The sequence below is a fragment of the Mesorhizobium sp. BR1-1-13 genome (assembly GCF_020165515.1).
Lineage (GTDB): Bacteria > Pseudomonadota > Alphaproteobacteria > Rhizobiales > Rhizobiaceae > Mesorhizobium.
Genome location: NZ_JAIUIH010000007.1, coordinates 115,344 through 173,014 on the forward strand (window position 1 = coordinate 115,344; position 57,671 = coordinate 173,014).

At 63.2% G+C, this 57,671-nt stretch carries 46 protein-coding genes and 2 tRNA genes (1 of these 48 only partly in view); 26 read left to right on the top strand and 22 right to left on the bottom strand.

The window, feature by feature from the left end:
• Positions 1-112: 112 nt before the first annotated feature.
• Positions 113-1,405, bottom strand: a complete 1,293-nt coding sequence (gene murA, locus LB533_RS17760) for a UDP-N-acetylglucosamine 1-carboxyvinyltransferase (RefSeq protein ID WP_140643221.1) — start codon at positions 1,403-1,405, stop codon at positions 113-115.
• 126 nt (positions 1,406-1,531) lie between these two features.
• On the bottom strand, positions 1,532-1,756 hold the full coding sequence (locus LB533_RS17765) for a hypothetical protein (RefSeq protein ID WP_140643219.1): 225 nt from the start codon (positions 1,754-1,756) through the stop codon (positions 1,532-1,534).
• Between the two features lie 161 nt (positions 1,757-1,917).
• Here LB533_RS17765 and LB533_RS17770 point away from each other — a divergent pair.
• Together LB533_RS17770 and LB533_RS17775 are read left to right on the top strand one after the other, a co-directional pair.
• Positions 1,918-1,992, top strand: a tRNA-Thr gene (locus LB533_RS17770).
• Between the two features lie 403 nt (positions 1,993-2,395).
• Positions 2,396-3,784 (top strand): multicopper oxidase family protein, encoded by a 1,389-nt coding sequence (locus tag LB533_RS17775; RefSeq protein WP_224677833.1) that lies wholly within the window; start codon positions 2,396-2,398, stop codon positions 3,782-3,784.
• Positions 3,785-3,844: 60 nt separating this feature from the next.
• Here the strand turns inward: LB533_RS17775 and LB533_RS17780 are convergent, their stop codons facing one another.
• From LB533_RS17780 to LB533_RS17790, 3 genes are all read right to left on the bottom strand, one after another.
• The gene (locus tag LB533_RS17780; protein WP_140513359.1) at positions 3,845-4,132 is read right to left on the bottom strand and encodes a PTS sugar transporter subunit IIB; all 288 of its coding nucleotides are present in this window, start codon (positions 4,130-4,132) and stop codon (positions 3,845-3,847) included.
• Positions 4,133-4,149: 17 nt separating this feature from the next.
• Complete coding sequence (locus LB533_RS17785; RefSeq protein ID WP_140643217.1) at positions 4,150-4,611, bottom strand: PTS sugar transporter subunit IIA; 462 nt, start codon at positions 4,609-4,611, stop codon at positions 4,150-4,152.
• A 74-nt stretch (positions 4,612-4,685) separates the two neighbouring features.
• On the bottom strand, positions 4,686-6,092 hold the full coding sequence (locus LB533_RS17790) for a PTS galactitol transporter subunit IIC (RefSeq protein ID WP_140562198.1): 1,407 nt from the start codon (positions 6,090-6,092) through the stop codon (positions 4,686-4,688).
• A 53-nt stretch (positions 6,093-6,145) separates the two neighbouring features.
• Between LB533_RS17790 and LB533_RS17795 the strand changes: the two genes are divergently transcribed.
• The 4 genes from LB533_RS17795 (at position 6,146) to LB533_RS17810 (ending at position 8,697) form a co-directional block, all read left to right on the top strand.
• A complete protein-coding gene (locus LB533_RS17795) occupies positions 6,146-6,364 on the top strand; it encodes a hypothetical protein (RefSeq protein WP_224677834.1) in 219 nt (72 codons plus the stop codon).
• A 318-nt stretch (positions 6,365-6,682) separates the two neighbouring features.
• Positions 6,683-7,996, top strand: a complete 1,314-nt coding sequence (locus LB533_RS17800) for an NAD(P)H-dependent oxidoreductase (RefSeq protein WP_224677835.1) — start codon at positions 6,683-6,685, stop codon at positions 7,994-7,996.
• 66 nt (positions 7,997-8,062) lie between these two features.
• The gene (locus LB533_RS17805; RefSeq protein WP_140643210.1) at positions 8,063-8,305 is read left to right on the top strand and encodes a type II toxin-antitoxin system VapB family antitoxin; all 243 of its coding nucleotides are present in this window, start codon (positions 8,063-8,065) and stop codon (positions 8,303-8,305) included.
• The gene (locus LB533_RS17810) at positions 8,305-8,697 is read left to right on the top strand and encodes a type II toxin-antitoxin system VapC family toxin (RefSeq protein ID WP_224677836.1); all 393 of its coding nucleotides are present in this window, start codon (positions 8,305-8,307) and stop codon (positions 8,695-8,697) included. The genes LB533_RS17805 and LB533_RS17810 overlap by 1 nt, the downstream gene beginning before the upstream one ends.
• Positions 8,698-8,811: 114 nt before the next feature.
• Here LB533_RS17810 and proC read toward each other — a convergent pair whose 3' ends face one another.
• Genes proC through LB533_RS17825 form a run of 3 tightly spaced genes read right to left on the bottom strand, consistent with a single transcriptional unit; the run spans position 8,812 to position 12,000 of the window.
• Entirely contained in the window at positions 8,812-9,627 is an 816-nt protein-coding gene (gene proC / locus LB533_RS17815; RefSeq protein WP_224677837.1) for a pyrroline-5-carboxylate reductase, read from the bottom strand.
• Between the two features lie 59 nt (positions 9,628-9,686).
• The gene (locus LB533_RS17820) at positions 9,687-11,033 is read right to left on the bottom strand and encodes an O-antigen ligase family protein (protein ID WP_224677838.1); all 1,347 of its coding nucleotides are present in this window, start codon (positions 11,031-11,033) and stop codon (positions 9,687-9,689) included.
• A complete protein-coding gene (locus LB533_RS17825) occupies positions 11,002-12,000 on the bottom strand; it encodes a glycosyltransferase family 2 protein (protein WP_224677895.1) in 999 nt (332 codons plus the stop codon). Before LB533_RS17825 ends, LB533_RS17820 begins: the two co-directional genes overlap by 32 nt.
• Before the next feature lie 171 nt (positions 12,001-12,171).
• Between LB533_RS17825 and LB533_RS17830 the strand changes: the two genes are divergently transcribed.
• From LB533_RS17830 to LB533_RS17840, 3 genes are read left to right on the top strand one after another with little or no spacing between them, the layout of a single operon-like run.
• Entirely contained in the window at positions 12,172-13,344 is a 1,173-nt protein-coding gene (locus LB533_RS17830) for a glycosyltransferase family 4 protein (protein WP_224677839.1), read from the top strand.
• Positions 13,341-14,135, top strand: a complete 795-nt coding sequence (locus tag LB533_RS17835) for a WecB/TagA/CpsF family glycosyltransferase (protein WP_224677840.1) — start codon at positions 13,341-13,343, stop codon at positions 14,133-14,135. The genes LB533_RS17830 and LB533_RS17835 overlap by 4 nt, the downstream gene beginning before the upstream one ends.
• Entirely contained in the window at positions 14,132-15,061 is a 930-nt protein-coding gene (locus LB533_RS17840) for a DUF6492 family protein (protein ID WP_224677841.1), read from the top strand. Before LB533_RS17835 ends, LB533_RS17840 begins: the two co-directional genes overlap by 4 nt.
• A 45-nt stretch (positions 15,062-15,106) precedes the next feature.
• Here LB533_RS17840 and LB533_RS17845 read toward each other — a convergent pair whose 3' ends face one another.
• Entirely contained in the window at positions 15,107-16,402 is a 1,296-nt protein-coding gene (locus LB533_RS17845; RefSeq protein ID WP_224677842.1) for a lipopolysaccharide biosynthesis protein, read from the bottom strand.
• A gap of 199 nt (positions 16,403-16,601) precedes the next feature.
• On the opposite strand from LB533_RS17845, the gene LB533_RS17850 reads away from it, so the two are divergent.
• The 4 genes from LB533_RS17850 to LB533_RS17865 all read left to right on the top strand — a co-directional run bounded on the left by LB533_RS17850 (position 16,602) and on the right by LB533_RS17865 (position 23,117).
• The gene (locus tag LB533_RS17850; protein WP_224677843.1) at positions 16,602-19,187 is read left to right on the top strand and encodes a Wzz/FepE/Etk N-terminal domain-containing protein; all 2,586 of its coding nucleotides are present in this window, start codon (positions 16,602-16,604) and stop codon (positions 19,185-19,187) included.
• Positions 19,188-19,427: 240 nt separating this feature from the next.
• Entirely contained in the window at positions 19,428-20,327 is a 900-nt protein-coding gene (gene folD, locus LB533_RS17855; protein ID WP_224677844.1) for a bifunctional methylenetetrahydrofolate dehydrogenase/methenyltetrahydrofolate cyclohydrolase FolD, read from the top strand.
• 55 nt (positions 20,328-20,382) lie between these two features.
• The gene (locus LB533_RS17860; RefSeq protein WP_224677845.1) at positions 20,383-21,345 is read left to right on the top strand and encodes a GlxA family transcriptional regulator; all 963 of its coding nucleotides are present in this window, start codon (positions 20,383-20,385) and stop codon (positions 21,343-21,345) included.
• Positions 21,346-21,434: 89 nt separating this feature from the next.
• Positions 21,435-23,117 (top strand): vWA domain-containing protein, encoded by a 1,683-nt coding sequence (locus LB533_RS17865; RefSeq protein WP_224677846.1) that lies wholly within the window; start codon positions 21,435-21,437, stop codon positions 23,115-23,117.
• 69 nt (positions 23,118-23,186) lie between these two features.
• Here the strand turns inward: LB533_RS17865 and edd are convergent, their stop codons facing one another.
• The 3 genes from edd to zwf all read right to left on the bottom strand — a co-directional run bounded on the left by edd (position 23,187) and on the right by zwf (position 27,252).
• Positions 23,187-25,010 (bottom strand): phosphogluconate dehydratase, encoded by a 1,824-nt coding sequence (gene edd / locus LB533_RS17870; RefSeq protein WP_224677847.1) that lies wholly within the window; start codon positions 25,008-25,010, stop codon positions 23,187-23,189.
• A 71-nt stretch (positions 25,011-25,081) separates the two neighbouring features.
• Entirely contained in the window at positions 25,082-25,798 is a 717-nt protein-coding gene (gene pgl / locus LB533_RS17875) for a 6-phosphogluconolactonase (protein WP_224677848.1), read from the bottom strand.
• On the bottom strand, positions 25,780-27,252 hold the full coding sequence (gene zwf, locus LB533_RS17880) for a glucose-6-phosphate dehydrogenase (RefSeq protein ID WP_140501096.1): 1,473 nt from the start codon (positions 27,250-27,252) through the stop codon (positions 25,780-25,782). Before zwf ends, pgl begins: the two co-directional genes overlap by 19 nt.
• Before the next feature lie 313 nt (positions 27,253-27,565).
• Between zwf and LB533_RS17885 the strand changes: the two genes are divergently transcribed.
• Positions 27,566-28,312 (top strand): SDR family oxidoreductase, encoded by a 747-nt coding sequence (locus tag LB533_RS17885; protein WP_224677849.1) that lies wholly within the window; start codon positions 27,566-27,568, stop codon positions 28,310-28,312.
• A gap of 68 nt (positions 28,313-28,380) precedes the next feature.
• Here the strand turns inward: LB533_RS17885 and LB533_RS17890 are convergent, their stop codons facing one another.
• From LB533_RS17890 to LB533_RS17900, 3 genes are all read right to left on the bottom strand, one after another.
• Complete coding sequence (locus LB533_RS17890) at positions 28,381-29,244, bottom strand: SH3 domain-containing protein (RefSeq protein WP_224677850.1); 864 nt, start codon at positions 29,242-29,244, stop codon at positions 28,381-28,383.
• 223 nt (positions 29,245-29,467) lie between these two features.
• Positions 29,468-30,754, bottom strand: coding sequence for an NAD(P)/FAD-dependent oxidoreductase (locus LB533_RS17895; protein ID WP_140643178.1), 1,287 nt, complete (start codon positions 30,752-30,754; stop codon positions 29,468-29,470).
• Between the two features lie 206 nt (positions 30,755-30,960).
• Positions 30,961-32,397 (bottom strand): glutamine synthetase family protein, encoded by a 1,437-nt coding sequence (locus LB533_RS17900; protein ID WP_181169525.1) that lies wholly within the window; start codon positions 32,395-32,397, stop codon positions 30,961-30,963.
• Positions 32,398-32,538: 141 nt separating this feature from the next.
• On the opposite strand from LB533_RS17900, the gene LB533_RS17905 reads away from it, so the two are divergent.
• Entirely contained in the window at positions 32,539-33,249 is a 711-nt protein-coding gene (locus LB533_RS17905) for an HAD family hydrolase (RefSeq protein ID WP_140643163.1), read from the top strand.
• Between the two features lie 15 nt (positions 33,250-33,264).
• On the opposite strand, the gene LB533_RS17910 is transcribed toward LB533_RS17905, so the two are convergent.
• The 3 genes from LB533_RS17910 to aceA all read right to left on the bottom strand — a co-directional run bounded on the left by LB533_RS17910 (position 33,265) and on the right by aceA (position 35,533).
• Positions 33,265-33,708 (bottom strand): response regulator, encoded by a 444-nt coding sequence (locus LB533_RS17910; protein WP_140643161.1) that lies wholly within the window; start codon positions 33,706-33,708, stop codon positions 33,265-33,267.
• 240 nt (positions 33,709-33,948) lie between these two features.
• A complete protein-coding gene (locus LB533_RS17915) occupies positions 33,949-34,191 on the bottom strand; it encodes a hypothetical protein (RefSeq protein WP_140498529.1) in 243 nt (80 codons plus the stop codon).
• Positions 34,192-34,243: 52 nt separating this feature from the next.
• Positions 34,244-35,533 (bottom strand): isocitrate lyase, encoded by a 1,290-nt coding sequence (aceA, locus tag LB533_RS17920; protein ID WP_140643159.1) that lies wholly within the window; start codon positions 35,531-35,533, stop codon positions 34,244-34,246.
• 234 nt (positions 35,534-35,767) lie between these two features.
• Here aceA and LB533_RS17925 point away from each other — a divergent pair, with 234 nt between their 5' ends.
• The 6 genes from LB533_RS17925 to LB533_RS17950 all read left to right on the top strand — a co-directional run bounded on the left by LB533_RS17925 (position 35,768) and on the right by LB533_RS17950 (position 42,757).
• Positions 35,768-37,213 carry a short-chain fatty acyl-CoA regulator family protein gene (locus LB533_RS17925; protein WP_224677851.1) on the top strand — a complete coding sequence of 482 codons (1,446 nt, stop codon included), beginning with the start codon at positions 35,768-35,770 and terminating at the stop codon, positions 37,211-37,213.
• Positions 37,214-37,353: 140 nt separating this feature from the next.
• Positions 37,354-38,307, top strand: a complete 954-nt coding sequence (locus LB533_RS17930; protein ID WP_140643155.1) for a DMT family transporter — start codon at positions 37,354-37,356, stop codon at positions 38,305-38,307.
• Between the two features lie 339 nt (positions 38,308-38,646).
• A complete protein-coding gene (locus tag LB533_RS17935; RefSeq protein ID WP_224677852.1) occupies positions 38,647-39,744 on the top strand; it encodes a polyamine ABC transporter substrate-binding protein in 1,098 nt (365 codons plus the stop codon).
• A gap of 80 nt (positions 39,745-39,824) precedes the next feature.
• On the top strand, positions 39,825-40,967 hold the full coding sequence (locus tag LB533_RS17940) for an ABC transporter ATP-binding protein (protein ID WP_140552857.1): 1,143 nt from the start codon (positions 39,825-39,827) through the stop codon (positions 40,965-40,967).
• 9 nt (positions 40,968-40,976) lie between these two features.
• Positions 40,977-41,942: an ABC transporter permease subunit gene (locus tag LB533_RS17945; protein WP_224677853.1), complete on the top strand. Its 966-nt coding sequence runs from the start codon at positions 40,977-40,979 to the stop codon at positions 41,940-41,942.
• Entirely contained in the window at positions 41,939-42,757 is an 819-nt protein-coding gene (locus LB533_RS17950) for an ABC transporter permease subunit (protein WP_140513402.1), read from the top strand. The genes LB533_RS17945 and LB533_RS17950 overlap by 4 nt, the downstream gene beginning before the upstream one ends.
• A 70-nt stretch (positions 42,758-42,827) precedes the next feature.
• Here the strand turns inward: LB533_RS17950 and LB533_RS17955 are convergent, their stop codons facing one another.
• Positions 42,828-44,681, bottom strand: a complete 1,854-nt coding sequence (locus LB533_RS17955) for an AsmA-like C-terminal region-containing protein (protein WP_224677854.1) — start codon at positions 44,679-44,681, stop codon at positions 42,828-42,830.
• A 220-nt stretch (positions 44,682-44,901) separates the two neighbouring features.
• Here LB533_RS17955 and LB533_RS17960 point away from each other — a divergent pair, with 220 nt between their 5' ends.
• Positions 44,902-46,872 carry an acetoacetate--CoA ligase gene (locus LB533_RS17960; RefSeq protein ID WP_224677855.1) on the top strand — a complete coding sequence of 657 codons (1,971 nt, stop codon included), beginning with the start codon at positions 44,902-44,904 and terminating at the stop codon, positions 46,870-46,872.
• Positions 46,873-47,144: 272 nt separating this feature from the next.
• Here the strand turns inward: LB533_RS17960 and LB533_RS17965 are convergent, their stop codons facing one another.
• Entirely contained in the window at positions 47,145-50,909 is a 3,765-nt protein-coding gene (locus LB533_RS17965; protein ID WP_224677856.1) for a PAS domain S-box protein, read from the bottom strand.
• 250 nt (positions 50,910-51,159) lie between these two features.
• On the opposite strand from LB533_RS17965, the gene LB533_RS17970 reads away from it, so the two are divergent.
• Both LB533_RS17970 and LB533_RS17975 read left to right on the top strand, forming a co-directional pair.
• On the top strand, positions 51,160-51,618 hold the full coding sequence (locus LB533_RS17970) for a phasin (RefSeq protein ID WP_224677857.1): 459 nt from the start codon (positions 51,160-51,162) through the stop codon (positions 51,616-51,618).
• 347 nt (positions 51,619-51,965) lie between these two features.
• Positions 51,966-52,042: transfer RNA gene (locus tag LB533_RS17975), tRNA-His, on the top strand.
• 472 nt (positions 52,043-52,514) lie between these two features.
• Here the strand turns inward: LB533_RS17975 and LB533_RS17980 are convergent.
• Positions 52,515-54,461: a PAS domain-containing sensor histidine kinase gene (locus tag LB533_RS17980; RefSeq protein WP_224677858.1), complete on the bottom strand. Its 1,947-nt coding sequence runs from the start codon at positions 54,459-54,461 to the stop codon at positions 52,515-52,517.
• Positions 54,462-54,784: 323 nt separating this feature from the next.
• On the opposite strand from LB533_RS17980, the gene LB533_RS17985 reads away from it, so the two are divergent.
• Together LB533_RS17985 and LB533_RS17990 are read left to right on the top strand one after the other, a co-directional pair.
• Entirely contained in the window at positions 54,785-56,224 is a 1,440-nt protein-coding gene (locus LB533_RS17985; protein WP_224677859.1) for an ATPase domain-containing protein, read from the top strand.
• Positions 56,221-57,273 (top strand): sensor histidine kinase, encoded by a 1,053-nt coding sequence (locus tag LB533_RS17990; protein ID WP_224677860.1) that lies wholly within the window; start codon positions 56,221-56,223, stop codon positions 57,271-57,273. Before LB533_RS17985 ends, LB533_RS17990 begins: the two co-directional genes overlap by 4 nt.
• Before the next feature lie 305 nt (positions 57,274-57,578).
• On the opposite strand, the gene LB533_RS17995 is transcribed toward LB533_RS17990, so the two are convergent.
• Positions 57,579-57,671: the end of a metal-dependent hydrolase family protein gene (locus LB533_RS17995; RefSeq protein ID WP_224677861.1), read on the bottom strand. 1,146 nt of this gene lie beyond the right edge of the window; only the last 93 of its 1,239 coding nucleotides appear in the window; its start codon lies beyond the right edge, outside the window — the gene reads right to left on this strand; its stop codon occupies positions 57,579-57,581.

A 57,671-nucleotide genomic window follows, 5' to 3' on the forward strand; every position in this document is an offset into this window, starting at 1 on the left:
TTAGAGCATGATCCCGAAAAGTGGAAACCGCTTTTCGGAAAAGATCATGCTCTAACAGGAATCCGGAGGTCGTTCCGGTCCGCGCAGCCGTGAGGCGGGCGGGGGATCGGCCTTAAGCCGAGATCCGTTCAATCACCGCGCCGCAGTTGGACAGCTTTTCTTCCAGCCGCTCGAAGCCGCGGTCGAGATGATAGACGCGGTTGACCGTGGTTTCGCCTTCGGCCGCCAGGCCGGCGATGACCAGCGAAACGGAAGCGCGAAGGTCGGTCGCCATGACAGGCGCGCCCTTCAATTTCGGCACGCCCTCGACGATCGCCGTCTGGCCCGAAAGCGTGATGTGGGCGCCCAGGCGCGCCAGCTCCTGTACATGCATGAAGCGGTTTTCGAAGATGGTCTCGGTGATGCGCGACTTGCCCTTGGCCATGGTCATCAGGCCCATGAACTGCGCCTGCAGATCTGTGGGGAAGGCCGGGAAGGGCGCCGTCGTCACGTCGACCGGCGAAATGCCGGCGCCGTTGCGCCTGACGCGGATGCCGGAATTGGTCGGCGTGATCTCGGCGCCCGTCTGCGAGATCACGTCCAGCGCGGTCTGCAGCAGGTCGGGACGCGCGCCTTCGAGCACGACGTCGCCGCCGGTCATGGCGACGGCCATGGCATAGGTGCCGGTCTCGATGCGGTCCGGGATGACACGCACGCGCGCGCCCGACAGCGCCTCGACGCCGTCGATGGTGATGGTCGGCGTGCCGGCGCCGGAAATCTTGGCGCCCATGGCATTGAGGCATTCGGCGAGGTTGACGATCTCGGGCTCGCAGGCGGCGTTTTCGAGCACCGTCTCGCCCTTGGCGAGCGACGCGGCCATCATGAGCACATGGGTGGCGCCGACCGACACTTTCGGAAAGACGTAACGGTTGCCGACGAGGCGGCCATTCCTGGTCTTGGCGATGACGTAGCCGGTGTCGACGTCGATGTCGGCGCCCAGCGCCTGCAGGCCTTCCAGGAACAGGTCGACCGGCCGCGTGCCGATGGCGCAACCGCCCGGCAGCGACACCTTGGCCTCGCCCATGCGGGCCAGCAGCGGGCCGATGACCCAGAACGAAGCGCGCATCTTCGACACCAATTCGTAAGGAGCCGTCGTGTCGACGATGTTGCGGGCGGAGAAATTGATGGTGCGCGAATAGCCTTCATTCTGCTTTTCGCGGCGTCCGTTGACCGAATAATCGACGCCGTGATTGCCCAGGATGCGGATCAGCTGCTCGACATCGGCCAGATGCGGCACGTTTTCGAGCGTCAGCGTGTCGTCCGTCAGAAGCGACGCGATCATCAGCGGCAGGGCGGCGTTTTTCGCGCCCGAGATCGGAATGCTTCCGGCGAGCTGGTTGCCGCCGACAATTCTGATGCGATCCATGAAGACTATCCCCTCGGCCCAAAGGCCGGTTTCAATCGTTTGAGTGTCGGCCCGTCTAGACCATCGGCCAAGCTGGTTCAAGAAATAGGATTCCCTGGCACCCGACCCAAGAGTGGCTGATTTGAGTTAATCTTTTTGTATTTCCTTCACCGCGCCGAGCCCGTCCGGCCGCTTGTCGGCATCCCCGGCGCGCTGGTTGTCAACGTCGCCGGTGCGCTGTTTGTCAGCGTCCCCGGCGCGCCGCGAGCGCGACTGCGCCTTGCGTTTAAGCAGATTCGCGCGCAGCTGCTCGGCCAGCCGGTCCTTGCGGCCGGTGCCGCCCTTTTTCGGTGGAATTGTCTTGTCGTTCATCGTCCCGTCCTAGCCGGCGACCGGCCAGCCCGCCATTCAGGCATAACCAACATTGTGGCGCGGCCATGTCATCAAAACGTATCCGGCAAAGGCTTTCACAGATGCTTTGCACTTGGCCTTGCGCTTGCCGGTTCGATATGGCAGAAGCCCCGCCATCGGCGGCTGCGGTAGCTCAGTGGTAGAGCACTCCCTTGGTAAGGGAGAGGTCGAGAGTTCAATCCTCTCTCGCAGCACCAGTCTATTCGACATTTTCAGCGCCATTCGCCCCGTTCTTGTGTCTTTGCGGCACCAATGGGCAAAACAAGGCGCATCCCGGCACCTGAATCCGAGGATTTCGCGCAAGGTTGGTTCCCGTTTGCCGGCAATATCTTACGAATGGGCTTCAACGACATGGTCTGGCACCGGATCGCGCAATCGCACAATCCGGTCCCGGGTCGGCTTGCCCGTCCGTTCCTCTCATTGAAGATGAGAAAATTCGGCATACACGTCCCCGCCGAAACGGCAGGGCGAAGTGCCGTCCGCGCAGATGGCGCTGGCTGCGGCTTCATCGAGACGCAAATGCCGATATCGGCATTTGCGCCGGCCGCCCGATCGTGATTCAAGTCGGCGATTCCGAGGGTTTTCCCGCTGGAGCGCAGCATGACCTTGATCACACGCCGTCGACTTCTGAAATCGGCCGCGGTTGCCGGTGCGGGCGGGCTCGCCGCGATGGGGAGGCTTGGCGGCTGGGCCGCCGCCAGCCCCGAGCCGGTGGTGCTGCGGACGGCCAAGATCCAGGCGAAGCTGATGGAGGTCGGCCCGACTAGGGACGTGCTGACCTATGGCAGCGCCGGAATGCCGCCGGTGCTGAGGATGAAAAAGGGCGAGCCCTTCGCCGCCCGGCTCGTCAACGCGATCGATGACCCGACGACGATCCACTGGCACGGCGTCCGGGTCCCCAACAGGATGGACGGCGTTCCGTTCCTGGTCCAGCCCTATGTCTATACCGGCGATCATTTCGACTACGCCTTCACGCCGCCCGATGCCGGCACTTTCTGGTACCACCCGCATTGCAACACGTTGGAGCAGATGGGTCACGGCCTGACCGGCGTCATCGTCGTCGAAAACCCCGACGATCCGAAATTCGACGCCGAAGTGGTGCTCAATCTGCGGGACTGGCGCCTCGGCGACGACGGCCAATTCATCGACCAGTTCCGGCCGCGCGATGCCGCGAGAACCGGCACTTACGGCACGGTGCGCACCGCCAACTGGCTCGATCAGCCGCACTATGACGCGCCGGCCGGAGGGCTGGTGCGGATGCGGGTGGCGATAACAGACGTCACCAGGATCTACGCCTTTCGCGTCGAGGGCGCGGAGGCGACGGTGATCGCGCTGGACGGCAATCCGGTGCCGCGGCGTTTTTCGCCCGATGCCTTGCTGCTTGGCCCGGGACAGCGCATGGAACTCGCCATCCGCATGCCCGACGAGGAGGGCGCGACCGTGAGCCTGGGGGACGTCAGGGGCACCAAACCCAAGGTGCTGACGACCTTGCGTGCGGTCGGCAGTTCGCTGAAGCGCGACATTCGTGATGTCGCATCGCTGGAGGCCAATCCGGTCGCGGAGGTCGATCTCGGCGCGGCCCGGCATATTTCTCTGGCGCTCAGCGCTACGGCCGAGAACGTTCCGGGCGACGGCATATGCGGTTCGCTCGGTTACAGTTTCTGGGCCATCAACAAGGTGCCGTGGCCGGGCGATACGCCGGACCCGACCGCGCCGCTGGCCGAATTGAAGCTTGGCAGGAGCTATGTCATCGACATGGAGAACCTGACGCCGCAATCGCATCCGATGCATTTGCACGGCATGAGCTTCAAGGTGCTGTCATCCTCGACGCGGCAGGTTGAGCCGCTGATTTCCGACACCTATCTCATCCAGCCCAACGAGAAGGTGAGCCTCGGCTTCGTCGCCGACAACCCCGGCGATTGGCTGCTGCACTGCCACATCATCGAGCACCAGAAATCGGGCATGACGAGCTACGTCAGGGTGACCTGAAGCCGCCCCATCGCGGCAGGAGCCGCCCCATCGCGGCAGGAGCCGCGCTGTCCGCGGCGCCTATTTGCGCAGTTGCGCCTCGATCTCGTCGAGCACCTTGTCCTTGCCGATGCCGGTGAGGAAGGCGAGGCCCTTGATGACCGGCTTGGTCACCGAAGCCGAGATCGGCGTCGTGGCAACGATGAAATCGACGCTGTCGGCCAGCCCCGGTACTTCGGTTGCCTTGGCCTGCTGGGCGTTGAAGGTCAGGCCGCGCTGTTTCATCGCCTCGGTGACGGCGACGTTGACAGCGGTCGAGGTGGCTATGCCCGTGCCGCAGGCAAAGAGAATTGTTTTCTGTCTGGACATTTCTTGCTTCTCCTTGTTCAGCCGAGCACGGCCCGAACGTCGTCTAGCGTCCTGGCCGCCCTCAGGCCGTCCAAGGTTTGCTGGTTCTGGATGGTGGCCATGACGGCCTGTAGCGCTTCAATCTGCTTGTCCTTGTCATTGATGGCAAGCAGGAAGACGAAGCCGACCGGCAGCTTCTCGTCGGGGTCTTCCATGTTTGCGAAGACGACGGGGTGCTTCAATGTGCCCAGGGCGATCCCGGGCTTCAGGACATGTTCGGGATCGGTGTGCGGCACCGCGACATTGTCGGCGCGCTCCAGCGGCAGTCCTGTCGGGATGGTCAACTCGCGGCGCACGACCGCGTCGGCGTAGGAACTTTTGACATAGCCGAGGGTCTCGAGCCGGCCGGCCAGGATGCGGATGATCTGCTCATTGGTCGAGGCATCGGATCCGAGCACGATCGCTTCGGGATCCAGAAGCTGCATGAGTCCGTCAGACATGTTTTTGCTCCGTCGATAAAATCGTGCGCCCGGGGAGGGCGCACGATCATTTCAAACGTCAGGCGTGATGAGGCTCAGGCCGTGCCTTCGGCCGGCTCGTCCTCGGCGCCCGCTGCCCGTTCCCAGCCGAGCGTGTTGCGGCGATAGAGGACGAACAATGCCGCGATGACCACGGCGATCACGACGATGCCGGCAAGGCCAAGTCCCTGGATCGCCTCGATGATCACATAGGGCACCCACAGGAAGCCGTCGACGACCGAGGTGATCTGCAGCGCGTCCGCCGGCAGCTTGAAGCCCGACGCGACGGCCGCACTCGTGAACAGAGGCGCCAGCGCGTTGGCGACGTAGAAGCCGATCGCCAGCGTCACCGTGCCGATCACCACCATGCGGAACACATTGCCTTTGACCAATGGCGCGGTCATGGCGACGATGAAGGGAATCACCGCCAGGTCGGCGAACAGGATGACGCGGTTGCCCGGCAGGATCACCGACAGGATGATCGCGATCGGCACCAGGATCAGCGACGACGAGATCGCGGCCGGATGCCCGATCAGGATCGCCGAATCGAGGCCCACCAGAAGCTCGCGGTCTCCGGTACGCTTGCGCACGAATTCCTGCGCCGCGTCCGAAACCGGGATCAGCCCTTCCATCAGGATCTTCACCATGCGCGGCAAAAGCAGCATCACGGCCGCCAGGGTCATGCCGGTGCCCAGCACCTTGGCCAGCACCGTGCCGAGATCGCCCGCATTGTAGAAGGCGATGGCGCCGAGCACGAGACCGATGATCAAGCCAAGCACGACAGGTTCGCCGAACACGCCGAACCGGCGCTCGATGGTCTCGGTGTTGATGTTGATGCGGTTGATGCCGGGAATGCGGTCCATGATCCAGTTCAGGATGATGGCGATCGGCAGGATCTGCGCCGAGGCCAGGTGCGGCACCGAAATGCCGGGCACGCCGTAGAACTGCTGAACCGCTCGCGCCGACCAGTCGGCGAACAGCAGCGACAACGCCGCGACCAATGCCGCGATGGCGATGCCATACGCCAGATTGTCGGTCGCCGCCACGACCAGCGAGCCGACAAAGGCGAAGTGCCAGAAGTTCCAGACGTCGACATTGAGCGTGCGCGTCATGCGCGTCAGCAACAGCACGATGTTGACCAGGATGCCGACGGGGATGACCCAGAGGCCGACCGACGAGCCGAAGGCGATGGCGGCCGCCGACGGCCAGCCGACATCGATGATGTCGCGATGAATGCCAGTGTTGGTGACGATGGCCTTGGCGACGTCGCCAATCGATGTGAACATCAGGCCAAGCACGAGGTTGATGCCGATGAAGGCGACGCCGATGGTGACCGCGGCGCGAAAGGCCTTGCTGACCTTTGCGCCCAGAACGACGGCTATGATGAAAATGACGATCGGCAGCAGCACCGTTGCGCCGAGCGTGTCGATGGCCCCTTTGAGGCCCGCAAGAATAGTATCCATTTGTCCTCCCCTGGAGCACCGAGCCCGACCCCCGGGTTCGAAATGATGCTCCGTTGACCTCCAACGCCTTTGCCGCCAACCTCGGCGCAAAGGCACTCCCCGTTCTGCCCGCGAGCCGGAATGCGTCCCGCTCGATGATGCGGGATGAACATTTGCCTTCGCTGGCGAACGAATGTTTTATTGAGGCAGTTCAAGGCAATGTCAATTGGCAAGTCTTTGAACCCAAGGCAAACGAATCCGGGCTGACGGAGCCTTCACCTGTGCGCTCTTGACGGACCATTGAACGGAAAAACCCGCCTGTGCGGCGGGCCCTTGGCGCAACTCAGCACCATGGGCAAATATGTAGCATAGTTGCCCTCACCTAGTCAAGAAAAAATTCCTATCATGAGAAACTGCCGGCACAGCGGACTGGCCCTCATCAGGTCTTGTTGCCCGGGTTCGGGGCCCGCTTTGGGCCAGTCGGACCGTGGCGGGCGCGTCGGTACCGCGCCATTTCAAAGGAAATTGACGGGCCAAAGCCAGTTTCGTTGGCAAGGGGGAGCTATTCCCTGCTAATCCGAGGCGAACCATGAAGCTGTGGACATCCCCGCATGACCAATGTCGCCTTGACCGGGCTCGCCCGAGATCTCGCCAGCCGTGCCGCCGAGGGCCGCCCGGTGCGCATCGGCGTCATCGGTTCGGGCGAAATGGGCACCGACCTGGTTACGCAAGGCATGCTGATGCCCGGCATTTCGGTCTGCGCGGTCTCGACAAGACGTCCGCATACGGCGCGCGAAGCGGTCCGCATCGCCTATGGTGACGAAGCGAAGGCCGTCGAAGCCGATACAGCTTCGAAAGTCACCGCGGCGGTCGAGTCGGGAAAGATCGCCATCACCTCCAACGAGATGCTGGTCACCAATCCGCTGATCGACGTCGTCATCGACGCCACCGGCAAGCCCGGCGTCGCCGCCGACTTCGACCTGATGGCGATGGAGAATGGCAAGCATCTGGTGATGATGAATGTCGAGGCCGACGTCACCATCGGCTGCTATCTCAAGCAACAGGCCGACCGTCTTGGCGTCGTCTATTCGGTCGGCGCCGGAGACGAGCCCTCGAGCTGCATGGAGCTGATCGAGTTCGCCTCCGCCCTGGGCCTGACCATCGTCTCCGCCGGCAAGGGCAAGAACAACCCGCTCAACCACGATGCCATGCCCGACGATTATCGCGCGGAAGCCATCCGCCGCAACATGAATCCGCGCATGCTGGTCGAGTTCGTCGATGGTTCGAAAACCATGGTCGAGATGTGCGCCATCGCCAATGCCACCGGGCTGGTGCCCGACGTGCCCGGCATGCACGGCCCGAAGGCCGACCGCGACGACCTCGTCAAGGTGCTGATCCCGCGCGAGCATGGTGGGCTGCTCATGAAAAGGGGCGTCGTCGACTACACCGTCGGCAAGGGTGTGGCACCCGGTGTCTTCGTCATCGTCGAGGCGACCCATCCGCGCATCGTCGAGCGCATGGACGACCTGCATATCGGCCACGGTCCCTATTACAGCCTGTTCCGGCCCTACCATCTCACCTCGCTGGAAGTCCCGCTGACGGCAGCCCGCATCGTGCTCTTCGGCAAGCCCGACATGGTGCCGCTGCCAAGGCCGGTCGCCGAGGTATGCGCCGTCGCCAAGCGCGACCTCATAGCCGGCGAAACCTTCGATGCGATTGGCGAAACCTGCTATCGCTCCTGGACAATGACCGTCGAAGACGCTGGCGATCGGCGCGGCGTGCCGGTCGGCCTGCTCGAAGGCGGCAAGGTGCTGAAACCGGTCAGGAAAGGCGAGCTGCTGACGGCCGACAACGCCGCGCCCGACCAGACGACGAGACTTTTCGCCTTGCGCAAGTTGCAGGACGAGATGCTGTACGGAAAATAGGCCGCTGTGGCGCTGTCATGACAAGTGCACTATATTGTAGTGGCAACTGTCGCTGAGGATCGATTAATGAACCTCCAGATCAGAGACCCGCGGGCACGTGAATTGGCACAGCGGCTCGCCGCCAAACGCAAGATTTCAATGACCGAAGCGGTTATCGAAGCGCTTGAGTCGGAATTGAAACGGGAAAGCGGACGCATTCCCCTGGCAAAGCGGCTGTCGGCGATCGCCGTTGACCTTAAGACCAAAGCCGGCCAGGGCGGCCGGCCTGTGAACAAGGATGAGATCGACGACATGTGGGGACATCCCTGATGTTCGTCGACACCTCCGTGGTCGTCGCAATTCTTTCGGCAGAAGGGGATGCCGGCGAATGGAGTAACAGGATCGCGGCAGCACCACGCAAGATTACTTCCGCGCTGGTGGTGCTTGAGGCAGCGATGCGGCTTTCCACCATGCTTGCTGTCGAGCCGCTGGTTGCGGAAACGGCGATAGAAGCGTTTCTGCGCGAAGCCGAAATCGAAATTGTGCCGATCGGCGCCGACGATGCCAAACTCGCCATCCATGCGTTTTCAGACTACGGAAAGGGACGTGGGCACCCCGCGCAGATCAACCTTGCCGATTGCTTGTCCTATGCTTGCGCGAAGGGCCACGGTTCGGCTTTGCTCTACAAAGGCAACGACTTCTCACACACGGATCTCGCTTAGAGCAATTCTAGGAAAAGTGTGAGCGGTTTTTCGTCCAGAATTGCGTCAAAACACGGAGTTAGATCGTTTCACCGTTTCCATGAAACGGTGAAACGATCTAACCGGACATCCGCTCTATTTCCCCAGTTCGATCGACCGCAGCCGAGCCGCCTCGACCGCCTGCGTCAGCAGCTTTGTCAACCGGTCATCGCCCATCAGCACTGCCAGCGCGGCCGCCGTCGTGCCGTTCGGGCTGGTCACCTGCTGGCGCAGCAGGCCCGGCTCCTCGCCGCTTTCGGCGGCGAGCGACGCGGCACCATAGACGGTCTGCATGGCGAGCAGCCTGGCGGTAGCCGCCGGCAGGCCCGCCTTCTCGGCGGCCACGGTCAGCGCTTCGATGAAATGGAAGATATAGGCCGGGCCCGATCCCGATACGGCGGTCACCGCATCCATCAGTCCCTCGTCGTCGATGGTGGCCACTTCGCCGCTGGCCGACAAGAGGTCGGCGACGAAGCGCTTGGTGTCGTCGGAAACCAGCGGATTGGAAAACACCACCATCATGCCCTTGCCGATGGAAGCAGGCGTGTTGGGCATGCAGCGCACAACAGGCGCGCGGTCGCCCAGGATTTCCTCGAAGGTGGCGACCGGCGTGCCCGCGGCGATGCTGACGAAAGTGGTGCGCCCCTCGCCGAAACGTTTGTAGGCGGCCGTCACGTCGCGGATCACCTGGGGCTTCACGGCGATGACGATGAGATCAGGCACGGCATTGGCCGGAATATTGGCGGCGTCGGCAGCCGTGCCGCATCCGAGTGCGGCCGCGCGCTGGCGCAGGTCGGCATTGGGCTCGACCACGAAAACGGCCGACGGTGCAAGCTTGCCGGATTTCAGCCAGCCCGAGAGCATAGCGTAACCCATATTGCCGCAGCCGGCGAGAACAAGCCTGATCGTCATCGAAAGCCCTCCGAGGAAAGGCTTCACATAAACGCTCGCGGATCAACGGGGAAGCCCTGTCAGGTGGAGTGGCCCAATCGCGCGCCACGACCGGCGTTGCGCACCGCGATCGGACGCAGCGAAACTTGTCTGAGCCCTAGCACGCCGAGCACGAAGAACAGCCACACCGGATCGCCGCGATGGAAGAAGAAGCTTTCGAGGAAGGCGTTGAGCGCGGCAAACAGCACAACCATCATGAAGAAGTCGCCGAGATAGATGTTTTCCTTGCGCAAGGGAATGCGCATGTAGTCCCGCAAAGGGGCGATCAGGAAAGTGTAGACCGCCACGCAAAGGGCCGGAATGCCCATCAGCACGGCGATGTCGAGATAACCGTCATGGCCGTGCACGATGGTCCTGATATCCCACGGCCGGTCGAAAGGCTGATCCTGGTTGAGCAGCAGCGGCGTTCCCCAGAAACTCTCATAGCCGTAGCCGGTCCACGGTTTCTTCGCCAGCATCTCGCCGGCGAACTCCCAGAGCGTGGTGCGCCCGGTATAGGTCAGGCCGGGGAAATAGATCGCCGCCAACTGTTTCACCGGCGGCAGGAAAACGATGCCCAGCGTGCCGACCGCGGTAGCGACAATCGCCAGCGCGAACAGGATCGGCGTGCCGAGCCGCATGCCGATGATGCTTGGAAACATGACGATCAGGATCGAAAACGGCACCAGGCCGGCCGTGGTCTTGGATCCGGTGTGCAGCATGAACACCATCGCCGCGAAGAAAATTCCGGCGCCCCAGAACCGCTGCCCGCGCCGGAAGAGATAGAGGCCGGCGAAACTGAAGCAGGCCATGACCGGACCGGCGATGTTCTTGTGGGTGAAGACGCCGCGCCACAGGCCGGCATGTTCGGGTTCCTGCGAATCGGCCGTGTGCATTGCCTCGTGCGGAAAGACGATGAGGCCGAGATAGGAAAGGCCCATGACCGCCACGGCGGTGAAGATGATGACCTTCGAGAAGGCGTCCGCGTCGCGCGGCAGCACGAGGATGGTCGCCATGGTCAGGATGCCGATCATGGTGAAGGAGGCGGCGCGCATCGCCGAGGGCGGGTCTGTCGCCAACACCACCGACAGGAAGAAGAAGCCCAGCATCAGCATCCAGGACGGGCTGAGCAGCGAGCGCACGATGCGCGGGTCGGCGAAAGCCATCAGCGAGAAGATGGAAACGGCGCCGAGCGAGCCGAAGCCGAGTTGGTTGACGATGTCGCCGCCTTCGCCGGTGAGTTCCGCGCCCGCGGGCTGGAACGGGCGGAAGGACACCATGATGACGGTGAACAGCAGCGCCGCGATCGCGGTTGCCACGCCGTCGCGCGTGAACGCTGCGCTGAGCGGCGCGCGCTCAGTTCTTTTCAGGCTGGCGGTATTGCTCATTGGCATATCCGAATTCGGCCAGCACGCGGCCCAGCGCCACATGGACAGGGTAGATGGCGGCCGCGGGCGATCCTGTCCGTGCTAGCCTGGCGGCGCCGCGAAATGGCGAGGCGGCAAGCAGGGCCAGGCTCTTCAGCAACACCTTGACGCCGGCCAGCGGGGTGCCGGCGCGTTTCTTCTTTTCGACGAGCGTCGAGATCACGCCGTTGCGCAGGCTGCGGGCGCGGATCCAGTCGGCCTCGACCCGCCGGGCCGGGACGGTCTCGATCACGCTGGCCTCGGCGCACCAGCCAAGCACGAAGCCGCGCTGCGCCGCCCGGCTCAGGAAGTCGGAATCGCCGCCGCCCATGAAATTAAATTTCAGGTCGAGGAACGGCGGGCCCATCGCGGTAAGCACGTTGCGCCCCATCAGGAGATTGCCGGACGAATAGAGCGCCGGCACGAGGCCGGTCTTGCGGTAGGGCGGCGCGAAGACCGGATGCTCGGCCCAGCGCGCATGGGCGGGATCGGCAAAGTCGGGCACTTGCGGGCCGCCGACAATATCGGCGCCAAGGCTCTCGGCCGCCCCGCACATCCGTTCCAGCCAGTGCGGATCGGCTATCTCGTCGTCGTCGATGACCAGCAGGTGCCTGAAATTCGGAAAGTGCAGGATCGCCGTCTGCCAGCCGGCATTGTAGGCGCTGCAATTGCCGCGCTGATGCGCGATGATCACCATGCCCGGTATGTCGCCGCGCTCGAACAGCGGCAGCGACGCCTCGGCGCCGGCACGCGCCTCGGCCTCGTTTTCCATGACGATGACGGCAAAGCGCCTGCCGGTCTGCTGCGCCCGCAGCGACGCCAGCGTTTGCAGGACCTGGTCCGGCCGCTTGAAGGTCGGCAAGGTGACGACGGCTTCGACGGCATCCGTGTCAAGCCGGGGGGATCGTCCCGCGATCGATACCGAACCGTCCGATGGCAAAGGGATCATCCGTGTCAGCCGCATGGTGGGTCGCGTTCTGTTAGCACCACGACGATAACGTTTCGTTAATCACCTTTCACGGAGTGGCCCTTCAAGCCGGGGTTTTGGGCCGCCGATGCGCGCGCGTTTAATCAAGGGTTCACCGCGCTTTGCTACCGGCTGCACCACAGGATAGGTGAGATGCATCTGCTGTTCGCCACATCGATCGTGCCCGATGGCGCTCTCGCATCGGGCTACGAGATCGCCAATGCTGCAATCATCGCTGCCTTGCGGCGCGCCGGCGCGCGCGTCACCGTCATCGGCTTCATCTGGCCGGGGAAAGCCGCGGCCGATCCTGAAAACACCATCGTGCTGGGTGCCCTGGACGTGCGCACCGAAAATGCTTTAGCGCTACAAAAGCTTGCCTGGGTGGGCAAGGCGATGCTTTCGGGCCTCACCTTCGCGTCGGCCAAGGTGCGTGCGGTCTCCGATGCCGAAGTCCTCGCCGCCATCGAGCGCGCCGGCCCCTTCGACGGCTATGTGCTTAATTCCGTGCAGTTCGCCGGCGCCTTCGAAAAGCTCTTCGACGAGCGGCCTTCGATCTTCGTCGCCCACAATGTCGAGCATCTTTCGGCGCGGGAAAATGCCGCTGCCGCCCCGGGCATCTTCCAGCGCCTGTTGTTTCGCCGTGAGGCAAGGCTGCTCGAGAGCGTGGAAGAGCGTCTGTGCCGCCGCGCGCGTTTCGTCTTCACGCTGGCCGAGGAAGACCGTTCGGCACTTGGCGTGGCCTCCGACGACCGCTCGGCGGTGCTGCCGCTGGTGACGGGCGCCAGGCCACCGGCGCGTAACGGCCCGCGCAAGATCGAGTGCGACGCCGCGCTGATCGGCACCTGGACCTGGCAGCCGAACCGCATCGGGCTGAGCTGGTTCCTGGACAAGGTGGTGCCGCATCTGCGCCCGGACTTCCGCATCAGGATCGCCGGCAGCATCCCGTCTGACATCGCCTCGACGCATCCCGGCGTCGCTTTCGTCGGACGCGTGCCGGACGCCCAGGCTTTCATACGCGGCGGCGCTGTCATCCCGCTCATCAGCACCGCCGGCAGCGGCGTGCAATTGAAGACGATCGAAACGTTCGAGCTCGGCCTGCCCGCCGTCGCCACCAGCCACGCGCTGCGCGGTATCGACCATCGCCCGGTCAATTGCGCCGTCACCGACGATCCGGTCGCCTTTGCCAAGGCGCTGGAGACCGCGGCGGCCGACATAAGAGACGTTGACGGCAGCGCGTTCCACCGCCGGCAGCTCAAGGCGCTCGACGCCGCCATCCGGTTTGGCCTGGAGAAGCTCGGTCCGGTCATGCAGGAGGCGTTTGCATGAACATGCACGCCGCCCGCGCCTCGTTCGGGCCCGACACATTGAAGACGATCTTCGGCATCTCCGTGCTCGCCATTCGCTGGGACGACGCGATCGCCCTGCTGACGCGGCTGATCGCGGAACGACGCTTCACCAAGGTCAGCTTCCTCAACGCCCATAACGCCAATCTCGCCTACACCGATCCGGTGTTCGCCCAGGCGCTCGACGATTTTCTCATCCTGCCGGACGGCATCGGCGTCGATCTCGCAGCGCAGCTTCTCTATGGCGCGCCGTTCCCGGACAATCTCAACGGCACCGACTTCGTACCGGCCTTTCTGCGGTCGGTGACCCGGCCGCTGACCGTGGGGCTGCTCGGCGCGACGCAAGTCAATGCTGAGGCCGCGTCGAAGAAGCTCGCGGCGATCGCCGTCCAGCACAGATTCGTGGTCATCCATGACGGCTACTTCTCCACTGCGCAGGAGCCGGAAATCATCGAACGCATCGCGGCGCTGCGGCCTGATATGCTGCTGGTCGCCATGGGCGTGCCGCGCCAGGAATTGTGGATCGAACGGCACATCGACGAGCGCCACTGCACGCTGCCGGTCGCGGTCGGCGCGCTGCTGGATTTTCTCAGCGGCGCCGTGCCGCGCGCGCCCTTGTGGATACGGCGCCTCAGGCTGGAGTGGCTGTTTCGGCTGGCGGTCGAGCCGGGACGGCTCTGGCGCCGCTATGTGGTCGGCAACCCCTTGTTCCTGTGGCGGGTCCTCAAACAGAAAGTGTTGAACCGGCCCCAAGCCGCCGGAGACGTCCGTTGAACGAGAGGTTCGTCCCAGGCGCGATCGCCGAACCCGGACTGCTTCGGGCAACGGCGACGGCAGCCATGGTGACGGCAAGCTATGCGCCGGATTTCGAGCGTTGCCGCTTGCTCTGCGAAACCCTCGACCGGCACGTCACGGGCGTCGCCCATCACTACATTCTGGTCGAAGGCCGCGACGTCAAATTGTTTCGCCGGTTGGAGAGCGCCAACCGATCCATCATCGACGAACGTGAGCTGCTGCCGCGCTGGCTGCATGTCTTCGACGATCCGCTCAGCCTGTTCCGGCGGCGCGTCTGGCTCAGCCTGAAGACACAGCCGCTGCGCGGCTGGCACGTGCAGCAACTGCGCCGCATCGCCATAGCGGCGCATGCATGCCAGGACGTCTTGGTCTTTTGCGATTCCGACGTAGCCTTCCTGAAGCCTTTCGATTGCGGCGCGTTCTGGCGTGACGGCAAGGTGCGGTTGTTCCGCCGCGACGGCGTGCTTGCGCAGGGCGGTCATGACGAGCATCGCATATGGTCGCGCAATGCCGGTTCCGCGCTCGGCATCGATCCGTCGAGGAATTCGGTCCACGATTATATTTCGACGCTGATCGCCTGGCGCCGCGATACCGTGCTGGCCATGTGCAGCCGGATCGAGGAGGTGCATGGCCGAAACTGGGTCGAGGTCGTCGGCTCGGCGCGCAAATTCTCCGAATGCATGATCTATGGCCGCTATGTCGACGATCTGCTGGATGGCGCGGGGCACTTCCATGGCTCGGAAGAATTCTGCCGCGTCCACTGGACCGGCGAGGCGCTGTCAGACAGTGAATTCCGCCGCTTCGTTGCCGCCATGGCGCCCGAACAGGTGGCGATCGGGATGCAGTCCTTCATCGGCACCGACACCGGCCGCATCCGCCGGCTGATTGGGCTCGACCGGTCCTGATCCTGAAAAGCGGTCGATTCTCGGAAAGACTGCCCGGATGAAGGATCAGATCGCCTTCGCCGGCTTGCGCAGCGCCGAATAGGTCAGCAGCATCGACGCGAGATAGAGCAGCAGGAAGACGACGTTGAGCGACAGCACCAGCTTCGATGTGTCGGCAATGGTTGTCAGCACATAGGTCAGCAGCAGCGCCTTGAGAGCGGCGAGCAGGCCGAGATTGAGCGCCCGCACCAGCGTCTGGCCGCGCGCAAACAGAAGTTCCGCCTGGTATTCGACCAGATTGCGCAGTCCCGGAACGCCGATCGCCAGCGCCACCAGGGGAGCGGCCTCCGAGACGTTCTTGCCGAGCGCCCCGGGGAAGAAATGCAGCACCACGGCAAGCGCCAGCAGCGCTAGCGTCGAGACCGCGAACACGCCGCCTTCGATCCCGCTCTTGACCGCCAGCCGTGACAAGAGCTCCGGGGCACGCATCATGCGCTGCACCAGCATCATGGAGAAGGTGCGGATCGGGATCGCCGTCAGGTCGACCAGCCGCATGATGATGGCATAGATGCCGGCCAGATGCGGCCCGCCGATCGCCAGCACCAGAAGCTTGTCGAATTCCATCTGCAGGTAGAACAGCACCTCGGCGCCGGCGACATAGATCGAATCGGCGAGCCGCCTGAGATAAAGCTCGCCGCGCAGCCGCAGCCGCTGGCGCGGATAGAAGAGGCCGAACGCGACCAGCAGCGAGGCCGCGTTCGCGCCGATATAGAACCAGGACCACACCCAGACGCTGTGTTGCGCCCAGAACATGAACAGCACCGCGCCGGCGGCCCGCAAAGCCGTCGCCAGGATCGCCAGCACGGCGGCACGGCCGAATTTGCCGAGCCCGTTGTTGACGATCAGCGCCACCTCCACCGGCCGCCAGAGAAGCGCCTCGGCAAAGACGATTGCCGCGAACACCGGCAGCGGCACGGTGCTGGCGAAGAAGATCAGGTAGACGATGTAGGAGGCGGCGCCGAGCAGCGGCAACGAGACGATGCCGAGCAGCAGGAAGCCTGCGGTGAAGGTGCCGATCAGGTTGGGGCGGATGGTGGCGGTGCGGTAAAGTGCCGAGATGAAGCCGAAGGCCAGAAGCCGCGACAGCATCACTCCGGCGGCCGAGGCGGTGGCGAACATGCCGAACTCGGCGACGGAAAGCGTATTGGCCAAGGCGATGAAGTAGGCGAGTGAAAACACCAGCCGCCCGCCGGCGCCGCTGATCGCCGAAAAATAGTCGCGAACCAGCCTCCGTCTTTCGGCCACGAAGGTGCCGATCCGGGCGAGGGGCCGCCTTTGCGGTATGTCGCTGGCCTCAGTCATAGGTCAAGGGAAAGCCATAGGCGGCAAAGTTTAACGTGCCCTTCTGAATCTTCCTGCATCAGCTGAAATTCCAAGCAGCCGGCATCAAGCAATGCTTTCGGCCTCCTAAAATTAACCTTTTGTTTCCTATGCTTGTTTAGCGTGGCTTAACAAATGGCCGACTGCCGCTGTCTGGCGGCTGAAAGTAAGCTCCGCGACAATGGGCGACAGGGAAAATCGTGAGGACTGGAGGCGCGAGCGATCCTTGCTGGCGCTTGGCCAAGCCGTGCGCGGTGAGGACGAGGCATCGCTGGTCTCGCTAGGGGATCGGGCAAATCCGTCCTGGCGCGAGGATGCCGCCACACGTCATCGCCTGGCGCGTTCGCAGCGCGAGGCGAAGATGAATCCGGCGCCTCCCGCATCCGCCGCAGCGCAACGCTTGCATTCGGGCGACGAGCCGGCTCCGGCGTCCGCCGGCGTTTCGCATTCGCACCATGGGGCCGGTCTCGGCGGTTCCGACCCGGCGATGTCTTACGAAGAGACGGTTCCTGAGATCGCCTCGAGCGTCGATTCCCCGCGCAGCACATCCGAACCGCTGAGCGCGAGCGAAGCGGGAACATCTCCTGGCGAGGATGCCGACAGCCAGCAATGGAAGCCCCTGATCGATCCGATGCAGGTGGTTCGCGGCGTCGCCAGGTCAAAAGCGCTGATCATCACCACGACGGTGCTGGGCGCGGCGCTCGGCGTTGCGATTGCCCTGTCGACGCCGAAGAAATACGAATCCACCACCGAACTCATCGTCGACCCGCGCGATCTGAAGCTTACGGACCGGGATCTCACCCAGGCGGTGGTCATGCCCGACGCGGCACTCGTCAACGTCGAGAACCAGATCAAGTTGCTGACCTCCGGCACCGTGTTGAACAAGGTTGTCCAGGAGCTCAACCTGGTCGACGACCCCGAGTTCAACGGCCAAGGCAATGGCGGCCTCAGCGTCATGTCGCTGATCCGCTCGATCCTGTTGCGCCAGGACGGACCGGGCGGTGTCGACCAATCCCGCCGCCTTTCCCTCGCTATCGTCAACCTGGCCGAGAGCGTTTCGGTCGAGCGCGGTGGCAAGACGTCCGTGATCACCATCGGCGTCACCACGCAGGACGCCCAGAAATCGGCACTCATCGCCGAAACGATGACGAAGGTCTTCCTGCAGACTTCGGGTGAAATCCAGTCCGACACTGCCGGCCGGGCCAACAACGAACTGACGGCGAAACTCGACGAGATGCGCAAGGGCGTCGAAGCCGCCGAGCGCAAAATCGAGGATTTCAGGGCCACCCATGACCTTGTCGACGCGCAGGGCCACCTGATTAGCGACGACCAGATGCTCAAGCTCAACGAGCAGCTTTCCGTAGCCCGCGCCCGCACGCTGGAGCTGAACGCCCGCGCGGCCTCGGCACGTCAGGTCAACGTGAATTCGGTGCTCAGCGGCACCTTGCCGGAAGAGATCAACTCCAACTCCATGAGCGATCTGCGCTCGCAGTACGCAACGCTCAAACAGGAGGCTGATCGGGCAGCGGTCCGGCTTGGGCCGCGCCATCCCGAGCGCCAGGCGCTCGAGGCCCAACTCACCGGCGCGCGCGAACGCATCGTCGCCGAACTCAGCCGCATCGCATCGTCGCTGCAGGTTGACCTGAAACGCTCGGTTCAGCTCGAACAGGACCTTGCTTCCCGCCTGGCGCAGATGAAGGTGCGCAGCGGCGACGTCAACAGCGACCTTGTCTCGATGCGCGAACTGGAACGCGAGGCCTCGGCCAAGCGCTCGGTCTATGAGCAATATCTCCTGCGCGCCAAGGAGACCGGCGAGCAGAAGAATATCAACACCGCCAATATGAGCGTCATATCGCCCGCCTCCATTCCGCTGGAGCCGAACGGGCCGTCGCGCGCCGTGGTGGTGCTTGCCGGCCTGCTGCTGGGCTTTGCCTCCGGCGTCGGTCTCGGCGCCATGCGCGGCGCCTATGAAAGCCTGCGTGAGACCGCCGGGTCACGATCCCGCCGTGACCGCAAGATAGAGGAACGCCGGGTGCCGCTCGATGACCAGGCATTCCGGGCGCCGCCTCCGCTGCCGATACCGCAAGCATCGCCGCCGCAATCACCGCCGCCGCCACCAGCTTCAGTGCCGCCGCTTGCCGCGCAGGCCGGGGCCGCTGCCGTCGAGAGCCCAGGGCGGATGGGCGCGCTGATGTCCAGGCTGCGCAAGGCTGTGTCCCGCAAGCCCGCCGCCGAGGCGCAGGACGATGCGTTTCCCGGTGCATCTGCGTCGGCCCCTGTCGCCGAAGAGGGCCGGCCGGCGAACATTCCTGCATTTCCCGACTATCCGGCTCCAGATTCCGCCTTTGGACATCGCCCGCCAGCTCCGGACTATCCGCGGCCATCTTTTCAGTCAGCCGCGGACACCGGCTATGCGCGGCCCATGGCACCGCCATCGCGGTCGCCCCTGATGCCGCATCAGGCGATGTATCCGGCCTCGTCCCATCCCTATGCGCAGCCCTTGGTCTATCCGCACATGCAGCCTTGGCAGACGCGGTCGCCGGCAGGCCATCCCCAGGCCACGGCGCCCTATGGCGCGCCGATGCCCTACCCGGCGGCACCCGGTCCGGCTCAGCCGTCGGCCTATCCCGTCGCGCCGCTGGAGCAGCCCGCCGCCGAGAAGGGCGCCGAGCAGGCGTCGATCCAGGAAATTCGCGCCAGCCTGCGCGAATTTCGCGAGGCTGTTCGCGAGCTTACCGAGAGCCGCGCGGGCCGCCGTTATTTCTGAGCCACAAGATAGTCTCCTGTGTCGAACAAAAGCGCGCCGGTTTCGCGTAAACGGCATCGGACGGCGCTTTGACGGGATTGCGTGTTCGAATTTTCGTCAAAATGCCGCGCGGTGTCTTGCCGGAGATGCAGCCCGGCTGGCCGGGCCATGCAGGCTTCGGCGCACGCTTGAGAAAAGGATCCAAAGCGCCGCATTTTCGGACGCGGCCGGTTTGGCGGAACGTATCGAGGGGTGATTCATATGGCCGAAGTGATTGACGGCAAAAGCGTTGCCGAAGACGTGGTGCGGACGGTGAAGACCCTGACCGCCGAGCTTGTCGCCAAGGGCAAGGCCCAGCCCGGCCTCGCCGTGGTCATCGTCGGCGAGGATCCGGCGAGCCAGGTCTACGTCGCCTCCAAATCCCGCACCGCAAAGGAATGCGGCTTTCATTCGGTCCAGCACACGCTGCCGGCGGACACCTCCCAGGAGGCGCTGCTCAAGATCATCGACGACCTCAACGCCGACCCCGGCATCAACGGCATCCTGGTGCAGCTTCCGCTTCCCGCCCACATCGATGCCGGCAAGGTCATCCAGGCGATCGCGCCGCACAAGGATGTCGACGGCTTCCATTTCATCAATGTCGGCAAGCTCGGCACCGGCGAACTCGACACCGCTTTCGTTCCTTGCACGCCCGCCGGCTCGATGCTCCTGATCGAGCGCGTGCGCGGCAAGGATCTGTCGGGCCTCAATGCCGTCGTCGTCGGCCGCTCCAATATCGTCGGCAAGCCGATGGCCAATCTCCTGCTTGCCGCCAATTGCACCGTCACCATCGCGCACAGCCGCACGAAGGATCTGCCGGGGCTGGCCCGCACCGCCGACATTCTCGTCGCCGCCGTTGGCCGGCCGGAGATGATCAGGGGCGATTGGGTGAAGCCCGGCGCAACCGTCATCGACGTCGGCATCAACCGCATCCCGGCCCCGGAGAAGGGGGAGGGCAAATCCCGCCTCGTCGGCGATGTCGCCTATGCCGAAGCGGCCAAGGCCGCCGGCGCCATCACGCCCGTGCCCGGCGGCGTCGGGCCGATGACCATTGCCATGCTGATGGCCAATACGTTAGCCTCCGCCTACCTTGCGGCCGGGTTGAAACGGCCCTCCTTCTGACCACCAGAAAGCAGCAGCTTTGCCGAACCCAACTATTCCCTTGGAACGGCCGGTCATGAATGATCCCGTTCAAGGCGGCCGGCAATTCGCATTCCTGCTGGTCGACAAGTTCTCCATGTTCTCGCTGGCCGCCGCGATCGACACGTTCCGTTCGGCGAACCGGCTGCTCGGCCGCGATTTCTACGGCTGGACGACGGTATCGGCCGATGGCGATCCGGTGATGGCGTCCAACGGCTTGCCGCTCAAGATCGACTACAGCGTTGCCGACCTGCCGCCGGTCGACATCCTCTTCGTCTCGGTCGGGCTGACCACGGAATTTCCCGGCAAGAGCAAGGTTCTGGCGGCGCTGCGCAGCTGGGGCCGGCGCGGCAATGCGCTCGGCGCGCTGTCGGTCGGATCCTATTTGCTGGCCGAGGCCGGCCAGCTCGACGGCTATCGCTGCACCATCCATTGGGAGAACCGCGCCGGCTTCGTCGAGCGCTTTCCCGACATCAACTGCACTGGCAACGTCTTCGAGATCGACCGCAAGCGCTACACCTGCGCCGGCGGCACCACCTCGATCGACCTGATGCTGGAGATCGTGCGCGGCGATTTCGGCTCGAACCTCGCCAATGGCGTCGCCAACCAGTTCCAGCACGAGCGCATCCGCTCGGCCGGCGACCGCCAGCGCGTCGGGCCGGAGCGCGACCTCACCGGCAAGTCGGAGAAGCTCAGGCGCATCGTCGAACTGATGGCCGACCATCTCGACGAGCCGCTCTCGGCGGTGCAACTCGCCAAATCGGCCGGCCTTTCGGTGCGTCAGGTGGAGCGTTTGTTCCTGCGCCACCTCAACGTCACGCCCGGCCGCTACTACATGCGGCTGCGGCTGGAGCGGGCGCGCGAATTGTTGCGCCAGACCAACATGCCGATCCTCGACGTGGCGATCGCCACCGGCTTCACCTCGCATTCCTATTTTGCCCAGAGCTACCGGCTGCAGTTTGGCCGCCCGCCTTCCGAAGAGCGCCGCACCACCTACTAAGCCGCGGACAAGCCGCGTCCGGGCTTGTGTCCCAAGGTGGGCTCAAATAGCTTCAGCCGGCGGACGGAGCGGCTACTCAGGAGATTTCGATGGCGGGACTTGCACGGAGCGTCGCTGCGGCGTTTCTCCTTTTGTCGATGACCACATTCGGCTTTGCCGCGAACAAGGTCATCATCATCCTCGATGCTTCCGGGTCGATGTGGGCGCAGATCGACGGCAGGCCCAAGCTCGAAATCGCCCGTGAGTCGCTGAGAAGCGTGCTGCAATCGGTTCCCGCCGACGATGAACTCGGTTTCATGGCCTATGGCCATCGCGAGAAAGGCAGTTGCGAGGATATCCAGCTGATCGTACCGCCGCAGGCCGGCTCGGCGAGCGCGATTTCGGCCGCGGCCGACAGCATGAAATTCCTCGGCAAGACGCCGCTGACATCAGCCGTCAAGCAGGCGGCCGAAGCGCTGAAATACACCGAGGACAAGGCGACCGTCGTTCTCATCACCGACGGGCTCGAGACCTGTGGCGGCGACCCTTGCGCGCTTGGCAAGGAACTCGAATCGTCCGGCGTGGATTTCACAGCCGACGTTGTCGGCTTTGGCCTTACGGCCGACGAAGGCAAGCAGATCGCTTGCCTCGCCGACAACACCGGCGGCAAGTACATCCAGGCGTCCGACGAGAAGGCGCTGCGGGAAGCTTTGGTCGAAACCGTCGCCGCACCGGCGCCGGCACCGGCCTCCGAACCGGCGCCGGCACCGGCCCCCGAACCGGCGCCGGCCCCTGCACCTGAGCCCGCAAGGCCTGCTTTCAATTTCCAGCCGACCGTCGTGATGGCCGAAGGCGGCGAGCCGATCACCGACGGCAATGCCTGGGAGATCTACAAAGCCAACCCCGACGGCTCGCGCGGCGAGTCCGTCACCACCGAATACGGCATCTATAACGGCAAACTCGATCCCGGCGACTATATCGTCGTTGCGCGCGACGACGAAGCCAACGTTGAGCAGATGGTCAAGATCGAGGACGGCCAGATCTACAAGCCGCTCTTCACCCTGAACGCCGGCACATTGATCATCCACCCACATGCAAGCCAGGGCGCCGAGATCAGCAGCGAAGCCCGCGTCGATTTCGCCTATCCCGGTGGCAGCACCACCCATTACGGCGACACCCAGGCCATCGTGCCGGCGGGCGAACAGAAGGTGACGGTGCAGATCGGTGCCGGCACGATGACGGAAACAATCAAGCTCGCCCCCGGGCAGACCGTTGAAAAGGACCTCGTGGTCGGCGTCGGCCAGGCCGTGCTCAATGCGTACTATACATCGGGCGGCGACAAGGCCGACAATTCGGCCATCGGCTTTGAGATCGTCAAGGCGAAGAAGAAGATCGACGGCAGCCGCGACAGCGTCGACCACTCCTATGGGGCCGACAGCAAGTTCTGGCTGCCGCCCGACGACTATGTGGCGGTGACAACGCTCGATCTCGCCGTCGTCGAGCAGCCTTTCAGCGTCAAGGCCGGCGACAGCCAGGATGTGAAGGTCGTGCTCGATGCGGGCGTGCTCGCAATATCGGCGCCCGGCGCTTATTCGATTGAGGTGCTTTCGTCGAAAACGGACATCGAGGGCAAGCGCAAATCGCTCGGCTTCAACTACGGCGACAACTGGCAGCAGACGATCCCGGCCGGCGATTATGTGGTTGTCCGGCATATGTCGGATGAGGGTCATGACAAGGAGATGCCGGTAACAGTCAAGGCCGGCGAACGGACCGAGATCGCCGTCGCGGAATGATGGCCGGGGTTCCCGAAGCAAGAAGGGCGGTTCCGAACCGCCCTTTTTCATGAATTCCTTGCAGATGGATCAGGCGGTTCCAAACGCGCTGGCCCCGTGGTCGGCGCGGCCGACCAATTGCCGGAATCCGGCGAAGAGTTCACGGCCAAAACCGAACTCATTGCCGATGAGATCGGCTTCCGCTGTTCGCCTCAGCGCGAATTCCGCCGCCGGTACCAACACTTCAAGCGTGCCGGCATCCGCATCCAGCCGGATGATGTCGCCGTCGTGGATCCTGGCGATCGGGCCGTCCTCAACCGCTTCCGGCGTGACATGGATCGCCGCCGGCACCTTGCCGGAGGCGCCAGACATGCGCCCGTCCGTGACCAGCGCGACGCGCTGGCCGCGATCCTGCAGGATGCCGAGCACGGTGGTCAGCTTGTGCAGTTCCGGCATGCCGTTGGCCTTCGGTCCCTGAAAGCGGATGACGGCGATGAAGTCGCCGGTTAGCGTGCCGGCCTTGAAGGCCTCGTTCAGCCCTTGCTGGCTGTCGAACACCTTCGCCGGCGCTTCGATGAGGCGCCGTTCCGGCTTCACCGCGGACGTCTTAATGACGGCATGGCCGAGATTGCCGGCCAGCACTTTGAGGCCGCCCGTCGGCTGAAAGGCTTTCTTGAACGGCGCCAGCACCTTCGCGTCTCCACTCGCGCGCGGGGCGGCTTCGCGCACGACGCTGCCGTCAGCACCGAGCTTTGCCTCGACTGCGTAGGGCCGCAGGCCTTCGCCCCATACCGTCTGCACATCTTCATGCAGCACGCCTTCGTCGAGCAGCTCGCGAATGAGAAAGCCGAGCCCGCCCGCAGCGTGGAAATGGTTCACATCCGCAAGCCCGTTGGGATAGACGCGCGCCAGGAGCGGCACCGCTTCCGAGAGGTCGGAAATATCCTGCCAGGTCAGCGCGATCCCAGCGGCTGCGGCCATGGCGATCAGATGAATGGTATGGTTGGTCGAGCCGCCGGTCGCGTGCAGGCCAACCACGCCGTTGACGATCGAACGCTCGTCGATCATCCGCCCGACCGGCGTATAGGCGTTGCCAAGCGCGGTGATCGCCAGGGCCCGCTTCGTCGCCTCGCGGGTCAAGGCATCCCGCAGCGGCGTGCCCGGATTGACGAAGGAAGCGCCTGGCGTGTGAAGGCCCATGATCTCCATCAACATCTGGTTGGAGTTGGCCGTGCCGTAGAAGGTGCATGTCCCCGGTCCATGATAGGACTTGGACTCGGCCTCCAGCAGTTCGGCGCGGCCTGCCTTGCCCTCGGCATAGAGCTGGCGAACCCTGGCCTTTTCATCGTTGGGCAGGCCTGTCGTCATCGGCCCGGCCGGAATGAACACCGCCGGCAGATGGCCGAAGGTCAGTGCCGCGATCAACAGCCCGGGCACGATCTTGTCGCAGACGCCCAGATAAACGGCGGCGTCGAACATATTGTGCGACAGGCCGATCGCGGCCGCCATGGCGATGACATCGCGCGAGAACAGCGAAAGCTCCATGCCCGGCTGCCCTTGGGTGACACCGTCGCACATCGCCGGCACGCCGCCGGCAACCTGGGCGATGCCGCCGGCCTCCCGCGCCGCTTCCTTGATCAGCGCCGGGAACGTCTCGAAGGGCTGATGCGCCGACAGCATGTCGTTGTAGGAGGTGATGATACCGAGGTTCGGCACCTTCTCGGCGCCCAGCGCCACTTTCTCGGAGGGGCTGCACACGGCAAAGCCATGGGCAAGATTGCCGCAGGACAGCACCGCCCGGTTGGCGGTCTGGTTCGATGCGCTGGCGATGCGGCCGAGATAGGCCTCGCGTCCCGCCTTCGAGCGTTGGCGGATGCGCTCCGTGATGGCTTCGATGTCGCGTCTGGCGGTCATGGTGTCGGTCCTTTCAGGCGAGGGTCCCGGAAACATCCTCCCGCCGTTGCCGGGACCGCAGCAAGTTGAAATCAGGGTGCCCAGAAAACCTCTACGGGCCGGGGCGATGCGTCGAGTACGGCGCGGATAGGCTTTCGCGGCCCGGCACTGGTCGCGCCGTCGAAGGCGGTGCGTTTGTCCTCGCCCTCTATGTGCAGCGCCAGGAGGCCGGCATCTATGATGCGCGCCAGCGACAGGGTCAGCCGCGGCTCGCCGGCGCTTGCCGCATGAACAGGCAGCACGATCCTGTCCGAGGACGGGTCGAGCAATTTCGCAAGACCGTCGGCGTCCGGAAAGAATGAGGCGGTGTGGCCGTCAGGCCCCATGCCGAGCACTGCGACGTCGAGCGGCCAGGACAGGGACTGGAGCGCCGCATTATCCGATGCCGCGGCATCCTCGATGCTGACGGCTTCATGATAGAGCGGCACGAACCGTGCCGCCGCAGCCGCGTTCTGCAACAGATTGGCGGCCACCAGTCCGGCATTGGAACGCGGCGAGGACGCCGGCACGAAGCGCTCGTCGATCAGCGTCACCGTTACCTTGTCCCAGTCGATCGGCATTCCCGACAGGGCAGCAAAGAACTTTGCCGGCGTCGTGCCGCCGGAAACGGCCAGTAACGCCGTGCCGCGCGCCGCGATTGCCTTTGCCAGCCGGTCGGCGACGCGGCCGGCCAGCGCCGCCCCCAATTCCGCGCGGTCGGAAAAGCCATTCCAGTTGTAGCTGGCGCTGTTCAATTGCTCTCGTGCCATGTCCGCCCGTCACGTTCGATCAGCGCTATCGAGGCCGAAGGTCCCCAGGTGCCCGCCGTATAGCCTTGCGCCTCCTGTCTGGCGCTCTCCCAGGCGTTCTGGATCGGGTCGATCCACCTCCACGCGGCCTCGACCTCGTCGCGGCGCATGAACAGCGTCTGGTTGCCGCGCACGACATCCATGATCAGCCGTTCATAAGCGTCCGGCGCGCGGCCGTCGAAGGACTGCGCGAAGCTCATGTCGAGCGAAATCTGCCGCAGCCGCATGCCGCCCGGACCCGGGTCCTTGATCATGATGAATTGCTTGACGCCTTCGTCGGGCTGCAGCCGGATGACCAGCTGGTTGGCGAAGATCGGCCCGGCGCTGTCGCCGCCGAAGATCGAATGCGGGATCGGCTTGAACTCGATGACGATCTCCGAGACCCGGGTCGCCAGCCGCTTGCCGGTCCTGAGGTAGAACGGAACGCCTGCCCAGCGCCAGTTGCCGATCTCGGCCTTGATCGCGACGAAGGTTTCGGTGTTGCTGTCCTTGCCGAGTTCCTCGACATAGCCTTTCACCGGCCCGCCTGCGGAGGCGCCGGCGCGGTATTGTCCACGCACCGTGTGCTTCGGCGCCTCGTTGCCGTTGATGCGCTTGAGCGCGCGCAGCACCTTCAGCTTCTCGTCACGCACGGCGTCGGCGTCCATCGAGGAGGGCGCTTCCATGGCCACCAGGCAGAGCAGTTGCAGCATATGGTTCTGAACCATGTCGCGCAGCGCGCCGGCCTTGTCGTAATAGGTGACACGGTCTTCCAGGCCGACGGTCTCGGCGACGGTGATCTGCACGTGATCGATATGGGCGGAGTTCCACAACGGCTCGTAGAGCGCATTGGCAAAACGCAGCGCCATCAGGTTCTGCACCGTCTCCTTGCCGAGATAGTGGTCGATGCGGAAGATCTGGCTTTCATGGAAGTCGTCGCCGACCAGATCGTTGAGCGTTTGCGCCGAAGCGAGATCGCGGCCGATCGGCTTCTCCAGCACGATGCGCGAGTTCGGCGTGATCAGATCGTGTTCTTTCAGCTTGTGCGAGATGTCGCCGAACAGCGCCGGCGCCACCGCCAGATAGAAGGCGCGGATGCAGTCGCTGTCGCCGATAGCCTTCTTCAGCCTGTCGAACCCCGCGCCGCTCGTCGCATCGGCCGGGACATAGGAAAGCCGCGCCAGGAAGGTCTTCAGCTCCTTGGGGTCGATATCGGCCGCCTTGACGTGGTCGGAAATGGCCTGCTTGGCGAAAGCCCGAAATTCGTCATCGCTCATCTTCGAACGCGACGTGCCGATGATTCGGGTTGGCTCGGAAAATTGATGATCGCGCTGGCGATAGTAGAGCGACGGCAGAAGCTTGCGTTCCGACAGGTCGCCGGTGCCACCGAAAATGATGAAGTCGAAAGGGTCGACGGGGATGATCTGGCTGGTCATGGTCTATCCGCTTTGACGCCGGTCGCGAGTACGCGGCTGATATATTCTAATCGATTTAAATTTTCCAGTGCCATGGTGTCACATCGAGGACCGATCGCTACATATTTGCGTCGGCCCAGATGTGTGCTTGACACTGGCACCAGGCGGAGGCTTGTCGGCAAGCGACAACTCCGCCAAGCCTTCGCAGTTGCAGCATAGGACGTGAATGTGACGAAAGCTAAGGGAGAATCAGCGCTCTGCTTGTTGCGGCACAGGCCATGCCGCCGGCAGCCCGCGGTAAAAGCCACGCGATGAACCCAGGGAGCGGAAAAACATGCGTCTGAAGGACAAGGTCGCCATCGTCACCGGGGCCGCTTCGGGTTTCGGCGAGGGCATTGCCCGGCGCTTTGCCGAGGAGGGCGCCAGGATCGTCGTGGCCGACCTCAATGCCAGGGGTGCCGAACGCGTGGCCGGCGAGATCGGCAAGGCGGCGATCTGGACCCAGACCGACGTTTCGCAGCGCTCCGAATTCGACGAGATGGTCCATGCCGCCAAAAGCGCCTTCGGCCGCATCGACATCATGGTCAACAATGCCGGGTTCACCCATCGCAATGGCGACATGCTCGCAGTCGACGAGGCGACGTTCGACCTGATCACATCGGTCAACATGAAGGCGGTCTATCATGCTGCCCTTGCAGTCGTGCCGATCATGGAGCGGCAGGGCGGCGGCGTCATCCTGACCACGGCGTCGACCGCTGGCCTGCGGCCTCGGCCCGGCCTCACCTGGTACAATGCCTCGAAGGGCTGGGCGATCACCGCCACCAAATCGATGGCGGTGGAACTCGCGCCCAAGAACATCCGCGTCAACTGCCTGTGTCCGGTGGCTGGCGAGACCGGCATGCTGGAAAAATTCATGGGCGCCGACACACCCGAAATCCGCGAGAAATTCCGCGCCTCGATCCCCCTCGGGCGGCTTTCGACCCCGCTCGACATCGCCAATGCGGCACTGTGGCTGGCATCCGACGAGGCCGCCTTCATCACCGGCGTGGCGCTGGAGGTCGACGGCGGGCGCTGCATCTGACGCACATCGTCATCGCTGCCCCCAACCATCGGCCCGGCCGTGCTTGCCTTGATCGGGGCGCTGGTGCGTCAGGCGCCGGTCTTGATGTAGGTTTTGTAGACCCAGCCTGTCTTGCCGTTGTAGACGATCTGGCACCAACGCTTGCAGCTCATCACTTGCACCGAGGTCTTGGCGGGCACCGTGACGATGGCGGCCGCATTCTTCTTCGGGCCGCTGCGCATGGTCACGGCCCTGAGAATGCGCCCGGTGCCAGCCGCGGCCGCTTTGCGCGGTTTGGCATTGCTGTCGTCATCCTGCGCCGCAGATTGCTGCGACGGTACTTGTGGTTGCACGGCAGGAATGGCGGCGGTCTGCGCGCCATCGGGACTGCTGCCCGCCGCCGGGGCCGGTGCGGCGACTTTGGCGAGCTCGGCGGCGGCGTCGGTGTCGGCAGCGGGTTGCGCGAATGCCGCGGCCGCCGCCGGCTTGTCAGGCGTCTGCCCGGCCTTGCTCGCCGACTGGCCGGAGGCGGCAGGCTCGGGAGCTGGTGCGGTCTTCGATCGGGAAGCGGTCCAGCGCGGGTCGTTCGCCGCGAGCGCCGGAATGGCGGCTTCCGAGACAGCCACGGTCGGCGAGACCTGGTCGGACTTTCGCGCCGCTTGCGGCACCGCCGCCGCGGCCACCGTAATCCCCGCCGGCGCGATCTTCGTCGTCTTCACCGGAACGGCCGGAATGGCTTGCTCTGGATTGGCAACTGCTTGCCGCTCGTTCGCCGGCAACGCCAGCCACAGGGCCACCGCGGCCACGCCGAGCAGCGCGGCCGTGCCAACCGCGGCAATCACCAGATGCGAGTTCGAACGGACTTCCTGCCAGAATGACGGGCGCATGTCGTAGCCGAACTGCATGGCAAAGCGCCGACGTTCCGGAGCACCGAAACTGAAGGGCTCTCTCACTCTTGCCACCTCCATAAGGGGCGATGTTCTTCGATCAAACACCGCAACGCGTGCGTCGATCACACCGGTCCCAAATCAAACAGCGGGCGGGCCCGCAGAAAATCCCCGTCTATATTCGCCCAGAGAATGCACTTTTTGCCCGCGATTGTGGCATCAGTGCGCCATTGCTGAAGATTCTGCAACGCTTGGATGTCGCAGCCCCCATGATATTACTCAACAATTGTTAAATCCTGTCGCGCAACGCGAACCAGTTGAGCGCCAGGAAAAGCAGCGGCGCGCGCAAGCGCCGGCCACCGGGAAACGGCGGGATCTTCAGATCCTCGATCAGCTTCAGCCGGTCGCGGTTGCCGGCTACCGTTTCGGCATAGAGCTTGCCGAAGAAGTTCGACAGCATGACGCCGTGGCCGGAATAGCCGCCGGCCGAGATCACATTCGGCATCACTTCTTGCACGAACGGCTTTCTCGGCACCGTGATGCCGACATAGCCGCCCCAGCCATGCGTGATTTCGACGTCCCTCAGTGCAGGATAGAGTTCCGCGATCTGGCGGCGGATATGGATATGGATATCCTTGGGGTCGTTGACGCCATAGACCTCGCGTCCGCCGAACAGCAGCCGGCCGTCCCTCGACTTGCGGAAGTAGCGCACGACGAAGCGGGAATCATCGACCGACTCGCCGCCCGGCAGCACGTTTGTGCCAGCTCCAAGCGGCACGGTCGCGCCGATGAACGAGCCGATCGGCATGATGTGCGCGGCACTCACCGGTTCGAGCGTGCCGCCATAGGCATTGACCGCGATCAGGCATTTCTGCGCTGTGATCGTCCCCCTGGCTGTCGAAACCTTCACCGTGCCGCCGCTCGAAACAATCCCGGTCGACGGCGTCGCTTCGAACAATCGTGCGCCGGCCTGTGCCGCCACCCGCGCCGTGCCGATCACCAGTTTCATCGGATGGATATGGCCCGTGCCGGTGTCGCGCGTACCGCCGAAATAGGCTGTCGAGCCCAGCCGCTGCGCCGTTTCGATCTTGTCCATGAAGGAGATGTGCGGATAGGAGAAGCGGCTCGCCATGATCTCGGCATGCGTCTTGTAGTCGTCGACATAGCGCGGCTTGTGCGCGACCGAGAGCTGCCCCGGCATGTAGTCGATATCGATCTGGTTGGTGGCGGCGAATTCGAGCAGATGCGCCTTCGCTTCCTCGGCGAGATCGAACAGTGCCTTGGCGCGGGAAAACCCGTATTCGGCCTCCAGCTCCTCGGCCCAGGCGCGCTGCCCGGTGCCAAGCTGGCCGCCATTGCGCCCGGAAGCGCCGTCTCCGAAGCGATACGCCTCGATCAAAACGACATTGGTGCCAGCCTTGGCCAGATACACCGCCGCCGACAAGCCGGTGAAACCGCCCCCGACAATAACGACGTCGCAGCTCCGGTCGCCGTCCAGCGCCGGATATTCGGGTCGCGGGCCGGCCGTGTCCTCGTACCAGGAACGGCCGGGGGAGATCGGGGATTGGTAGGGCATGATGCGACGAAGACCCGGGTGTTTTTTTGAGAGAGTAGTAAGTAGCAAGTAGTGAGTAGTGAGTAGTGAGTAGTTAGTAGTTAGTAGTTAGTAGTTAGTAGTTAGTAGTGAGTAGTCTATGGTGTGGAGGTGAGTTGAGAAACTACCCACTACCCACTACCCACTACTCACTACTCACTACTCACTACTTGCGAGCCATCCAGCCATCACACATTCAGCAACAAATACTCCCTCTCCCAAGGACTGATCACTTCCATGAACGTCTCGAATTCCGCCCGCTTGATCGCCGCGTAGGTCGCGGCGAAGGACTTGCCCAGCAGCGCGCCGAGTTCCTCGTCGCCCTCGAACAGGTCGACGGCTTCGAGCAGGCTGCGCGGCAGGTCGATCTCGTCGGCATTGGCGGTGGTCAGCACCGGAGGTTCGGCCTTGATCTTGTTGGTTACGCCGATCAGCCCGCAAGCGAGCGAAGCGGCCAGTGCCAGGTAGGGGTTGGCGTCGGAGGAGGGGATGCGGTTTTCGACGCGGCGCGCCGCCGGATCCGAGCGCGGCACGCGGAATGCCGTCGTGCGGTTGTCGTAGCCCCATTTGTTGTTGACCGGAGCTGAAGCCGCCTGTGTCAGCCGGCGGTAGGAATTGACATAGGGCGCAAACATGACCAGCGCGTTCGGCACATGCTTCTGCATGCCGCCGATGAAATGGAAAAAGTCCTCGGTTTCCGAGCCGTCCTCGGCCGAGAAGATGTTCTTGCCCGTCTTCTTGTCGATGACCGACTGATGGATGTGCATGGCTGAACCCGGCTGACCCTGAATCGGCTTGGCCATGAAGGTGGCGTAGATTTCGTGCTTCAGCGCCGCCTCGCGAATGGTGCGCTTGAACATGAACACCTGGTCGGCGAGCTCGACGGGATCGCCATGGCGCAAATTGATCTCGAGCTGGCCGGCGCCCTCCTCATGGATGAGCGTGTCGATCTCCAGGCCCTGGCTTTCGGAGAAATGATAGATGTCGTCGATCAGTTCGTCGAACTCGTTGACGCCGGCGATCGAATAGCCGGCGCCGCCGCCGATCGCCCGCCCCGAACGGCCGACGGGCGGTGTCAGCGGGTAGTCCGGATCCGGGTTCTTGCGCACCAGATAGAATTCGATCTCGGGCGCCACCACCGGTTTCAGCCCGCGCCTGTCATAGGCGGCCAGAACACGCTTCAAGACGTTGCGCGGCGTGAATTCCACCGAGCGGCCGTCCTGGTGGACGAGGTCGCAGATGACGGCCGCCGTCGGGTCTTCCTCCCAGGGCACCACCGTCAGCGTCGACAGGTCCGGCATGAGCTTGAGGTCGCCGTCGTCCTCCGGGTAATGGAAGCCGTTGCCGTCCTCGGGATAGCCGCCTGAAATGGTGGTCATGAACACGGCTGAAGGCAGAGCCAGCGAGGTGTTGGAGGTGAATTTCTTCGACGGCATCATCTTGCCGCGGGCGACGCCGGCCTGGTCAGGCGTAATGCATTCGATGTCTTCGATGCCGCGCCAGTCCAGCCATTCGCTGACTTCCTTCCAGTTCTTGACGCCACGCAGGTTTTTCACGAAGGCAGGCGTGCGGGCGCGCCCTCCGCGACTCGACGGACGGACTTCCTTTTTTGCAGGCGGCATCATTCACCAGATTGGGTTGCGGATTTAGGAGTATAGTCGTCCCCGGCGACGGAAGGGAAGGGGAGCGGTCGGCATTGGCCGTTGCGGTTGAAAATCGCGGCCGTGAGCTTAGGTTCAGCCTCGTTTACACATGAGAACGCCTCGATGCAGAAGACCGGCGAACTGACCACCATAGGCTTCGATGCCGACGATACGCTGTGGCAGAACGAACAGTTCTTCCGCATGACCGAGAAGCGGCTTGCCGCCATGCTTGCCGATCATGGCGAGGAGGAACATATCTCGGCACGGCTGCTGGAGGCGGAGAGACGCAACCTTGCCGTCTACGGTTTCGGCATCAAGGGATTCACGCTGTCGATGATCGAGACGGCGATCGAGGTCACGCAAGCTCGCGTCCCGGCCTCGGTCATATCGGAGATCCTCGGCGCCGGCCGCGAGATGTTGAGCCACCCGATCGAGGTCTTGCCGCATGCGCGCGAGACCGTGGAACGGCTCGCCGGCGCCTATCGCCTCGTGCTGATCACCAAGGGTGATTTGTTCGATCAGGAACGCAAGCTGGCCGGGTCCGGCCTCGGCGATCTGTTCGACGCGATCGAGATCGTCAGCGACAAGAACGCGGCTACCTATGCGCGCGTTTTCAGTCGCCATGGCGACGGCCCGGCCAGGAGCATGATGGTCGGAAATTCGCTGAAGTCCGATGTGGTGCCGGCCATCGAGGCCGGCAGCTGGGGCGTTCATGTCCCGCACGAATTGACCTGGGTGCTTGAACATGTCGAAGCGCCCATTGCCGAAGCGCGCTTCCGGCAGATCTCCGATCTCGGACGACTGCCCGAACTGATCGAAAGCCTCGCCAGATAGACTTGCTTGCCGCCTTCAGCGGTTAACCAGCCGATCAATCACCGGCTGCAATCGCTCGGGCGTAATCGGCTTGGCCACTACCGCGTCGACGACGTTTGAAAGGTCAAGGCTCTCCGGCGTGCCGTTCTTGGTCGAAAGCAGGACCACGGCAGGGAGCGATTTACCCGAAGCCCGCCGCAACATCTCGATGCCGGGCATCAGAGTGTCGCAGTCCCTGTTATCGGCGCCGCCGTCCAGGACAATCACGGCCAGGGCCAGCAAGCGCAAGGTCTTCGCCGCCATGTCGGGTGATTCCGAGATCGGCTTGAGCCCGGACCGCTCGACGATCTTGGAAATCACCACCCGATTGATCGGGGACTTGCCGACAACGAGCACCTGCGAGGTCTGACGGATCGTCTCCGTGGCTGAATCCCGGGTCACCAGATTAGGATGTTTCGCGCTTTCGTCGTCACGCTTCACTGGGCACCCAAGTCAGCCAAAAAACTCGTCCCATTTCAATGCAGAGTTGAAATCAGGCGACAATTGGCGTGAGATCGCGCTCCCTGTCAAGCCGAAATAAAAAGTTGGGGGAAAGCAATCCCGCAGCAGTCAATTCAAGCAACAGTACTGTACTGCTCTGTCCATTCCTTGGTTGCATGAAAATAAAATTCACCTGCGCATACGCGGCGCAGGTGAGAGGCGGCCCTGCGCGATCTTCGATCAGCCATGGCTTTGCTGCGTGACGATGACCGGGATCAGCAGGTCCCCCCAATTGCCGTCGCCGCCATGGTGTCGTGCCGAGCGCACCAGCTCGACCGAGACGCCGGCTTCCACCGCCTTCATCACCGACTGGTTGAGCCGGTGCAGATCGTTGGCCAGCATGCGGATCGTCGCTTGCTGGTCGATGCTCATCGTGGTCGACTGCTCTTCGGCCCGTTCCTTGACGCGGCTTATCGATGCCATTGGTCTTCTCCTTGCTGTATGCCCTTGGGGGTTTGCCGAGATCCCTGGTCTGCTATTCAGCAGCCGGTTTGAACTGGGCGTGCTCGGTCGATTCATGCATGGCCGTGGTCGATGACCGTCCGCCGGTGATCGCCATCGACACGGCATCGAAATACCCGGTGCCGACCTCGCGCTGGTGCTTGGTCGCGGTGTAGCCGTTGGCCTCCGCCGCGAACTCGGCTTCCTGCAACTCCGAATAGGCTGCCATCTGCCGCTCCTTGTAGCCGCGGGCGAGCTCGAACATGCCGTAATTGAGCTGGTGGAAACCGGCCAGCGTGATGAACTGGAACTTGTAGCCCATGGCGCCGAGCTCTTTCTGGAACCTGGCGATCGTGGCGTCGTCGAGGTTCTTCTTCCAGTTGAACGAAGGCGAGCAATTATAGGCCAGCAGCTTGCCGGGGTGATGCCTGTGCACGCCCTCGGCGAATCTCCTCGCCTGTGACAGGTCGGGCTTCGAGGTTTCGCACCAGATCAGGTCGGCGTGGGGAGCGTAGGCGACGGCGCGCGCGATGCAGGGCTCGATACCGTTCCTCACCTGGTAGAAGCCCTCCACCGTCCGGCCGGCGTCGTAGTCGACGAAAGGCTGGTCGCGCTCGTCGATGTCGGAGGTGAGCAGCTTTGCCGCTTCGGCGTCCGTGCGCGCCACGACCAGGGTGGGCGTGCCCATCACGTCGGCTGCCAGGCGTGCGGCGTTAAGATTGCGGATGTGAGCCGCGGTCGGGATCAGCACCTTGCCGCCGAGATGGCCGCACTTCTTTTCCGATGCCAATTGATCCTCGTAATGGACGCCAGCGGCACCTGCCTCGATGAACGCCTTCATGATCTCGAAAGCGTTGAGCGGCCCACCGAAACCGGCTTCGGCATCGGCGACAACAGGTGCGAACCAGGTATCGACCGAAAGCCCCTTGCCTTCGGAGGTCTCGATCTGGTCGGCGCGCTGCAAGGTGCGGTTGATGCGCTTGACGAGTTCGGGCGCCGCATTGGCCGGGTAGAGCGACTGGTCCGGATACATGGCCGAGGCGGTGTTGGCGTCGGCGGCGACCTGCCAGCCAGACAGGTAGATCGCTTTCAGCCCGGCGCGCACCTGCTGCATCGCCTGGTTGCCGGACATGGCGCCGAGCGCGTTGACGAAGTCCTCCTCGTGGATGAGCTTCCACAGCCGGTTGGCGCCCATTTCCGCCAGACTCTGGCGGATCTGCACCGAGCCGCGCAGTCGCGTCACATCCTCCGGCGAATAGGGACGTTCGATGCCGTCGAAGCGGCCCTCAGGGGCCGAGGGGACGAGGTTGTAAAAATCAGTCATGCTCTACTCCGGAGGATTGTTTCTCTGTGGCTCGGCGGCATTCCTCGCCGCGTTCGGATGTGACTGAATTTACAGTGCGGGGCGAAAAGAGCCATGGAAATCGAAAAATCAGGCCCGGAATAAGGGAAAATCTGTATTGTGTTTGACAGATGGCCGAGGTAAATTTGTAATTATCGTAAAAGCCGGCCTGGAGCGTAGCGGCGACTGCAATGTAAATTCCTGTCAAGGAGTTCCATGGCCGACCAGAAGATATTTGCCGGGCCGCGTATCCGCCGTATCCGAAACGCCAAGGGCCTGACCCAGACGGCGATGGCCGAAGGCCTCGGCATCTCGCCATCCTATCTCAACCTGATCGAGCGCAACCAGCGGCCGCTGACGGTGCAGTTGATCCTGAAGCTGGCGTCCGTCTACAAGGTCGATCCGCATGAGCTGCAGGGCGAAGCGGGCGGCTCTGTCGCTGCCTTGAGGGAAGTGTTTGCCGATCCGCTGCTGGCTGGCGAACTGCCGGGAGACCAGGAATTGATCGAGCTTGCCGAAGCCGCGCCCAATGCCTCCGCGGCCGTGATAAAACTGTTCCGTGCTTATCGCGAGCAGGCCGAGCGCCTCTCCGATCTCAACGAGCTTCTTGCGCGCGAGGGGCGGGCGACGGCGCTTTCCAGCGCCCGCCTGCCGATCGACGAGGTGCATGAGACTTTCGAGCGTCGGCCGAACCATTTTGCGCATATCGAGGAAGAGGCGGAAGCGTTCACTTCGGTGCTCGATCCCGGCGACGATTTGTCTGCTGCGCTGAAGGCCTGGCTGAAGCGCGAATATGGCATCGTCGTCAAGGTGCTGCCGGTCGCCACCATGCCGAACTGGCGCCGCCGTTACGATCGCCATTCGCAGCGCCTGTTCCTGTCCGAGCGCCTGTCGCCGTTCGACCAGTTGCGCGAAATGGCGATGGAGGCATGCCTGATCCGCATGACCGTCGCGGTCGCCGGCGAGATCCAGGCGCTGAAACTGTCCACAGACGAGGCCCGCCGCATCGCCCGGTTCGAACTCGGGCGCTACGCGGCGCATGCGCTGATGATGCCTTACCAGACTTTCCACGCGGCGGCCGTTCGTGCCCGCTACGATATCGATGTGCTGCGCTCGCGCTTCGGCGTTTCCTTCGAGCAGGCGGCCAACCGGCTGACCACGCTCCAACGGCAAGGCGCATCGGCCGTGCCGTTCTTCATGCTGGAGATCGATAATGCCGGCAATCGCTTCCGCAAAGCCGGTAGCCTGGGCTTTCCGCAAAGCCGCTTCGGTGGCGGCTGTCCCAAGCTTCCCGTGCACGTCGCCTTCAGCCAGCCCGGCCAGATTTTCGTGGAAGCGGTGGAAATGCCCGACGGCGCCGAGTTCCTCTGCATCGCCCGCACGCTGGAAGGACCCCAAGGCGCGTTCTCCGAGCGGCCGCGTCGCACCGCGCTGCTGCTGGGGTGCGACATCGGCTTTCGCGACGATATCGTCTACGGTGCGGCACTTCCCGGCCCGACGGCCGGAAAAGGCGGAGCTGGCGCGGTAGCGGCGACGCCGGTCGGGCCCGCCTGCCGGCTTTGCGAGCGCGTCGGCTGCCTGACGCGCGCCGAGCCGCCCGTGACGCGCCCGCTTGGCCTCGACGAGATGGTGACGGGCCTGAGCGCCTTCGATTTCCAATGACGCTTCCCATGGCGGACTTGCCACAATCGCCGGCGGTCTCTGGATCACGCCGGGCCCGCGCCTTTGCGTTACGCGAATAAGGTACGTTTTTGTCGTCCCTTGCGCATTGTGCCGTTCTCAAAACCTCGACAGTCGTACCCATGACCGACACCGCATCATCGCCGATCGCTCGTTCATCGACCGTCCCGCAGCGGGAGGAGCGCATCGGCTTCCTGCTCGTGTTCCTGTCGGCATTGATGTGGAGTTTCGGTGGCACGATTGCCCGCTTCATCACCGCCGGCGACAGCTGGACGGTGGTGTTCTGGCGTTCCGTATGGGCGGCGGCCTTCCTGCTCTGCTTCATGGTCTGGCGTGACGGCTGGCGCGGCATGCTGAGGTCGTTTCGCGGCATGGGCTTGCCCGGCCTTGCCGTGGGGTTCTGCTTCGCCACCGCATCGACCTCTTTCGTCGTGGCGCTTGCCTACACCACCGTCGCCAACATCCTGTTGATGCAGGCCGGCGTGCCGCTGCTTGCGGCGCTGTTTGCCTGGGCGCTGTTTCGCGAAAGAGTGGCGGTCGCGACCTGGCTGGCGATTGCCGCCGTCATCGCCGGTGTCGCCATCATGGTGTCGGAATCGCTCGATGGCGCCGTTTCGCCCATAGGCGACGGGCTGGCGCTGCTGATCGCCGTCATGTTCTCGATCGCCACCGTCATCACACGGCGCTTCTCCAGCGTGCGCATGACGCCGGCGACCTGCCTCGGCACGATCCTGGCGGCGGGCTTTGCCGCCTCGCAGGCTTCGGCCTTCGCCGTATCGGGCAGCGATATGGGTTTTCTCTTCGTCTTCGGCGTGGTCAATCTCGGCCTCGGCCTCGCCTTCTTCGCCACCGGCGCGCGGCTGATCCCGGCCGCCGTCGCCGCGTTGCTAGGCACCTTTGAACCGATCCTCGGGCCGATATGGGTGTGGCTGATCCATTCCGAGGTGCCGTCGGGCCGCACCATCGTCGGCGGCGCCGTGGTGGTCACGGCGCTGCTCGTCCATATCGGACTGGAGTTCAAGCGACAGACGCGGCCAGTCAGGGCAGGGGTCACCGGCGTGCCGTCGCCGAATTGATGCGGCGCCCTAGCTTTCCCATTGACAAGTTCGCTGCCGCGCGGGCAGGCTGGGACTACGGCAACAACAAGACAGGCTTATCTTGCCAAGTCTCCCCGGCGACCCGATCGAGACCGGATCACATTCCAGTATTTCTGCCTGCGCGGCGGCGAAAGCTTCTGACGATGCGGCGACTCCTTCCAGCCCAGGACAGTGGCGCGCGAGCATCGCTTGCGACAGCCGGCGGCGCGGCGATTGGCGCTTGTCGCCTCCTGGAAAGCTCAATAGTCTGAAGCAAATGCCCGGCCGCGCGGATGCCGCGACGCGCCGGCGATGGAACACTCACCAAAGGAGAATAGCATGATCCGCAAAGCGCTCTGGCTTTCGGCGACTTCGGCATTTCTGGCTCTCTTTACGCTCGGCGGCCACGCCGAGGACCGCGTCGTCAATGTCTTCAACTGGTCGGACTATATCGACCCCGCCGTCATCGATGATTTCACCAAGCAGACCGGCATCAAGGTGGTCTACGACACGTTCGATTCCAATGAGATCCTGGAGACCAAATTGCTTGCCGGCGGCAGCGGCTATGACGTCGTCGTGCCGAGCGGCAATTTCCTTGCTCGCCAGATCCAGGCCGGCGTGTTCCAGAAGCTCGACAAGTCGAAACTGCCGAACCTCTCCAACATGTGGGACACGGTTTCGGAACGGACCGCGAAATACGATCCCGGCAATGAATACTCGATCAATTACATGTGGGGCACGGTCGGCCTCGGCTACAACGTCAAGAAGGTGCAGGCAGCGCTCGGCACCGACAAGATCGACAGCTGGGACGTGTTCTTCAATCCGGAAAAGCTGGCCAAGCTGAAGGATTGCGGCGTCTATGTCCTGGATTCGCCGACCGACATCTTCCCGACTGCCTTCAAATATCTCGGCATCGATCCTGAGACCACGTCGCCGGACGATTTTGCCAAGGCCGAGGAATTGATGATGAAGATCAGGCCCTACATCAGGAAGTTCCATTCCTCCGAATACATCAACGCTCTGGCCAATGGCGATATCTGCCTGGCGGTCGGCTGGTCGGGCGACGTGTTCCAGGCGCGCAACCGCGCCGAGGAGGCCAAGCAGGGCGTCGAGATCGGCTACGCCGTGCCGAAGGAAGGCGCCGAAATGTGGTTCGACCAGATGGCAATCCCTGCCGATGCGCCGCATGTCGCCGAGGCGCATGAGTTCCTGAACTATATGATGAAGCCGGAGGTGATCGCCAAATCGTCGAACGCCGTGCTCTATGCCAACGGGAACAAGGCTTCCCAGCAATTCGTCGACAAGGCGCTTCTGGACGATCCGGCTGTCTACCCGGACGCCGCGACCTTGCAGAAGCTCTTTACGATCTCGCCCTACGATCCCAAGACCCAGCGCGTCATCACGCGCACCTGGACCAAAATCGTCACCGGTCAGTAGTCAGTCCAAGGAGGCCCGGCAGTCACCCTGCCGGGTCTCCTTCTTTTCGATGGGGCAAAGCAGCAGGACGGAGTGGGCACATGAAATCGCTTGGCAGCATCCGCAGGGATTTCGCGCCTTGGAACGATCCGAACGCCAAGCCATACATCCAGTTCGATAATGTCTCCAAGAAGTTCGGCGACTTCACCGCCGTCAACAACCTCTCGCTGACCATATTCGAGCGCGAGTTCTTCGCCCTGCTCGGCGCCTCCGGTTGCGGAAAATCGACGCTGCTCAGGATGCTCGCCGGCTTCGAGGAGCCGACATCAGGCCGCATCCTGCTCGACGGCCAGGATCTGCGCGGCATCCCGCCTTATCGCCGGCCGGTCAACATGATGTTCCAGTCCTATGCCCTGTTCCCGCATATGACGGTGGAGAACAACATCGCCTTCGGCCTCAAGCAGGAAGGCATGGCCAAGCCAGACGTCGAAAAGCGCGTCGCCGAGATGCTCAAGCTGGTCAAGCTCGAGCAATTCGCCAAGCGCAAGCCGCACCAGCTCTCCGGCGGCCAGCGCCAGCGTGTCGCGCTCGCCCGCTCGGTCGCCAAGCGGCCGAAGGTGCTGCTGCTCGACGAACCGCTCGGCGCGCTAGACAAGAAGCTGCGCGAGGAGACGCAGTTCGAACTGATGGATCTTCAGCAGGAACTCGGCCTCACCTTCGTCGTCGTCACCCACGACCAGGAAGAGGCCATGACCATGGCCGACCGCATCGCCATCATGGACAAGGGCGAGGTCATGCAGGTCGCGACGCCGGCGGAAGTCTACGAGGCCCCGGCGTCGCGCTTCGTCGCGCATTTCGTCGGTAACGTGAACATGTTCGAAGGCAAGGTTGCCGAACGGACGGACAAGACGGCGCGCATCACCGGAGCGACCGGCGCCCAGATCCTCGTCGAGAATGCCGGCAACGCCGCCGCCGCGGGCGCCGATATCGTCTTCGCGATCAGGCCGGAGAAGATCAAGGTGTCGTCCAAGAAGCCGGCCGACGGCGTCAATGCGCTGGAGGGCGAGGTCTACGACATCGCCTATCTCGGCGACATGACCGTCTACCACGTCCGGCTGGACGACGGGCAGCTCGTGCGGGCAAGCGCCTTGAACGCGGCGCGCATCACCGAAGACCCGCTTACCTGGAACGACCGCGCCTGGGTCTCTTTTCGGCCGGATGCCGGCGTCGTGCTGACGCGGTAGGGGGCTGACATGTCCGACATCGCCGCCACCGACGCCGCCCTACCGGCCGCGGCCAAACCGTTGCTGGCGCGGCTGGGCGCCGGCTTCGTCAACCGTCTCGTCATCTTCATTCCCTATCTCTGGCTGCTGTTCTTCTTCCTCGTCCCCTTCATCATCGTCTTCAAGATCTCGTTGTCGCAGACGGCGATCGCCATGCCGCCCTATACGCCGGTGCTTGATTTCAGCGATGGCGTCTCCGGCTTCTTCGCGGGCTTTCGCGATCTCAACTTCGATAACTATGCCTGGCTGACGCAGGACGCGCTCTATTTCAACGCCTATGTCACCAGCCTGATCATCGCGGCGATCTCGACCGTGCTGACGCTGGTCGTCGGCTATCCCATAGCCTACGGCATGGCCCGCGCGCCGGCGACGATCCGCCCGACCTTGCTGATGCTGGTCATCCTGCCGTTCTGGACCTCGTTCCTGATCCGGGTCTATGCCTGGATCGGCATCCTGAAGCCCGAGGGGCTGCTCAATCAGTTGCTCCTGTCGCTGCACCTGATCAACCAGCCGCTGGTCATCCTCAACACCTATACGGCGATTTTCATTGGCATCGTCTACTCCTACCTGCCGTTCATGGTGCTGCCGCTCTATTCGTCGCTGGAAAAAATGGATTATTCGCTGATCGAGGCGGCCAAAGACCTTGGCTGTCCGCCGACCAGCGCGTTCTGGAAGATCACGTTCCCGCTGTCATTGCCCGGCGTCATCGCCGGTTGCCTGCTGGTGTTCATTCCGGCGGTCGGCGAATTCGTCATCCCCGATCTGCTTGGCGGGTCGCAGACGCTGATGATCGGCAAGACGTTGTGGAACGAGTTCTTCGCCAATCGCGACTGGCCGGTCTCTTCCGCCGTCGCCGTCATCCTGCTGCTGTTGCTGACGGTCCCGATCATGATCTTCCAGCAGGCCCAGGCGAAGGCGCAGGAGCAGGACAAATGAACAGCAGCTGGAGCCGCTTCAACATCACCTCGATCGTGCTCGGTTTCGCCTTCCTCTATCTGCCGATCGTGCTGCTCATCGTGTTCTCCTTCAACGAATCCAAGCTGGTCACCGTCTGGGGCGGCTTTTCGACCAAATGGTACGTGTCGCTGTTCCACAACCAGGGCCTCATGGACGCCACCTGGGTCACGGCGCGCGTCGGCGTCATTTCGGCCACGGCGGCGACTGTGCTCGGCACGCTGGCGGCGCTGACGCTGACACGCTACACGCGTTTCCGGGGCAGGGTGCTGTTCTCCGGCATGGTGTTCGCGCCTTTGGTCATGCCCGAAGTCATCACCGGCCTGTCGCTGCTGTTGCTCTTCGTCGCTGTCGGCCTCGACCGGGGCTTTCTCACCGTCACACTCGCACACACCACCTTGACGATGTGCTTCGTCGCCGTCGTCGTGCAGTCGCGCCTCGTATCCTTCGACCGCTCGCTCGAGGAGGCGGCGATGGATCTCGGCGCGCCGCCGGTCAAGACATTCTTCCAGATCACGCTGCCCGTCATCCTGCCCGCGATCGTGTCGGGGTGGATGCTTGCCTTCACGCTCTCGCTCGACGACCTGGTCATCGCCAGCTTCACCTCTGGGCCGGGTGCGACCACGCTGCCGATGAAGATCTACAGCCAGGTTCGTCTCGGCGTGACGCCGGAGATCAACGCCGCCTGCACCATTCTGATCGCGGTCGTGGCGGTCGGCGTCATCGTCGCTTCGCTTGCCAACAAGCGTCGCGAGGTCCAGCGCCAGCGCGACGAACAGGCCGCCCAACGCGGCTGAGCACGATCCCAAAGAGTGGGCCCCGGTTCTCGGACAAGACCATGCTCGAACAAAAAGGCCGAAAGGCTGCTTATTCGCCCGAAACGCCGCGATTGATCGGCGAAATGAACGGTGTGCTCCATGTCCCGCCGACGAAGAAGGACGACTGGTTGGGACCTTGCTGGCCATTTGCCTGCGCGGCCGCCTGGTCCGGCTGAATCACGCCGCCGGACAGCGCCAGCCCGCGTCCGGCATAGGAGGCGATGCCGGAAAGCCAGATCTTGTATTTGGCCGAATTGGCTTCGGCCTTGTCCAGCCTCGCCACGCCTTTTGAGATGGTAGCCTTCAGTTCGGCGCCATCGATCGGCAGTGTTCCGTCCGAGACGTCATCGAGCGCGAAGAAGCCGCCCTGTTCGGTATGCTTGAGAAAGGCCGGCAGGTTGAACTTGCTGAGCGCGCCTGGCCCGAAGGTCGCCGAAACCGAGCCGTCGGCGGTTTCAAAGATCGAATCCCAGGTCCTGCCCGGGCCTTTGAGGATGACGGACACGGTCCCCGTGCCGACCGGCACCAGCCGCGTCATCCCGGCCGCCGTGCCGAAAGCGCCGCCATCGATATCGGAAGCCAGCAGCCGAATCTCGACCTGGCTGCCCTCGGGCTTGCGGTCGAAACGAAGGCTGCTCTGGATGTTGCCGCCGAAGGCCGAGGCATCGGAAATGTCGAAAACGGACAGGCCATCCTTGACCTGCGCGGTGGCGGCGACGTCGGCAAGCTGGATGGAGCCGGCCGTGGCGTGCGCCGCCGACAGCCTGAGGTCGAGATTGATCCGGTCGGCGAAATTCGTGTCGACTTCGTTTGGACCTGCCCCGCTTGCCGGTCCGAGCGGCGTGAAGGCGGACAGGAACGACCTCAGGTCGAGCGTGTCGAAGGCGAGCGTGCCGGAGATCACCGGCTGTGCGTCGCCAAACGACAGATCCAGCGCACCCATTCCCGGATTGTTGTCGAGGGCAAGCGCGGTGTTTTCGAATTTGACGCGCGCGGCCGTCGCCGTCACCTTGCTCGAAATGCTGACGGAGCCGATCGCGGCGCCCGGCGCGATATCGGCCTGCGACCATTCAAGCACACGCCGCAGCGAGGGCGCTGAAAACTTGGCCTGGCCATCGAAATAGGCGTTTTCGGACATGCTGGCCGTGCCGTCGAAAGAGAAGGTGGCGGGCGCGGCCTTGAACGACAAGGTGAGCGGCGCCATGCCGCCGGCAAACAACACCAGCGGCTTCGGCGATGCGGCGTCCACGGCGACGCTTTCGCCGCGCCAGATGCCGGTCGCCGAGAGCGTCGCATTGCTGTTCATAGCCGCCCATGTCGCCTGGCCGCTCAGGCTGCTCAGCACCTCTTCGTCCTTGCCGTTGACGGACGCCACCATGCGGCCGTCCCTGAACTCCACCGTGCCGAAAGTCTCGGCCGGTAGCTTGTCAAGATCGGGCTTGGCGGGGTCCGCACCGACCACGCCGCGCGCCACGTCGATGGCGCGTGCGATGCGGCCGCCGGTCGGAGCGGTGGGCAGGAACAGGCCGCTCGCCGTGCGCTGGACCCTGATCGTCGGCCGCACCAGCCGCGCCGTGGAAAACACCACGTCGCCGCGCAGCGCCGCCATGGCCGAGAGGTCGACCTCGACCCGTTCGGCCTCGACGACCGGCGGTGCGTCGACGTCGGTCCACTTCGAAAGCGTCACATCCGTCAGGATCGCCCGGAAGTTCGGCCAGACCTCGATGCGCGGCGAGCCTTCGATGGCGACCCGGAAACCGCTCCAGGCACTCAATTCCCAGGCGATGCGATCGCGCACGATACGCGTCGAAGCGATCAGCGGCAGGGCGGCGATCACCAGCGCGATGACGATCACGGCAGCGCCGATCGCCCATGTTCCGCGTCGGATCAAAGATGATGGCATATCGCCCCGTATGCTTTCGTTCCGACAAAAATCGCCCGGCGGGTGTAAACCCGGTCGTCACCACGACTTCCAGTCGTCACTACGACTTAGGGTCGAGGCATTTCAAGTCTTTATGGCCCGGCGATGGCATTTGCGCACATCTGGACGCCTCGGCCGAACAAAATCTTGCTCTGCTGCGGCGCAATATGCATAAGCGGTGGCGATCCTGGGAGGACCCATCATGGCTGCCGAAGTACCGCTCTGGACCCCGGCGCAGGACCAGATTGACGCTGCGCCGCTGACCGCCTTCATGAAGGCCGCCGCTGCAAAGAGCGGTATGCCTCTGACCTCCTATGCCGACCTCCACCGTTGGTCCGTGGCGGACCGCGAGGCGTTCTGGAGCGTGGTCTGGGATTTTTGCGGCATCGTCGGCGACAAGGGCAGCGCCGGAAGCGAGCGTGTGCTTGTCGATGGCGAGAAGATGCCGGGAGCGGCCTTCTTTCCCGACGCGACGCTGAATTTCGCCGAGAACCTCCTGAGGAAGACCGGAGCCGGAGAAGCGATCGTGTTTCGCGGCGAGGACAAGGTCGAGCGCCGGCTGTCCTGGAACGAATTGCATGCGCTCACCTCGCGCTTCCAGCAGCTCTTTCTGTCGCTCAAGGTCAAGAAGGGCGACCGTATCGCTGCGATGATGCCCAACATGCCGGAAACGGTCGCCGCCATGCTCGCGACCGCCTCTATCGGCGCGGTGTGGTCGTCCTGCTCCCCCGATTTCGGCGAACAGGGGGTGCTCGACCGGTTCGGGCAGATCGAACCCGTCGTCTTCATCGCGCCCGACGGCTATTGGTACAACGGCAAGGCCATCGAGGTCGCCGACAAGGTCCGCGCGGTGGCCGCAAAGCTGGGCACCGTCCGCAAGGTGGTGGTCGTCGACTACCTCGGCACCTCGGCCGATGTCGCCGATACGATCGACAAGGCCGTGGCGATGGAAGAGGCGCTGTCGCCCTTCGCCGTCAGGCAGGTCGCCTTCGAGCGGCTGCCGTTTTCGCACCCGCTCTACATCCTGTTCTCGTCCGGAACGACCGGTATCCCCAAATGCATCGTCCATTCGGCCGGCGGAACGCTGATCCAGCACCTCAAGGAACATCGCCTGCACGCAGGCCTGCTCGACGGCGACCGCTTCTTCTACTTCACCACCTGCGGCTGGATGATGTGGAACTGGCTGGTGTCGGGCCTCGCTTCGGGCGCGACGCTGCTGCTCTATGACGGCTCGCCCTTCTACCCCGACGGCAATGCGCTGTTCGATTTCGCCGACGCCGAGAAGATGACCTTCTTCGGCACCTCGGCGAAGTTCATCGATTCGGTGCGCAAGGCCGGCCTCAAGCCGATCCGCAGCCATGACCTGTCCACCGTGCGCGCCATCTCCTCGACCGGTTCGCCGCTCTCGCCCGAGGATTTCCGCTTCGTCTACGACGGCATTAAGAAGGACGTGCATCTGGCATCGGTCTCCGGCGGCACCGACATCGTTTCCTGCTTCGTCCTCGGCGTACCGATTGAACCGGTATGGACCGGGGAGATCCAGGGACCAGGCCTCGGTCTTGCCGTCGACGTCTGGGACGACGACGGCAAGCCGGTCAGGCAGGAGAAAGGCGAACTGGTCTGCACCAAGGCCTTCCCGGCAATGCCGATCGGCTTCTGGAACGACCCCGAGGGCAAGAAATACCGGGCCGCCTATTTCGAGCGCTTCGACAATGTCTGGTGCCATGGCGACTTCGCCGAGTGGACCGCTCATGGCGGCATGATCATCCACGGCCGCTCCGACGCGACGCTCAATCCGGGTGGGGTGCGCATCGGCACGGCGGAGATCTACAATCAGGTCGAGCAGATGCCGGAAATCCTGGAGGCGCTCTGTATCGGCCAGGATTTCGACAATGACGTGCGTGTGGTGCTGTTCGTGCGGCTGGCCTCCGGCGTTCAGCTCGACGAGGATCTGGAGAAGCGCATCCGGGCGAAAATCCGCGCCGGCGCCAGCCCGCGCCACGTGCCGGCCAGGATCGTCGCCGTGTCAGACATTCCGCGCACCAAATCGGGCAAGATCACCGAGCTTGCGGTGCGCGATGTCGTGCATGGCCGCGCCATCAAGAACAAGGAAGCGCTCGCCAATCCCGAGGCGCTTGAGCTGTTCAGAAACCTGCCGCAATTGGCCGAGTGACCGCCCCGCCCGGCATGGTTAATCAAATCTGCCGCGCGAATTTACCTAGATTTCACGAGTGGTACACATTCGTAAATTTTTTCGGGACCCGGTAAGGACTTGTTAAGGCCCGGCGTCGATAGTCGCACGTAACTTGAGGGAGAAATCCCGTTCCTCAGCCCCCGGAGGATCTGAATTCGCTCAAGCCCCCGTTGTGACAGCAAATCCCATCTTTCAAGGCGTCCTGTTGGGCGCCTTTTCTTTTTCAGGCGGCTGGACGGACGGGAGCTTGCCTATTCCGCAAGCACGCGCGTCGACGGGAAAGCGATCTCGACCAGGGTTCCTTCGCCAGGCGTCGAGGTGATGATAAAGCGGGCGCGGTTCGCTTCAACCATCGCCTTGGTCAACGGCAGGCCGAGACCGGTGCCGTCGCCGCGCCCCCGTTTCAATGCATTGATCTGTTTGAACGGCTTCAACGCCTGCTCGATCTCGGCTTGGCTCATGCCGATGCCGGTGTCGCGCACGCGCATGACGACATCGCCTGAGGTCTCATAGGCGGTCGAGACGATTACCTGGCCGCCGGCCTGGGTGTAGCGGATGGCGTTCGACAGGATGTTGAGGGCGATCTGACGCACGCTGCGCAGGTCCGCCACCACTTCCGGCAGCCGCGACGCGAAGCTGGAGCGGATGATGACGCGCTCGCGGTTGGCCTGCGGCTGCATCATAGCCACCGTCTCGGCCAGCGTGTCGTTGAGCGACACCGCTTCATAGGCCATTTCCTGCTGGCCCGCCTCGATCTTGGAGATGTCGAGAAGGTCGTTGACGAGATCGAGCACATGATTGCCCGATCGGTTGATATCGCGCAGGTAATCGCGGTAGCGGTCATTGGCCACTGGCCCGAATTTCTCGTCCACCATCAGTTCGGAAAAGCCGATGATGGCATTGAGCGGCGTACGGATCTCGTGGCTGATGCGGGCGAGGAAATCCGTCTTTTGCGAGGAGGCGCGCTCGGCCACCGCACGCGCCTGGGTCAGGTCCTCTTCGGCCCGCTTCCACTGTGTGATGTCGCGCACCACCGCGCAAAAGCCGCTGTCGTTGGGAAGCCGGCCGATGGTCATGAACAGGGGAATGAAGCGGCCCTGCGCCTCGCGGCCGATGACTTCGCGGCCGTCGTTCAGGACGCTCGCCACGCCGGGCTCGGACAGGCCATCGAGATAATCGCGCGCCGCGCGCTGGCTTTCGATAGCAAACAGCGAGGCGAACGGCTTGCCGGTCACGTCGTCGCTGTCGAAGCCGAACAACGCCTCGGCTGGACGGCTTATCGAGCGGATCGCGCCGTCACGGCCGATCAGCACGACGCCGTCGGTGGCGGTGTCGATGATGGTGCGCATCTCGGCGATGCGCGCCTTGAGCTCGGAAATATCGGGCTGCGTCTGCTCGTCGCCGGCCGCATGCAGTGCCGCCGGTGCCTCATCGTCGCCTGAACGGCGCACCACCAGCATCAGCGCCTTGCCGTCGCGCCACGGAACCGAGCGCAGGATAGCCTCGATTGGAAATTCCTGCCCGCCATGCGTCTTCAGCCGCAACGCCCGGTCGGTGCCCTCGGCGGCGCCGTCATCGCCATAAGGATCGGCAAACAGCGTGCCCAGCCCGCCGGCGTCCGCCAGTTCATCGAGCGTTTCATAGCCTGTCAGGACGAGAAATTCCTCGTTGGCGTAATGAAGTTCATCCCCGGAATGGATGAGCAGCGGCACGGGCAGCTTACTCAGGAGCGAGGTGTCGGGAGCCTTGCTCTCGTCTCCGACCGCAAAGGCCGACGGCACGAACCCTTCGAGCTTGAGCGGAGGCACTTTGAGGCGTGGCCGCTCGACCGGAGCCTCCACCGCGTCGCTGGTGCCGGCGGCACCCTCGGCGGTTGCGGCCTGCTCATCGGATGCGCACGCGTCCTCGTCCTCGACCCAGTCCTCACTGTCCTCGGCATCGCGAAAATCGGCTGATGTCATGCTCTCGTCGTCGGCAATGTCATCATTCGCGCCGGCGACGGGCTCTTCGCTCTCCCGTTCCGTCTGCGCCGCCGCCGGTTCGGAAACCGGGGTCTCGTCATTGTTGTCGGCGATCGGCGCTGGTTCCCCGCTCCGCTCGGCATAGTCGAGCAGCGAACCCGTCACCCCGGCTACCCTGTCGGCAGGCTCCTCATCAGCCGTTTTGTCCGGCCGTTCGCCATCAAGCCGGGCGAGATCCTCTGCGTCCTCGGCATCGACATCGGTTTCGGAGGGCTCGGCCGGTGCGGCTTCGTCCTTTGGCGCAAGGTTTTTGCGGGCGTCCGCTGGTTCCTCGATCGGCGCCGCCGGCGTTGCCGCCTCCGGTTGCCCGGCATTGTCCGGACCCGGCCTTTCGACCTCCGGCTCGGCCGGGCTGCTTTCTTTCTTCAGCCGCTCACCAATCTCGCGGAAGGCGCTGCGTTCCAGGGTCGACAGACCCTTGTCGTTGGCCGGCTGGCGATGTTCGGCCAGGCGGATCACTTTGTCGGCAAAGCGCCGTTCAGGCTTCGGCACGATGGTCAGCGCCGGCACCTCGCCCCGGAACGGATCCGATGGCTTCAGCTCCTCGGCCTTCGGCGCCTCAGGTGCGGGTTCGACTGGTTCTGGCGCCGGAGGCGCCTCGCCGTTGGGCACCAGCGCCATGCCGATCGCTTCCGGATCGACGACGGCGTCGCCGGCGCGGGCGACGCCGAAACCGCGGAAGCCCTCGAAGGCACGGCTGCGGCCATAGACCGGCAACGCCGCCAGGTCGACAGGGATCTTCAGGTCCGTGCCGACGACCGGCCACAGCACGGAACGGCCGGACCAGGTGTCGCGCCGCTCCAGGAGACCGGCGATCTCGCCGGACGCATCGAGGCCGAAGGCCGCCGCGACGTCCCTGAAGCGCCGGCCGATGACGTCCGCTGCCGGCTTGCCGACGACGTCGGCGAATTCCGGCGACAGCGCGCTGAACCTGCCCTCGGCGTCGGTGCGCCAGACGAAACGCATCGGCGCCGCCGTACGATCCACGACCCTGGGGGCCGGGGCTGCCGGGGCAGGTAGAGGCTGGACATCGTGCTTCGCGTTCTCGGCTGGACCTTCGGCGGCAGCTGGCGAAGGTGCAGCTTCGGCGTCCGGCGCGGCTGGACCAGGCGCATGCCTCCGGTCCTCGCCGGCATTGAAATACCAATGGTCCTGCTGTGCCCGCGTACCGTTTGCCGCCGGATGTCCGGGTTCTGCCGCCGCCGGTTCCTGCACGGCCGCTTCGGCTGCGGCTTGTGCCTCCGGTTCCGAGATATCCTTGGCGACGGCCTGGGAGCGGTCACGTCCTTCGGAACGCTCGGCCGCTGGAGTCCCCTCCGCCAGCGCACCGTCGTCGAGCCTGTTCTCGTCGATCACCACCAGCAAATGCCGCTCAGGCGTCAGTCGGGCGAGACCCGCCGGATAGGATGTGCCGCCGCCCGGAACCAGCCGCTTGACGATGCGGTCGCCCTCATTCGCGACGTCGGCCACCAGCGCGGCCAGCGTCGCGGGCTCGATGCCGAGCTGCGAAAAGCTCTCCGATGCCGCTTCGACATTGCCGCTGGCGTCGATGAAGGCGATGAAATGGCCATCTTCCGTGAAGCCGCTGATGGCCCTGCCGGCGATTTCGGCTGCACTGCGCGAGCCGGTCTGGGCCGCCGGCACCGCCAGCATGATGGCGTTCTCGCCGTCGGGCAGCGTCACTGCGCTTGCGAGGAAGCCGATGGCGCGGCTGGTCATGCCGGTCGCCAGCCTGACCGTGATGCTTCGGTCGCTGCCGATATCGGGAAATCCACTGGTTGCCATGATCTGGCGGCGGGCGATCAGCGGCAGCCGTGCCTCGGCGCCGATGATGCTTTCGATGTCGGGATAGCCGAACACCGCGGCACCCGGTCCATTGGCCCAGATCACCTGCTCCAGATTCGCCGACAGGATCGCGATCGCGTCGCCGGCGGCGAAGCGCTGGCGGACCGCGTCGAGCACGGCAACGTCGAGAAAGGAATATTCGGACGGCATGCGCTGGCGAAATCCTCATGCAGCGGGCATTTTTGCAGTTAACGCTTTGTTAATAAAAGCCGTCGGCGCGAAGGTCCAGAAGCCAGAACGTGCATAGGCCTGAATTTCGGCTCTTGGTTAACGGCCGAGATGGAATCTATGGTGCAGTGCAACAAAGATATTGCAATGCACAAAAATTGCCTTTATATTACCATCATACATGAACGAGACGGCTTTCCGTCAAAGCCGCTACCGCTGAAAAGGATGGAAAATGTCCAGGACCAAGACTGCCGAGACCATCGAAAACGTTGAATTTCCGAGCTTTGACGCTTCCAAGGCCACCGACCAGATCCGCGCTTTCGCCGAGAAGGGCGTCGAGCAGTCGAAGGAGGCCTACGCCAAGCTCAAGACTGGCGCCGAGGAGACCCAGAAGGCCCTGGAGTCCACCTATGAGTCCGCCAAAACTGTTTCCAGCGACCTGTCGCTCAAGACCATTGCCGCGCTGCGCGCCAATGCCGAAGCCGGCTTTTCGCATATCGAGGCCCTGATCGGCGCCAAGTCGCTGTCGGAAGTCGTCGAGCTGCAGACCGCCTTCCTGCGCAAGCGCGTCGAAATGACCGTCGAGCAGGCCAAGGAATTCCAGACTGTCGCCTCCAAGGCGGCAGAGGACGTCTCCAAGCCGATCAAGACCGTTTTTGAGAAAGCGATGAAAGACATCAAGGCTGCCTAATATTCGCGCATGATCGGAAGATGTAACAAAAGGTCGCATTTTCTTTGAAATGATCGTGTGTATGATGGCAGCCATCAACGAATACCCGGTCGGCGGAACCTCCTCCCTCCGCCTCCGGGGTGACCAGCCAGCACCTCCTCCCGCTGGCTCGTAACAGGAAAAGGCCGGCACCTCCTCCCGCCGGCCTTTTTCTTTGCCTGCCGAAAGCGCGCCGCTGCGAGGAACCGACCTTTGCCTCGCAAAGCTCTTGAATTAAGATCCATTAGCCCGTATGGACGCATCGCCGAACGACAGAGCGGATCGCCGAGTGAACCTTCCACCTCGGTCCTACTACTCAGGTCAGACGTGCCGTTGTAGCTCAGATGGTTAGAGCGCCGGATTGTGGATCCGGAGGTCGCTGGTTCGATCCCAGCCAACGGTACCATCGGCTTTTCCCCATAACCGTTTGATTTTACGGCAAAAATTTGTGAGACCACGCTCTGGGTCTCATGCCACGAACCTCCGTGTTAGGTCATGAACAGGCCGTCGCGCACCAGCGCGATATCTGGGTCCAATGACTTCTTTGCGGGGGGAGGGGCCGTCATCGCCTTTGAAAGCCTTTGAGCGCAGATTGAATCACAAAATCGCTCCCGCCGGAATCCCAGCCGATTCAGTCAAACGCTGAACCGCTTGTCTTATGACTTTGCATCGTTTCGAGGCCAAAGTGGGTTGCCGCCTGCGGGCCTTCACCACCCGCAGGCGGCGGGAGGGGTGAGATCGATGAACCGCCGGTCTGTGGCCGGCTTAAAGTGCCCTGTCCGCCCGCGGCTATTGGGCGAAGAAGGAGGCTGGGAAGCCGGTTGTCACCTTAAGCTTCCGGCGCGGCCAGATGGTGTTCCCGATTGGACTGGCTCCTATTAGCTATTGGACGATGCGGCGGCTGGCTTAACGGCGCTGCCACTCGATGCTATCGCGCTTGCCAGATCGTGTTCTGTAAACGGCTTGTTGAGAATCTTCATCTCCCGAGCGCCTGGCAGTTCAGCGTAGCCGGTCGCTATAATGACAGGAATATCCGGCCACTTTTCCTTGATTGCATCGAATAGCTGTAGGCCTGTCATCTTCGGCATTGCGTGGTCGGTAATGACGAGATCGAACGGCTGCTCTTTTAGCAGGTCGAGCGCTGCGGCCGCTGAATGCGCCTCCGCAACCGTATGCCCGAGTTCCTCGAGCATCGCAGCGGTGTTCAAGAGCACCAGGGCATCGTCATCCACCGCCAGAATTCGCAGGGGTGTCGCCTCAATAGTTTCCTCCCTGAGGACGATCTGCTCGCGCGCAAGGTCTGACGCCGCTGTCGCCACCGGCAGCCACAGTTCCGCCGTCGTCCCTTCTCCCTTGCGACTCTGAAGGGCCAGGCATCCGCCTATCTGTTCCATCATGCCATGCACCATCGACAGACCAAGGCCTGTCCCCTTGCCAACGCCTTTGGTGGTGAAAAACGGCTCCGTCGCGCGAGCAAGCGTTTCTTCGTCCATTCCCTCGCCGCCGTCGGCTACCGAAAGGCAGACATAGTGGCCTCGTGCCAAACCAGCTTTTTGGCTTTTGTTGATGTGTTCTTCCCTGGCGGAGATTAAGATCGTCCCACCGTCCGCCATGGCGTCCCTGGCGTTGACGCACAGATTAAGCAGTGCGAGTTCAATCTGGCTCTCATCGGCCATGACCCGGTTGAGTGAAAGCGGAAACTTCGTCTCTATAATAGCCCGGGAACCTAGCGATCGCTCCAACAACTCCTGCATTCCCATTATCAGTCCAACAAGATCGATAGGTTTCGGATCGAGTTGCTGCCGCCGGGCAAAAGCCAACATGCGCTGCGTCAACGACGCGCCCCGTTGGGCGCCGAGCACGGCATTATCGAGAAGACGCGACAGCTGAGGATCGTCGGGTAGCCGCTTGCGAAGCAACTCGAGGCTGCCCAGGACGGCCATCAGCAGATTGTTGAAGTCGTGCGCGACGCCGCCCGTCAGCTTGCCGATCGCATCCATCTTTTGCGAATGAAAAAGGGCTTCACGCGCCTGATCCAATGCTTCTTGCGCCTTCTTCCGTTCGGTGATGTCACGGGTGATCTTCGCAAAACCCAAAAGCGTCCCGTCTTCGTCCCGAATTGCGTCGATGACCACGTGGGACCAGAAGCGGGTGCCGTCCTTGCGCACCCGCCAGCCTTCCCTCTCAACGCGTCCTTCGCGTGCAGCGGTTTCCAGCGCTGTTTGCGGACCGCCACGCTCGCGATCTTCCGGCGTATAAAATTGCGAAAAGTGCTTGCCGATTATCTCATCTGCGGAGTAACCCTTGATGCGCTCTGCGCCCGAGTTCCAGCTTGCGACTATTCCTTCAGGGTCGAGCATATAGATCGCGTAGTCCGTCACGCCCTGAACCAGACGTTGAAACTGCTCCTGGCTTTTGCGGAGTTCATCCTCTGCCTTCTTCCGCTCGGTAAGATCGCGGGTGACTTTGGCAAAGCCGGTCAATTGGCCGCTAGGGTCGCGGATTGGATCGATGACGACATGAGCCCAGAAACGAGTCCCGTCGCGGCGAACCCGCCAACCTTCGCTCTCAAACTTGCCCTCGCGGGCTGATATTTCCAGAGCCCGGGCGGGCAGTCCGCTTTCCCGATCCTCCTCCGTATAAAAGCGAGAGAAATGCTGACCGATGATCTGGTTGGACGAATAGCCTTTGAACCGCTCGGCGCCTGCGTTCCAGCTGTTCACGATTCCGGATGGGTCCAGCATATAGATTGCGTAATCGGTGACGGCTTCGACGAGAACGCGATAACGATCTTCGTTCCCGGTGTCGGCGTTGCGCTGAGTCATTCCCCCGTCCATCTACTTGGCTTAACTATCTAAAATGCCATCGCGCGATTTTTAGTTCCCGACAAAGTCAAGAAAAAGCGAACCGGCGGCAACGACCAGTCGACCGGAATTCCCGCTTGCGGCCGTCGGCTTAGCGCCCGGCGTAGCTGAGTTGGAGCTGACTACTTCTTGCCTACCGCGAGCGCGCAGCTTACAGAACAGAATTAGGAGAACCCAAGACGCTTCAGCCAAGCAGCCAACAGTCTGCCCGGTGTCATCGTTCGAACGCATTTGGATGCCCGACGATGGGCTGAGGATTTCCAACCTGGTGGCACGAGGCGGACATGACCGAGCGAAAGAAGCAGCCCGTTGTAACTTCCGGCATTGCTGGTTTGGACGAAATCCTTTGTGGCGGACTGCCAGCTTCAAATTTTTACATCGTGCAGGGCGATCCAGGCGCAGGCAAGACCACGGCGGCTTTGCAATTTCTGCGCGCCGGGGTGGCGGCCGGTGAACGCTGCATTTATGTCAGCCTTTCGCAAACCGCCGCCGAGCTCCAGGCGATCGCTTCTTCACACGGTTGGACGCTCGACGGAATTCGCGTCGAGGAACTGTCAGCTTCCGACACCCTCAGTGGCGCTGCCGATCAGAGCATTTTTCAGACGTCCGATCTTCGACTGGACGAAACGCGCAAGGCGATCGAACGCGCGATCGAAGAACATAAACCCCATCGGCTGGTTTACGACTCTCTTCTTGAAATCCGGCTGATCACCGGCGACACGCCAAGGTTTCGCCGCGAACTGATCGGCTTCAAGGCTTTCCTCGCCAGACGGGGAATCGTGGCGGTTCTGCTTGATACGCAAACCAGTGGGGGCGACCACAACGGCGAGGAGATCGAGGGGATCGCGCACGGCGTCATCCGGTTGGATAAATCGCTCGAGGACTATGGCGCCGTGCGTCGGCGTATCGAAGTCAGCAAGATGCGGGGGGTGCCGTTTGCCGACGGTTATCATGACATGGCCATTCGCGAGGGCGAAGGCATCGTCGTGTTCCCGAGGATTGTGCCCGGTTCGGTCACCGAAGTTGCCAAGCCACAACTGATCAAATCCGGGGTCGACGCCCTCGACGAGATGTTCGGGGGCGGTCAGGAATCAGGAACGATCACGCTCGTGATCGGCCAGTCAGGAACTGGCAAGTCAACGATGTCGTCACTTTACGCGACAGCTGCTCTCCAGCGAGGCGAGAGCGTTGCCCTCTTTCTGTTTGAGGAACGGCTGGAGACCTTCTTTCGCCGGTCCGAGGGCTTGGGGATGGATTTGCGGCAATTTTATAAGGACGGCCAGCTCATCATCCATGATTTCAGCCCGAACGAGATCTCTCCGGGCGAGTTCGGCCAGATCGTGCAGCGGGTGGTCAGCCGCAACAAAACGCGCGTTGTGGTGATCGACAGCTTCACCGGCTATCTGAATTCGCTTCCCCACCGCGAAAAAGCGGTGCTCGACATCCAGTCTCTCCTCAAGCATCTCGCGCGCGCGGACGTACTGACCATGCTCATTGTCGCTCAGCATGGATTGCTCGGACAGAATGTCGGGATCGACGTGGATGTCAGCTTTCTGGGCGACACGGTGCTTCTCCTTCGCATGGCCGAGCATGAAGGCAGGCTGAGACGCAACATCACGGTCGTCAAAAAGCGCCATGGTCCCCACGACCTCGATGTCCGAGAACTCTTCATCGCGAGTTCCGGTGTTTCGGTCGTTGCCTACAATCCTTTGCCTGAGACGTGAGCGACGTCGAGCATAACGGCTTGGGAACACTCGATTGGGTGCTCATTTTAGCACCCTACCGCAAGGACGCCTCCTATACGGCCTCTCTGCTGCAAGAGCGCGGCATTCGGGCTCAAGCGGCCAACACCGCAGATTTAGGGAAGCTGCTGACCGAATCTCCCGGGGTGCTTGTCGTTACGCATGAAGCACTTAATCCGGAGGCTATCGCCACCATCGCCAGGTTTCTTCAAGGCCAACCCAACTGGTCGGAGATTCCCATCATAGTCCTGCTGGACCGACGCGCGCGCCAGTCGGGCATCCAGGCGGCCCTGAGTGCAGCCTGGCCACGTTCACGCCAGATATTCTATCAACGGCCAGTGGCGGCGCTGGAACTGATAAGCGGCATCCAGTCCGCACTCCTTACCAGAGCTCGCCAGCGCGACGTGCGCGATTATCTCGAGCGAGAGACGGAGCTGCGTCACGAGCTCAATCATCGGGTAAAAAACATCCTGGCAACCGTGGTGTCGATCTTTGATATGACGCGACGCGGCGCAATCTCGGCAGACGGCCTCGCAGAAGACTTCAAAGGACGATTGAGAGCCCTGTCGAATGTTCATTCCGCCGTCTTTGCTGCGGGCGGCGAGACGGTGCCTTTGATGGACGTCGCGAACTCAATCCTCGCGCCCTACAGATCCGAGGGACAAAGCAGCATCATCGTTGAAGGACCTGAGCTGCTGCTTTCGCGGGAGGCGGGCACAACCCTCGCTCTCAGCCTTCACGAACTCGCGACTAACGCCATCAAATATGGCGGCTTATCTCAGCCTGAAGGCAGAATCCGATTGGAATGGAAGATCGCCTCGAGCTCGCAACCGACGCTGATTTTGAGATGGACCGAATCGGGGGGGCCGCCGGTGATCGAACCCTTGAGGGTGGGATATGGGACACGATATATGCGCGCCGCATTGACTAACTTGTTTGGAGAACCTCCTGACCTCGTCTTCGCGCCGGAAGGTCTGCGTTTCTCCATTCGCGGTCTCCTTTCCCGCCTTTCTTCGGAACCAACCGAATAGGATGGCGCACCCCTTGGGTGTTGAACGGCGGCTCTGCAATATAGTGCGGCGGCACCGCGATGGCGCTACGAAGTGATCGAGGCATTGCTATCTGGTGACAGTACTGCCCGGAGGATATCAACTTCAGGGTCTCGCGCGCGCTCACCCGTCGTGGCAAGCAAACGATCATCGTCGAACTCCCGAAACGTCTCTTCTCCTTCTTCCGAGAGGCGGCCATCGAGCCGGCCCCCACGATGCGAAAGACGCAGCGGCATTTGCGCCCGTCACCCCAACCACAGCCTCCATCTTGCCAAATCCATCCACTCCTATTTGGGAAGTTCGTTCTTATAGAAAACCCCACCCTTCATGACTGCCTGGAAAGATTTGCCTTCGTCGCCGAGCAGCGAGATGTCCTTAAG

Coding starts and splice junctions, on each gene's coding strand:
- LB533_RS17845 (WP_224677842.1), bottom strand. CDS start 16,402: ATGACTGAGGCCAGCGACATACCGCAAAGGCGGCCCCTCGCCCGGATC.
- LB533_RS17805 (WP_140643210.1), top strand. CDS start 8,063: ATGAACCTCCAGATCAGAGACCCGCGGGCACGTGAATTGGCACAGCGG.
- LB533_RS17780 (WP_140513359.1), bottom strand. CDS start 4,132: ATGTCCAGACAGAAAACAATTCTCTTTGCCTGCGGCACGGGCATAGCC.
- LB533_RS17830 (WP_224677839.1), top strand. CDS start 12,172: ATGCATCTGCTGTTCGCCACATCGATCGTGCCCGATGGCGCTCTCGCA.
- LB533_RS17925 (WP_224677851.1), top strand. CDS start 35,768: ATGGCCGACCAGAAGATATTTGCCGGGCCGCGTATCCGCCGTATCCGA.
- LB533_RS17900 (WP_181169525.1), bottom strand. CDS start 32,397: ATGATGCCGCCTGCAAAAAAGGAAGTCCGTCCGTCGAGTCGCGGAGGG.
- pgl (WP_224677848.1), bottom strand. CDS start 25,798: ATGGCACGAGAGCAATTGAACAGCGCCAGCTACAACTGGAATGGCTTT.
- LB533_RS17825 (WP_224677895.1), bottom strand. CDS start 12,000: ATGATCCCTTTGCCATCGGACGGTTCGGTATCGATCGCGGGACGATCC.
- LB533_RS17850 (WP_224677843.1), top strand. CDS start 16,602: ATGGGCGACAGGGAAAATCGTGAGGACTGGAGGCGCGAGCGATCCTTG.
- zwf (WP_140501096.1), bottom strand. CDS start 27,252: ATGACCAGCCAGATCATCCCCGTCGACCCTTTCGACTTCATCATTTTC.
- LB533_RS17895 (WP_140643178.1), bottom strand. CDS start 30,754: ATGCCCTACCAATCCCCGATCTCCCCCGGCCGTTCCTGGTACGAGGAC.
- LB533_RS17820 (WP_224677838.1), bottom strand. CDS start 11,033: ATGAGCAATACCGCCAGCCTGAAAAGAACTGAGCGCGCGCCGCTCAGC.
- LB533_RS17970 (WP_224677857.1), top strand. CDS start 51,160: ATGTCCAGGACCAAGACTGCCGAGACCATCGAAAACGTTGAATTTCCG.
- LB533_RS17985 (WP_224677859.1), top strand. CDS start 54,785: ATGACCGAGCGAAAGAAGCAGCCCGTTGTAACTTCCGGCATTGCTGGT.
- murA (WP_140643221.1), bottom strand. CDS start 1,405: ATGGATCGCATCAGAATTGTCGGCGGCAACCAGCTCGCCGGAAGCATT.
- LB533_RS17790 (WP_140562198.1), bottom strand. CDS start 6,092: ATGGATACTATTCTTGCGGGCCTCAAAGGGGCCATCGACACGCTCGGC.
- LB533_RS17800 (WP_224677835.1), top strand. CDS start 6,683: ATGACCAATGTCGCCTTGACCGGGCTCGCCCGAGATCTCGCCAGCCGT.
- folD (WP_224677844.1), top strand. CDS start 19,428: ATGGCCGAAGTGATTGACGGCAAAAGCGTTGCCGAAGACGTGGTGCGG.
- LB533_RS17765 (WP_140643219.1), bottom strand. CDS start 1,756: ATGAACGACAAGACAATTCCACCGAAAAAGGGCGGCACCGGCCGCAAG.
- LB533_RS17945 (WP_224677853.1), top strand. CDS start 40,977: ATGTCCGACATCGCCGCCACCGACGCCGCCCTACCGGCCGCGGCCAAA.
- LB533_RS17835 (WP_224677840.1), top strand. CDS start 13,341: ATGAACATGCACGCCGCCCGCGCCTCGTTCGGGCCCGACACATTGAAG.
- LB533_RS17865 (WP_224677846.1), top strand. CDS start 21,435: ATGGCGGGACTTGCACGGAGCGTCGCTGCGGCGTTTCTCCTTTTGTCG.
- LB533_RS17785 (WP_140643217.1), bottom strand. CDS start 4,611: ATGTCTGACGGACTCATGCAGCTTCTGGATCCCGAAGCGATCGTGCTC.
- LB533_RS17935 (WP_224677852.1), top strand. CDS start 38,647: ATGATCCGCAAAGCGCTCTGGCTTTCGGCGACTTCGGCATTTCTGGCT.
- LB533_RS17950 (WP_140513402.1), top strand. CDS start 41,939: ATGAACAGCAGCTGGAGCCGCTTCAACATCACCTCGATCGTGCTCGGT.
- LB533_RS17940 (WP_140552857.1), top strand. CDS start 39,825: ATGAAATCGCTTGGCAGCATCCGCAGGGATTTCGCGCCTTGGAACGAT.
- edd (WP_224677847.1), bottom strand. CDS start 25,010: ATGACCGCCAGACGCGACATCGAAGCCATCACGGAGCGCATCCGCCAA.
- LB533_RS17860 (WP_224677845.1), top strand. CDS start 20,383: ATGAATGATCCCGTTCAAGGCGGCCGGCAATTCGCATTCCTGCTGGTC.
- LB533_RS17915 (WP_140498529.1), bottom strand. CDS start 34,191: ATGGCATCGATAAGCCGCGTCAAGGAACGGGCCGAAGAGCAGTCGACC.
- LB533_RS17775 (WP_224677833.1), top strand. CDS start 2,396: ATGACCTTGATCACACGCCGTCGACTTCTGAAATCGGCCGCGGTTGCC.
- LB533_RS17955 (WP_224677854.1), bottom strand. CDS start 44,681: ATGCCATCATCTTTGATCCGACGCGGAACATGGGCGATCGGCGCTGCC.
- LB533_RS17885 (WP_224677849.1), top strand. CDS start 27,566: ATGCGTCTGAAGGACAAGGTCGCCATCGTCACCGGGGCCGCTTCGGGT.
- LB533_RS17980 (WP_224677858.1), bottom strand. CDS start 54,461: ATGACTCAGCGCAACGCCGACACCGGGAACGAAGATCGTTATCGCGTT.
- proC (WP_224677837.1), bottom strand. CDS start 9,627: ATGACGATCAGGCTTGTTCTCGCCGGCTGCGGCAATATGGGTTACGCT.
- LB533_RS17965 (WP_224677856.1), bottom strand. CDS start 50,909: ATGCCGTCCGAATATTCCTTTCTCGACGTTGCCGTGCTCGACGCGGTC.
- LB533_RS17960 (WP_224677855.1), top strand. CDS start 44,902: ATGGCTGCCGAAGTACCGCTCTGGACCCCGGCGCAGGACCAGATTGAC.
- LB533_RS17810 (WP_224677836.1), top strand. CDS start 8,305: ATGTTCGTCGACACCTCCGTGGTCGTCGCAATTCTTTCGGCAGAAGGG.
- LB533_RS17930 (WP_140643155.1), top strand. CDS start 37,354: ATGACCGACACCGCATCATCGCCGATCGCTCGTTCATCGACCGTCCCG.
- LB533_RS17905 (WP_140643163.1), top strand. CDS start 32,539: ATGCAGAAGACCGGCGAACTGACCACCATAGGCTTCGATGCCGACGAT.
- aceA (WP_140643159.1), bottom strand. CDS start 35,533: ATGACTGATTTTTACAACCTCGTCCCCTCGGCCCCTGAGGGCCGCTTC.